This is a genomic window from Paraburkholderia sp. SSBN10T, from assembly GCF_056619545.1.
In genome coordinates, this window is record NZ_JBWQQI010000002.1 from 170,271 (window position 1) to 227,941 (window position 57,671).

44 protein-coding genes (1 of these 44 only partly in view) are annotated in these 57,671 nt (G+C 59.5%); 15 read left to right on the forward strand and 29 right to left on the reverse strand.

Annotation, left to right across the window (positions count from 1 at the left end):
* Positions 1 to 160, forward strand: partial view of a PadR family transcriptional regulator gene (locus AC1ECK_RS03390; protein WP_480315864.1) — the 3' end only. The gene continues 500 nt to the left of window position 1, outside the view; the window shows 160 of its 660 coding nt (coding positions 501-660); the start codon falls outside the window, past its left edge; it ends in the stop codon at positions 158 to 160.
* On the forward strand, positions 157 to 1,506 hold the full coding sequence (locus AC1ECK_RS03395; protein ID WP_480315866.1) for an FAD-dependent oxidoreductase: 1,350 nt from the start codon (positions 157 to 159) through the stop codon (positions 1,504 to 1,506). Before AC1ECK_RS03390 ends, AC1ECK_RS03395 begins: the two co-directional genes overlap by 4 nt.
* Positions 1,507 to 1,512: 6 nt before the next feature.
* Here AC1ECK_RS03395 and AC1ECK_RS03400 read toward each other — a convergent pair whose 3' ends face one another.
* The 6 genes from AC1ECK_RS03400 to AC1ECK_RS03425 form a co-directional block, all read right to left on the reverse strand.
* Positions 1,513 to 2,295: an ABC transporter substrate-binding protein gene (locus AC1ECK_RS03400; protein WP_480316461.1), complete on the reverse strand. Its 783-nt coding sequence runs from the start codon at positions 2,293 to 2,295 to the stop codon at positions 1,513 to 1,515.
* A 76-nt stretch (positions 2,296 to 2,371) separates the two neighbouring features.
* Positions 2,372 to 3,526 carry a methionine aminotransferase gene (locus AC1ECK_RS03405; RefSeq protein WP_480315868.1) on the reverse strand — a complete coding sequence of 385 codons (1,155 nt, stop codon included), beginning with the start codon at positions 3,524 to 3,526 and terminating at the stop codon, positions 2,372 to 2,374.
* 190 nt (positions 3,527 to 3,716) lie between these two features.
* On the reverse strand, positions 3,717 to 5,129 hold the full coding sequence (gene dbpA, locus AC1ECK_RS03410) for an ATP-dependent RNA helicase DbpA (protein WP_480315870.1): 1,413 nt from the start codon (positions 5,127 to 5,129) through the stop codon (positions 3,717 to 3,719).
* 21 nt (positions 5,130 to 5,150) lie between these two features.
* Positions 5,151 to 5,336, reverse strand: coding sequence for a hypothetical protein (locus tag AC1ECK_RS03415; RefSeq protein WP_480315872.1), 186 nt, complete (start codon positions 5,334 to 5,336; stop codon positions 5,151 to 5,153).
* Between the two features lie 95 nt (positions 5,337 to 5,431).
* Entirely contained in the window at positions 5,432 to 5,863 is a 432-nt protein-coding gene (gene cadR, locus AC1ECK_RS03420; protein WP_480315874.1) for a Cd(II)/Pb(II)-responsive transcriptional regulator, read from the reverse strand.
* A 49-nt stretch (positions 5,864 to 5,912) separates the two neighbouring features.
* A complete protein-coding gene (locus AC1ECK_RS03425) occupies positions 5,913 to 6,326 on the reverse strand; it encodes a hypothetical protein (RefSeq protein ID WP_480315876.1) in 414 nt (137 codons plus the stop codon).
* Positions 6,327 to 6,419: 93 nt separating this feature from the next.
* On the opposite strand from AC1ECK_RS03425, the gene AC1ECK_RS03430 reads away from it, so the two are divergent.
* Both AC1ECK_RS03430 and AC1ECK_RS03435 read left to right on the forward strand, forming a co-directional pair.
* Positions 6,420 to 8,492, forward strand: a complete 2,073-nt coding sequence (locus AC1ECK_RS03430) for a heavy metal translocating P-type ATPase (RefSeq protein WP_480315878.1) — start codon at positions 6,420 to 6,422, stop codon at positions 8,490 to 8,492.
* A gap of 171 nt (positions 8,493 to 8,663) precedes the next feature.
* Positions 8,664 to 8,963: a double zinc ribbon domain-containing protein gene (locus tag AC1ECK_RS03435; protein WP_480316463.1), complete on the forward strand. Its 300-nt coding sequence runs from the start codon at positions 8,664 to 8,666 to the stop codon at positions 8,961 to 8,963.
* 86 nt (positions 8,964 to 9,049) lie between these two features.
* Here AC1ECK_RS03435 and AC1ECK_RS03440 read toward each other — a convergent pair whose 3' ends face one another.
* Positions 9,050 to 10,153, reverse strand: coding sequence for a helix-turn-helix domain-containing protein (locus AC1ECK_RS03440; RefSeq protein WP_480315880.1), 1,104 nt, complete (start codon positions 10,151 to 10,153; stop codon positions 9,050 to 9,052).
* Between the two features lie 385 nt (positions 10,154 to 10,538).
* Between AC1ECK_RS03440 and adh the strand changes: the two genes are divergently transcribed.
* Positions 10,539 to 12,059 carry an aldehyde dehydrogenase gene (gene adh / locus AC1ECK_RS03445; protein ID WP_480315882.1) on the forward strand — a complete coding sequence of 507 codons (1,521 nt, stop codon included), beginning with the start codon at positions 10,539 to 10,541 and terminating at the stop codon, positions 12,057 to 12,059.
* 65 nt (positions 12,060 to 12,124) lie between these two features.
* Positions 12,125 to 12,517, forward strand: coding sequence for a DUF779 domain-containing protein (locus AC1ECK_RS03450; protein WP_480315884.1), 393 nt, complete (start codon positions 12,125 to 12,127; stop codon positions 12,515 to 12,517).
* 7 nt (positions 12,518 to 12,524) lie between these two features.
* Here AC1ECK_RS03450 and eutC read toward each other — a convergent pair whose 3' ends face one another.
* Genes eutC through eat form a run of 3 tightly spaced genes read right to left on the reverse strand, consistent with a single transcriptional unit; the run spans position 12,525 to position 16,151 of the window.
* Positions 12,525 to 13,313: an ethanolamine ammonia-lyase subunit EutC gene (gene eutC, locus AC1ECK_RS03455; RefSeq protein WP_480315886.1), complete on the reverse strand. Its 789-nt coding sequence runs from the start codon at positions 13,311 to 13,313 to the stop codon at positions 12,525 to 12,527.
* Positions 13,310 to 14,704: an ethanolamine ammonia-lyase subunit EutB gene (locus AC1ECK_RS03460; protein WP_480315888.1), complete on the reverse strand. Its 1,395-nt coding sequence runs from the start codon at positions 14,702 to 14,704 to the stop codon at positions 13,310 to 13,312. The genes eutC and AC1ECK_RS03460 overlap by 4 nt, the downstream gene beginning before the upstream one ends.
* A 43-nt stretch (positions 14,705 to 14,747) precedes the next feature.
* Complete coding sequence (eat, locus tag AC1ECK_RS03465) at positions 14,748 to 16,151, reverse strand: ethanolamine permease (RefSeq protein ID WP_480315890.1); 1,404 nt, start codon at positions 16,149 to 16,151, stop codon at positions 14,748 to 14,750.
* A 294-nt stretch (positions 16,152 to 16,445) separates the two neighbouring features.
* Here eat and AC1ECK_RS03470 point away from each other — a divergent pair, with 294 nt between their 5' ends.
* The gene (locus tag AC1ECK_RS03470; RefSeq protein WP_480315892.1) at positions 16,446 to 17,300 is read left to right on the forward strand and encodes an AraC family transcriptional regulator; all 855 of its coding nucleotides are present in this window, start codon (positions 16,446 to 16,448) and stop codon (positions 17,298 to 17,300) included.
* A 337-nt stretch (positions 17,301 to 17,637) separates the two neighbouring features.
* Here the strand turns inward: AC1ECK_RS03470 and AC1ECK_RS03475 are convergent, their stop codons facing one another.
* On the reverse strand, positions 17,638 to 18,549 hold the full coding sequence (locus tag AC1ECK_RS03475) for a LysR family transcriptional regulator (RefSeq protein WP_480315894.1): 912 nt from the start codon (positions 18,547 to 18,549) through the stop codon (positions 17,638 to 17,640).
* Positions 18,550 to 18,648: 99 nt separating this feature from the next.
* Here AC1ECK_RS03475 and AC1ECK_RS03480 point away from each other — a divergent pair, with 99 nt between their 5' ends.
* The 4 genes from AC1ECK_RS03480 (at position 18,649) to AC1ECK_RS03495 (ending at position 23,323) form a co-directional block, all read left to right on the forward strand.
* Positions 18,649 to 19,953 (forward strand): CitMHS family transporter, encoded by a 1,305-nt coding sequence (locus AC1ECK_RS03480; RefSeq protein WP_480315896.1) that lies wholly within the window; start codon positions 18,649 to 18,651, stop codon positions 19,951 to 19,953.
* A gap of 15 nt (positions 19,954 to 19,968) precedes the next feature.
* On the forward strand, positions 19,969 to 21,327 hold the full coding sequence (locus tag AC1ECK_RS03485; RefSeq protein ID WP_480315898.1) for an acyclic terpene utilization AtuA family protein: 1,359 nt from the start codon (positions 19,969 to 19,971) through the stop codon (positions 21,325 to 21,327).
* Between the two features lies 1 nt (position 21,328).
* Positions 21,329 to 21,640: an AtuA-related protein gene (locus tag AC1ECK_RS03490; RefSeq protein WP_480315900.1), complete on the forward strand. Its 312-nt coding sequence runs from the start codon at positions 21,329 to 21,331 to the stop codon at positions 21,638 to 21,640.
* A gap of 657 nt (positions 21,641 to 22,297) precedes the next feature.
* Complete coding sequence (locus AC1ECK_RS03495) at positions 22,298 to 23,323, forward strand: reverse transcriptase family protein (protein WP_480315902.1); 1,026 nt, start codon at positions 22,298 to 22,300, stop codon at positions 23,321 to 23,323.
* Between the two features lie 46 nt (positions 23,324 to 23,369).
* Here AC1ECK_RS03495 and AC1ECK_RS03500 read toward each other — a convergent pair whose 3' ends face one another.
* The 9 genes from AC1ECK_RS03500 to AC1ECK_RS03540 form a co-directional block, all read right to left on the reverse strand.
* Entirely contained in the window at positions 23,370 to 24,131 is a 762-nt protein-coding gene (locus tag AC1ECK_RS03500; protein WP_480315904.1) for a hypothetical protein, read from the reverse strand.
* Between the two features lie 46 nt (positions 24,132 to 24,177).
* A complete protein-coding gene (locus tag AC1ECK_RS03505; RefSeq protein WP_480315906.1) occupies positions 24,178 to 25,590 on the reverse strand; it encodes a hypothetical protein in 1,413 nt (470 codons plus the stop codon).
* Positions 25,591 to 25,592: 2 nt separating this feature from the next.
* Positions 25,593 to 28,265: a type VI secretion system Vgr family protein gene (locus tag AC1ECK_RS03510; protein WP_480315908.1), complete on the reverse strand. Its 2,673-nt coding sequence runs from the start codon at positions 28,263 to 28,265 to the stop codon at positions 25,593 to 25,595.
* Between the two features lie 199 nt (positions 28,266 to 28,464).
* Positions 28,465 to 28,752, reverse strand: a complete 288-nt coding sequence (locus AC1ECK_RS03515; RefSeq protein WP_480315910.1) for a PAAR domain-containing protein — start codon at positions 28,750 to 28,752, stop codon at positions 28,465 to 28,467.
* Positions 28,753 to 28,841: 89 nt separating this feature from the next.
* Entirely contained in the window at positions 28,842 to 29,816 is a 975-nt protein-coding gene (locus AC1ECK_RS03520) for an Imm72 family immunity protein (protein ID WP_480315912.1), read from the reverse strand.
* Between the two features lie 63 nt (positions 29,817 to 29,879).
* Positions 29,880 to 30,743: an Imm72 family immunity protein gene (locus AC1ECK_RS03525; RefSeq protein ID WP_480315914.1), complete on the reverse strand. Its 864-nt coding sequence runs from the start codon at positions 30,741 to 30,743 to the stop codon at positions 29,880 to 29,882.
* Positions 30,744 to 30,836: 93 nt separating this feature from the next.
* Positions 30,837 to 31,910, reverse strand: coding sequence for an Imm72 family immunity protein (locus tag AC1ECK_RS03530; RefSeq protein WP_480315916.1), 1,074 nt, complete (start codon positions 31,908 to 31,910; stop codon positions 30,837 to 30,839).
* Between the two features lie 36 nt (positions 31,911 to 31,946).
* Complete coding sequence (locus AC1ECK_RS03535; protein WP_480315918.1) at positions 31,947 to 33,437, reverse strand: hypothetical protein; 1,491 nt, start codon at positions 33,435 to 33,437, stop codon at positions 31,947 to 31,949.
* 2 nt (positions 33,438 to 33,439) lie between these two features.
* On the reverse strand, positions 33,440 to 36,211 hold the full coding sequence (locus AC1ECK_RS03540; protein WP_480315920.1) for a type VI secretion system Vgr family protein: 2,772 nt from the start codon (positions 36,209 to 36,211) through the stop codon (positions 33,440 to 33,442).
* A 408-nt stretch (positions 36,212 to 36,619) separates the two neighbouring features.
* Here AC1ECK_RS03540 and AC1ECK_RS03545 point away from each other — a divergent pair, with 408 nt between their 5' ends.
* The gene (locus AC1ECK_RS03545) at positions 36,620 to 36,976 is read left to right on the forward strand and encodes a nucleotide pyrophosphohydrolase (RefSeq protein ID WP_480315922.1); all 357 of its coding nucleotides are present in this window, start codon (positions 36,620 to 36,622) and stop codon (positions 36,974 to 36,976) included.
* Between the two features lie 196 nt (positions 36,977 to 37,172).
* Here the strand turns inward: AC1ECK_RS03545 and AC1ECK_RS03550 are convergent, their stop codons facing one another.
* Both AC1ECK_RS03550 and AC1ECK_RS03555 read right to left on the reverse strand, forming a co-directional pair.
* Positions 37,173 to 37,469 (reverse strand): MafI2 family immunity protein, encoded by a 297-nt coding sequence (locus tag AC1ECK_RS03550; protein ID WP_480315924.1) that lies wholly within the window; start codon positions 37,467 to 37,469, stop codon positions 37,173 to 37,175.
* Positions 37,469 to 45,976: a hemagglutinin repeat-containing protein gene (locus tag AC1ECK_RS03555; protein ID WP_480315926.1), complete on the reverse strand. Its 8,508-nt coding sequence runs from the start codon at positions 45,974 to 45,976 to the stop codon at positions 37,469 to 37,471. Before AC1ECK_RS03555 ends, AC1ECK_RS03550 begins: the two co-directional genes overlap by 1 nt.
* A gap of 783 nt (positions 45,977 to 46,759) precedes the next feature.
* On the opposite strand from AC1ECK_RS03555, the gene AC1ECK_RS03560 reads away from it, so the two are divergent.
* The 3 genes from AC1ECK_RS03560 to AC1ECK_RS03570 all read left to right on the forward strand — a co-directional run bounded on the left by AC1ECK_RS03560 (position 46,760) and on the right by AC1ECK_RS03570 (position 49,832).
* Positions 46,760 to 46,996, forward strand: coding sequence for a SymE family type I addiction module toxin (locus AC1ECK_RS03560; RefSeq protein WP_480315928.1), 237 nt, complete (start codon positions 46,760 to 46,762; stop codon positions 46,994 to 46,996).
* A gap of 198 nt (positions 46,997 to 47,194) precedes the next feature.
* Entirely contained in the window at positions 47,195 to 48,403 is a 1,209-nt protein-coding gene (locus AC1ECK_RS03565) for a DUF262 domain-containing protein (RefSeq protein ID WP_480315930.1), read from the forward strand.
* Complete coding sequence (locus tag AC1ECK_RS03570) at positions 48,360 to 49,832, forward strand: ATP-dependent nuclease (protein ID WP_480315932.1); 1,473 nt, start codon at positions 48,360 to 48,362, stop codon at positions 49,830 to 49,832. The genes AC1ECK_RS03565 and AC1ECK_RS03570 overlap by 44 nt, the downstream gene beginning before the upstream one ends.
* A 78-nt stretch (positions 49,833 to 49,910) precedes the next feature.
* Here AC1ECK_RS03570 and AC1ECK_RS03575 read toward each other — a convergent pair whose 3' ends face one another.
* The 7 genes from AC1ECK_RS03575 to dnaN form a co-directional block, all read right to left on the reverse strand.
* Positions 49,911 to 50,723: a hypothetical protein gene (locus tag AC1ECK_RS03575; RefSeq protein ID WP_480315934.1), complete on the reverse strand. Its 813-nt coding sequence runs from the start codon at positions 50,721 to 50,723 to the stop codon at positions 49,911 to 49,913.
* Positions 50,716 to 52,005, reverse strand: coding sequence for a DNA cytosine methyltransferase (locus tag AC1ECK_RS03580; RefSeq protein ID WP_480315936.1), 1,290 nt, complete (start codon positions 52,003 to 52,005; stop codon positions 50,716 to 50,718). The genes AC1ECK_RS03575 and AC1ECK_RS03580 overlap by 8 nt, the downstream gene beginning before the upstream one ends.
* Positions 52,006 to 52,114: 109 nt before the next feature.
* Complete coding sequence (locus AC1ECK_RS03585) at positions 52,115 to 52,330, reverse strand: hypothetical protein (protein ID WP_480315938.1); 216 nt, start codon at positions 52,328 to 52,330, stop codon at positions 52,115 to 52,117.
* Positions 52,331 to 52,411: 81 nt separating this feature from the next.
* The gene (locus tag AC1ECK_RS03590; protein ID WP_480315940.1) at positions 52,412 to 53,311 is read right to left on the reverse strand and encodes a hypothetical protein; all 900 of its coding nucleotides are present in this window, start codon (positions 53,309 to 53,311) and stop codon (positions 52,412 to 52,414) included.
* A 40-nt stretch (positions 53,312 to 53,351) separates the two neighbouring features.
* A complete protein-coding gene (locus AC1ECK_RS03595; protein ID WP_480315942.1) occupies positions 53,352 to 53,804 on the reverse strand; it encodes a very short patch repair endonuclease in 453 nt (150 codons plus the stop codon).
* A 163-nt stretch (positions 53,805 to 53,967) separates the two neighbouring features.
* Positions 53,968 to 56,439, reverse strand: coding sequence for a DNA topoisomerase (ATP-hydrolyzing) subunit B (gene gyrB / locus AC1ECK_RS03600; RefSeq protein WP_480315944.1), 2,472 nt, complete (start codon positions 56,437 to 56,439; stop codon positions 53,968 to 53,970).
* Positions 56,440 to 56,553: 114 nt separating this feature from the next.
* The gene (gene dnaN / locus AC1ECK_RS03605; RefSeq protein WP_074301176.1) at positions 56,554 to 57,657 is read right to left on the reverse strand and encodes a DNA polymerase III subunit beta; all 1,104 of its coding nucleotides are present in this window, start codon (positions 57,655 to 57,657) and stop codon (positions 56,554 to 56,556) included.
* Between the last annotated feature and the right edge of the window lie 14 nt (positions 57,658 to 57,671).

Here is a 57,671-nt window from a genome sequence, read left to right on the forward strand (position 1 = left end):
GCGCGACTGGGTCAGCAGCGTCGTCGCCGACCTGAAGGCCGGCACGCTGACATGGAGCCCGGAGTGGCTCGAAGAGATTGCCAAACGCTTCACCCTCCCCTCCGATGCATTCGCCTACAAGCCGGTCAAGCCCACCGCCAGGAAGGAAACCCAAGCATGAGCCGCGAACCCTTGAACGTCATGATCATCGGCGCCGGCACCGGTGGCCTGTGTCTCGCGCACGGTTTGAAGCAAGCCGGCCTCAATGTCGCCGTCTACGAGCGCGACCGCACCCGTGTCGACGGCCTGCAGGGCTACCGCGTCGGCATCAACGATCAGGGCGTTGCTGCGCTGAAGGCCTGTCTGCCGCCCGACCTGTTCGCCACCTTTCTCGCCACCTGCGCGCGCACGCCCGGCCACTTCAATATCCTGACGGAGCGCCTGACTGAGTTGCTGTGCGTGCCGATTGACGACGAAGCGCTGAGCGGCGGCAAATCGGTCAGCCGGATGACGTTGCGGCAGGTTTTGCTCACGGGTTTGGAAGACCACGTGCACTTCGACAAGACCTTCACCGCCTACGAACAACACGCCGACGGCAGCGTCACCGCGCATTTCGCCGACGGCACGCACGCCACTGCCGACCTGCTAGTCGGCGCAGATGGGGCGCGCTCGAAGGTACGTCGGCAGTTGCTGCCGGAGGCGCGGCTCGAAAACACCGGCATTGTCAGTATCGCGGCCAAGGTGCCGATGACCGAAGCATCGCGCGCGCTGCTGCCGCCCAAAGTGCTGGACGGCATCACGCTGATCAACGCGCCGAAAGGCTTCGGCGGGATCATTCATGTCATGGAGTTCCCGTGGGGTGCGCGAGGCCTGAAGGAAGGCATAGGCAGCAGCGACGCCGGTCTGCTCGCGCGCTGGCCGGGTCTGCTGTTCGACAACAGTCGCGACTATCTGATGTGGGGCGTTTGGGGCGCATTGCGCAATCTGCCGGCCGATCCGAAATCGCTTGGACAGCCGGCGTTGCTCGCCCTCGCCACCGAAATCACCGACGGCTGGCATCCCAATCTGCGCGCGCTGATTCGCGCGTCCGATCCGGGCACGGCCTTTAGTGTCGATGTCCGCACATCGCTGCCGGTCGAGGAGTGGCCGACCACCAACGTGACGGTCCTCGGCGATGCCGTGCATCTGATGACGCCGGGCCGCGGTGTCGGCGCCAATACGGCCTTGCGCGACGCGGCGCTGCTGGCTGCGCGACTAGGCGATGCGCAAAGAGGCAGGCTGTCGGGATACGACGCCGTCGCAGGATACGAGGCCGAGATGCGCCGCTATGGCTTCCACGCGGTGGCGGAATCGCGCAAGCAGTTCGACGATCGCGGTGCGCTGCATCGTCCGGTGGTCGGACGGATGGCGCTCGGCGCAATGCGCACCGGCCTGCGCGTGGTGAACAATGTGCCCTTGCTCAAGCGTCGCCTGATCAACGCCGAAAACGCGCTTCGCAGCGCCGATCAGGTCGCACAAAACAACTGATACGCCCTACTTCGGCGTGACGTCGATGTTGCCCAGGTATTTTTGCGCGAGCGTCTTCACCGTGCCGTCGGCCTGCACTTTGGCAATCGCCGCATTGAGCTGCTCACGCAGCGCGGTGTCGCCTTTGCGCAATCCGAACGCAATCCCGCTGCCGAGGATCTTGTCGTCACGAACCGGCTGACCGGCAAAGGAGAAGTCCTTGCCATCCGGCCTCGACAGGAACGCGCCTTGCGCGGAAGGCGCCAGCACGAGCGTCGCGTCGAGCCGCCCTGCACCGAGGTCCGCGTAGATCTGGTTCTGATCCTGATATGACACGACGTTCACGCCCGCGGCTTCCCAGTGCACTTTCGCGTACGTTTCCTGAATCGACGCCTGCAGCACACCCACGCGCTTGCCCTTCAACGATTCCGGCGTCGGTTCGAGGCCGCTGCCGTTCCTTGCAACCAACTGTGTCGGCACGCGATAAATCACATTGGTGAAATCGATCGCCTGCCTGCGCTTCTCGGTGGCGTTCATCGCCGAGTTGATCGCGTCGAACTTGCGGCCCTCGAGCGCGGGGATCAAGCCGTCGAATGAGGTTTCGACCCACTTGCAGCTCAGGTGCGCCGCCGTGCAGACGGCATTGCCAATATCGATATCGAGGCCTTGCAAGTCACCGTTCGGCCCTTTCGATTCGAACGGCGGATATTGCGCTTCGAGACCGAAACGCAGCGTGCCGGTATCGGCGGCAAACGCGGATACGGATGCCAGCGCGCATGCCAGCGCCAACAGGGGTTTCAGCAGTTTCATCATGGATTCGTCACCTTGAATTCGACGTTATATCAAGTCTGTAGGTCGCGATGCCGGCGACCGGCAGCGGCGCTCGTCAGATCGCACAGAGGCGTCGCGCACCTTCGATCAGCGTGGCATCGTCCTTCGAAAAACTCAGCCGGATCAGACCGGAATCCGTGCCGTCGGCGTAGAACGCCGACAGGGGAATCGTCGCCACGCGGGCATCGCGAATCAGGCGCAAGACGAAGTCGCTATCGCGTTCGTCGGAGAAGCCGCGAAAACGCGCGAGCATGAAGAAGCTGCCTTCGCTCGGCAGCAATTCGAAGCGCGAGTCGCGCAACGCATCCGTGAGCAAATCGCGCTTGTGTTGATAGAACGCGGACAACCCGAGATAGGTTTGCGGATTCGCGAGCGCTTCGACGAACGCGTATTGCATCGGCGTATCGGCGGAAAACACCATGAACTGATGGACCTTGCGGATCTCGTCCATCAGCTCGGCGGGCGCGAGGCAATAGCCGACGCGCCACCCGGTCACGTGATACGACTTGCCGAACGACGACACGATCACGCTGCGCTCCGCCAGTTCTGCGTGGCACGCCATGCTCTGATGCCGCGCGCCGTCGAACACGACGTGCTCGTAGACCTCGTCGGCCAGCACCACGATATCGGTGTTACGGGTGACGGTCTTCAGGCGTTCGATGTCAGCGTCGTTGAACACGGTCGCCGTCGGGTTATGCGGCGTGTTGACGATGATCATGCGGGTCTTCGGTGTGATCGCCGCGGCGACCTCGTCCCAGTTCACCCGGAAATCCGTCAGCGACAGTTTGATCGGAACGGGCGTTGCGCCTTGCAGGCGCACGATCGGCGCGTAGCTGTCGAAGGAAGGCTCGAAGTAGATCACCTCGTCGCCTGGATGCACAAGCGCGCTGATCGTCGAATACAGCCCCTCGCTTGCGCTGGCGATCACGGTGACTTCGCTAGCCGGGTCATAGCGCACGCCGTAGAGCGTCTCGACCTTGCTGGCAAGCGCTTCGCGCAGCGCGGCGATGCCGGCCATCGGCGCGTACTGGTTATGTCCGGCGCGCATGGCGGCGGCGACGCCGTCCACCAGTTGCGGATCCGGCGAGAAGTTCGGCGCACCTTGCGAGAGGTTCAGCGCTTCGTATTGGGCGGCCAACTGGCCGATCACGGTAAAAATCGTCGTGCCTACATCAGGCAATTTTGAGCGGGCGTGCAAGGCGCTCTGCATGGGGCTGTCTCCGTCTAACGGCAAAGCAGCGGAGCGCGTTGTCCCTTGCGCTCCAGCCGGTTTGACGATTAGGCATCAGCCAGTGCTCGGTCACAATCGATTGTTTGTCATGCGCGGCATGCGTTTACGTCATGGCAACCGGAGCGCCGCGCGAAGCGGATGCCCGGGCGAGCGCAGCCGGTCATGACGTTTACTCGTCCATCAAGCGGACTTTGACCTTCTTGCCCTTCACCTTGCCGGCGCTGAGCTTGCGCAGTGCGTCGCGGGCGACGCTGCGCTCGACGGCAACGTACGTCGAGAATTCGGTCACGTTGATCTTGCCGATCTGCGTGCCGGCGAAACCCGCTTCGCCGGTCAGTGCGCCGAGCACGTCGCCGGGGCGGATCTTTTCTTTGCGGCCGCCAAGAATCTGGAGCGTTTCCATCGGCGGCAGCAGGCGTTCGTTGCTGGTCGAAGTCAGCTCGGAGAGCGGATGCCATTCGACCTCACGCCCCTGTGCCTGTTCGAGACTGCCGACGCGGCCCATCTCGTTCATGCTGGCGAGACTCAGCGCCCAGCCCTCCTGATCGGCACGGCCGGTGCGGCCGATCCGGTGCACGTGCACCTCGGGATCAGGCGTCACGTCGACGTTGATCACCGCTTCGAGTTGCGCGATGTCCAGACCGCGCGCTGCGACGTCCGTCGCCACCAGCACCGAGCAACTCCGGTTCGCGAACTGGATCAGCACCTGATCGCGCTCGCGCTGATCGAGTTCGCCGTGCAGCGCGAGCGCATGAAAACCCTGCGCGCGCAGCACGTCGAGCAGATCGCGGCACTGCTGCTTGGTATTGCAAAACGCCAGCGTGCTCACCGGACGGTAGTGATTCAGCAGCAGGCCGACTGCGTGCAGCCGCCCGTCTTCCGTCACTTCATAGAAGCGTTGCCGGATCTTGCTGTCGTCGTGGCGCTCCTCGAGCTTCACTTCCTTCGGACTGCGCAGGAACTGCTGGCTCAGTTTGACGATGCCGTCCGGATACGTGGCGGAGAACAGCAGCGTCTGGCGTTCCTTCGGACATTGACGGACCACGGTGGCGATATCGTCGAAGAAACCCATATCCAGCATCCGGTCGGCTTCGTCTAGCACCAGCGTGTTCAGCGCGCCCAGCGCGAGACTGCCGCGCTCGAGGTGATCCATGATGCGGCCCGGCGTGCCGACCACGATATGGGCGCCTTGTTCGAGGCTCGCGGTCTGCGGACGCATCGGCGTGCCGCCGCACAGCGTCAGCACCTTGATGTTCTGTTCGGCGCGCGCGAGGCGGCGGATTTCCTGGGTGACCTGATCGGCCAGTTCGCGCGTCGGGCACAGCACCATCGCCTGCACGTCGAAGTTGCGCGCGTCGAGGCGCGCCAGCAACGCGAGCGAAAACGCCGCGGTCTTGCCGCTGCCGGTTTTCGCCTGGGCAATCAGATCGTGCCCGGCCAACGCGATCGGCAGGCTCGCGGCCTGGATCGGCGTCATGTCGAGATAGCCGAGTTGCGTGAGATTGGTGAGCATTGCCGGCGCCAGCGGCAGCAGGCTGAACGAGGTGCCTGGGGACGCGGCGGCGGTCGTGGGACTGTTCATGTGTCGAGGGCTCGGGTGGGCTTACAGGAAAGGACGGCCGTCGATCTGCTCGTAGACCACCGAGCCATCGTCCGCGTCGAAGCGCTCGACGTAATTGCGCGCGCCGCACAGCGGACAACGGAACAGGAGCCCCTGGCCCTCGTTCTTGATGACGACGTCCGCTTGCTCCCACTGCGCTTCGCAGGACTGGTTTCTACACTTGAACACGTTGATTCTCCAACTTCGATGCGTTGATTGGTTCGGCCCTGCAGCAGGCATCGCGCGTGCGGCAGGGCAGCAGGTTCGACCGGGGCGAAGCCCGCTCAACCCAGATGGGTGTGCCGGGAACGGGGTGCGCTCACTTCCATGTCGGTCAGCCCGTGGACGATGCCGCAATCCTCGACGGCCTGTTCGACCTGACATTGCTCACGCAACGTCGTCAATTGCGCCTTGAGTTGCTTCAGCTCATCGATCCGCGTATCGACGTGCGCAATGTGCTCGTCGATCAGCGCGTTGATCGCGCCGCAGCCGTCGGCCGGGGCGTCGGTCAGGCGCAGCAGGGCGCGGATCTCGTCGTGAGTCATGTCGAGCGCCCGGCAGTTGCGGATGAAACGCAGGCGTTCGACGTGCCGCGCCGTATAGCTGCGGTAATTCGCTTCGGTGCGGTCCGCTTCGGGCAACAGGCCCTCTTTTTCGTAGAAGCGGATGGTTTCCGTGGTGCAGTGGGCAATCTTCGCGAGTTCGCCGATTTTCATGGAGCCTCCCGATTGCGGCCTTGACCTTGTAGTGGCTTCAAGGTGTTTACTAGACCACAAATCTAGCCAGGAAGCCACCATGCCTAACGCCAGCCACGCCGAAACGCACCGTCACGAACCCGGTGAATCGTGTGCTCACGCCCACCAGGAGCGGGTTCTGAAGGGTACGGACGACCATGAACATGGTCATGCCGGTCATCAGCCACAACCGCATGCGCACGCGAAACACGATGACCACGCGCACGCCGGCGGGAGCTGCGGGCACGATCATGATGGGGATGTCACTGTCGTCGAGGGGGATGAGCATGCCCATTTGCACAATCACGACGAGGTCGACGGTAAAGGGGCTGGATGCGGACACGCGCATAGCCGCGCCGATGGACACAAGCATGAGCATGCCCATGACCACGCCGACGCTCACGAGCACAACCACGCTGGCGGCCATAACCACGCCCACGATCACGCCGACTCCTGCTGCTCCGCCGCCCCCGCCGTCCTGGCCAAGCTTTCCGGGCCGGAAACGGTCGGCGGCAACGTACGCACCTCGATCCGCATCATGCAGATGGACTGCCCGACCGAAGAGGCACTGATCCGCAAGAAGCTGGGCCGCATGCCTTACGTGCGCAGCCTCGACTTCAACCTGATGCAGCGCGTGCTCACGGTCGTGCACGCCCCGGACGCACTGGGTTCGATCCTGGCAAGTCTGCGCTCGCTCGACTTCGACCCGCAACTGGCCGACGCCGCCGCCCCGCTGGACAGCGTCCCCGCCACGCCACCCAAGCCCTGGTGGCCGCTGGCGCTGGCCGGCGCGGCAGCCGTGGGCTCGGAAGCGGGTAGCTGGCTCGGCGCACCCACTTGGCTCGCGGCGGCGCTGGCGATCATCGCGGTGCTCTCGTGCGGCCTGACCACCTACAAAAAAGGCTGGCTGGCGATCCGCAACGGCAACCTCAACATCAACGCGCTGATGAGCATCGCGGTCACCGGCGCGCTGATCCTGCGCCAATGGCCGGAAGCGGCGATGGTGATGGTGCTGTTCACGATTGCCGAACTGATCGAAGCCAAATCGCTGGACCGCGCCCGCAACGCGATCAAGGGCTTGATGCAACTGACGCCCGAACAGGCTACGGTCAAGCAGCCCAACGGCAACTGGAGCGCGGTAGATATCAAGTCGGTCGCGCCGGGCAACATCGTGCGCGTGAAGCCGGGTGAGCGCATCGGGCTGGACGGAGAGATCGTCGCGGGCCGCTCGAGCGTGAACCAGGCGCCGATCACCGGCGAAAGCCTGCCGGTCGACAAGTCCGAGGGCGACGCCGTGTTCGCCGGCACCATCAACCAGGCCGGCTCTTTCGACTATCGCGTGACCGCCGCGGCCAGCAACACGACGCTGGCGCGCATCATCCACGCCGTCGAAGAAGCCCAAGGCTCCAAAGCGCCGACGCAGCGCTTCGTCGATCAGTTCGCCCGCGTCTACACGCCGATCGTGTTCGCGGTGGCGTTGGCTGTGGCGGTGGTCCCGCCGCTGCTGTTCGGCGGTGTGTGGCACGACTGGGTCTACAAGGCGCTGGTGATGCTGGTGATCGCCTGTCCGTGTGCGCTGGTGATCTCCACCCCGGTGACGATCGTCAGCGGCCTCGCCGCCGCCGCCCGCCACGGCATCCTCATCAAGGGCGGCGCGTACCTCGAGCAGGGCCGCAAGCTGAAGTGGCTCGCCCTCGACAAAACCGGCACGATCACGCACGGCAAGCCGGTGCAGACAGACTTCGAACTGCGCGCGGATCTGGACCTCGCTCGTTGCCGCAACCTCGCCGCCAGCCTGGCTGGCCGCTCGGATCATCCGGTGTCGCAAGCCATTGCGAGCGCGGCGAAAGCCGACGGCATCGCGACGTCGAAGGTTGAAGGCTTCGAAGCGATTCTGGGCCGCGGCGTAAGCGGCACGATCGACGGCGTGTCGTATCTGCTCGGCAACCACCGCCTCGTTCACGAACTCGGCCGCTGCTCGCAGGCTCTCGAAGCCCGGTTAGACACGCTCGAGCGTCAGGGCAAGACCGTCGTGATGCTGGTGGATGCCAACAACGTGCTGGCCCTCTTCGCGGTCGCCGATACGGTGAAGGAAAGCAGCCGCGCGGCGATTGCCGACTTGCACACGCTGGGCGTGCAGACCGCCATGCTGACCGGCGACAACCCGCATACGGCGGACGCGATCGCCCAGCAGGTCGGCATCGATCAGGCGCGCGGCGACCAGTTGCCGGAGGACAAGCTCAAGGCGGTGGAAGGGCTCGCGGCGAATGGCGCGACGGTCGGGATGGTCGGCGACGGCATCAACGATGCGCCGGCGCTCGCGCGGGCCGACATCGGCTTCGCGATGGGCGCGATGGGCACCGACACCGCCATCGAAACAGCGGACGTCGCCCTGATGGACGACAATCTGCGCAAGATTCCGCTCTTCATCAAGCTCTCGCAGGCGACGCACTCGGTGCTGGTGCAGAACATTGCGCTGGCGCTTGGCGTGAAGGCGGTGTTTCTGACGCTCACGCTGATGGGCTACGGCACGATGTGGATGGCCGTCTTCGCCGATGCAGGCGCCAGCCTGCTGGTGGTTGGCAACGGGCTGAGACTGCTGCGCAAGTGAGCGCGCCGTAGCGAATCGAGTGGCGCGTCGGGTTGGTTATCGGTCTAGCTACGCTGGGCGAGGCTTTGCGTAGGACCGCTAAAGCGCCAACTCTGGTCGACCGCCTTGTATGGAACCAGAGTAAGCGCTAACTCTGTTCGACAGGAGATTGCCATGGGATTCTGGGAAAAAATGCTGGGTGACCGTCATGGCGGCGGTCATCACGAAAGCAAACGAAGCAACCACGGTAGCAGCGCTCACCATGCTTCACGCAATAGCTTGCCGCCGTACCGAAGTAGTCAACCGCTGCCGGCGAGCGCCATCACCGCAGCCTGTCCGAAGTGCCGCGCATTCGGTGCACCCGGCGACCACTTCTGTCAGCAGTGCGGCAGCGCGCTGGTTCCGCTCGCGTGTGGCGCGTGCCGGTCTGAGGTTCCTATCGGCGCGCGGTTCTGCCAGCAGTGCGGAACGCCGGTGACGGCACTCGGTTAGCACGCCACACGACAACCCTACGCAGCAAAAGACGGGCAGCCTGCGCTGCCCGTTTCCGTTTTCCGGCCAGTGTTTCAGCCTGCGCCTCAACAACCAGCATGCGCAAATGCGCCGTTCTGAGCGACCGGGCTTGCCGCCTCGCGGCCATCACGACCATTAAGCGCGGCCCTCAACGTCTCCGAAGGCCGCACACCGAACAATTTCCGGTAGTCCGTGGCGAATTGGCTCAGATGCCAGAAGCCCCATGCCGCGGCCACATCCTGAACCGAGCGCGCTTCGCGCCCTGCGTCGCACAGGTCGCGCCGCGCACCGTTAAGCCTGATCGTGCGCAGGTAGGTGGCCGGCGCCATGCCGAGCACATCCTGAAAGCAATACTGCAACGTCCGCCGGCTCACATGCAGCCGCTCGCACAACTCGGGCACATTCACCGCACGCTCGCGATTGGCCAGCACATAATCGCGCGCTTCCGAGACGATCCATTGACGGCGCGGCCGCGTCGGAATCGCCATCGGTTCGCCAGAGGTGAGCGAACCCAGGTCGAACAGCGAGGCAAGCACCGAGGCCTGCAAATTGTTGCGGGCAAACGCCGACAACGAGGCGGTGCTCGCCGCGCTTTCGTCGAGGATATCCCGCAACGATGCGCATAAGCGCTCCTTGCGCGCGAGCCCGATCGGCATGACCTCGGTATTCGGCAGATGATCAGCGAGACCAATCTGCTCGACCTCAGCGGCATAGCGGCGCAATACCTCGCCCTTCACCACGACGCCGAAAATCTCGAAGCCCTCCGGCGTGATCAATTCGAACTCGACGCCGCCCGGCCGGCATGCAAGCGAATCATGCGCAATGACGCTGGCATCGACGCGTCCGGTGTGCTGCGCATGCGTCGGAATGCCGAACCAGTATGCGTCCGACTGGACCTCGCAGGTTTGCCGCAAAGTGTGGCTCGTCGTTTCGCAGAACACCTGCATGTGATCGAGAAACAGCTCCGTGATCGTGCCGGTGAAGCGGCCGGCGGTCAGTTGATCGTAGGTTTGGCTCCAGCCGTGCAGGTTGCGAGCCTGTTCGTCGGCATCGTGGGCGACGCAGGTCTGGACGCGAAAACCTGACGCCGCATCCCGTGCCTGCGCGCTTGCCTCGCCGGCAACGAGTGAGTCGGCAGCAGGTTCAGCGCAGGAAAAATCGATCGTCATACCGGATCTGCCAGAAAGCGGGTTCACGCAGTGAATGGAATGCCGTGAGCGAACCACTATAGCGCTTCAAAAAGCCCTGCCGCGCAAGGCCCCGAATCCGGTACACGAACGCAAGTCTTATGCCGAACGCGTCCCGTGCCGGGTTTGCCGCGAGCCGCCCGCCGATTGTTCAGTTATTGAGCACCCTGCGCGTGGGCTGTTCAGAATCGGTACGTGTCGCACTGAACACCTTGAACAGCTTGAGCGCGGCGATGCCCCGTTGGTGCCCACCGGGCCAGCCCGGCTCACCAAACGCGTGCATTGGCACGTTTCTGGCGTATGCGACAGGCGGCAAGCGGAACACCGCGCCGGGTACCGACCATTCGAACATGTGAGGAGCACACAGATGAATCACGCAGAGATGCAGTTTCTGACCACCGAATTCCCGTACAAAAAGCAGTATGCGAACTTTATCGGCGGTGAATGGGTAAAGCCGGTTGGCGGCGAGTATTTCGACAACATCTCGCCCATCACAGGTGAACCGTTCACCTCGATCCCGCGTTCGCGCGAGGCCGATATCGAACTCGCGCTCGACGCCGCGCATCGCGCCAAGGCCGCATGGGGCAAGACCTCCACGACCGATCGCGCCAACATCCTCAACCGCATCGCCGATCGCATGGAGGCGAACCTGCAGCGTATCGCCGTCGCGGAAACGATCGACAACGGCAAGCCGTTGCGCGAAACGATGGCCGCGGACATCCCGCTCGCAATAGATCACTTCCGTTATTTCGCCGGCTGCGTGCGCGCCCAGGAAGGTTCGATCTCCGAGATCGACGACGACACGATTGCCTACCACTTCCACGAACCGCTCGGCGTCGTCGGCCAGATCATTCCGTGGAATTTCCCGATCCTGATGGCAGTCTGGAAGCTCGCGCCGGCGCTGGCCGCCGGCAATTGCGTCGTCCTGAAGCCGGCTGAGCAAACACCCGCCTCGATCCTCGTCTTGCTCGAACTGATTCAGGATCTGCTGCCGCCCGGCGTGGTCAACGTCGTGAACGGCTTCGGTCTTGAAGCGGGCAAGCCACTCGCGTCGAACAAGCGCATTGCGAAGATTGCCTTTACCGGTGAAACGACGACCGGCCGTCTGATCATGCAGTACGCAAGCCAGAACATCATTCCGGTGACGTTGGAACTGGGCGGCAAGAGCCCGAATATTTTCTTCGCGGACGTCATGGATCACGACGACAGCTACTTCGACAAGGCGCTCGAAGGCTTCGCGATGTTCGCACTGAATCAGGGTGAAGTCTGTACCTGCCCATCGCGCGTGCTGATCGACGAGAAGATTTACGACCGCTTCATGGAGCGCGCGCTCAAGCGCGTCGCTGCCATCACGCAAGGCCACCCGCTCGACAGCAAGACGATGATCGGTGCTCAAGCCTCACAGGAACAGCTTGAAAAGATCCTGTCGTATATCGATCTTGGCAAGCAGGAAGGCGCACAGTGCCTGATCGGCGGCGAGCGCAACACGCTCGAAGGTGAGCTGAACAAGGGCTATTACGTTAAGCCCACCGTGTTCCGTGGCCACAACAAGATGCGCATTTTCCAGGAAGAAATCTTCGGGCCGGTGGTGTCGGTGACGACCTTCAAGAGCGAAGACGAAGCGCTGGAAATCGCCAATGACACGCTGTACGGTCTCGGCGCCGGCGTATGGTCGCGCGACGGCTCGCGCGCCTATCGCATGGGACGCGGCATTCAGGCGGGTCGCGTATGGACCAATTGCTATCACGCGTATCCGGCGCACGCGGCGTTCGGCGGCTACAAGCAATCGGGCATCGGCCGTGAGAATCACAAGATGATGCTCGACCACTATCAGCAGACCAAGAACCTGCTCGTCAGCTACAGCCAGAAGCCGCTCGGCTTCTTCTGATCGAGGCGTTCCTTGTGAGCGGGCCGCGCGGTGCGGCTCGCTCTTTCATTAAGCGAGGAGTCGTCATGGCAGGCAAGGAAGTAGAACGCGTGATCATCACGCCTGCAGCGGCGGAGTTGATCGAAAAGCTACAGGCCGAACATGGGCCGGTGCTGTTTCATCAGTCGGGAGGATGTTGCGACGGCAGCGCGCCAATGTGTTTTCCAGTAAACGATTTTATGGTTGGCTCGTCCGACGTGAAACTCGGCACGATTGCGAGCGTGCCGTTTTATATGAGCGAATCGCAATTCGAGTACTGGCAGCACACGCAATTGATCATTGATGTGGTGCCCGGCAATGGCGGGATGTTTTCGTTGGAGCGACCTACAGGATTGCGGTTTCTGACGCGCTCGCGGCTCTTTGAAGACGATGAAAACGCGTGGCTGGAAACGCATCCGGTTGAACGAGCGGATGCGTGAGGGAGCGCTATTTTGGCGCCGCGGTGACGGCCGGCGTTTGCGGCGCCGCTTCAAGCAACGCGTCGCTATCGTCTTTCAGCCCCACTCCAGTCAGACCCAGACGGCGCGCATGCGTGAGCAGATAGTGCAGCTTGTGCGCCGCTCCCGCATAACTCAGCCCCTCGGGTCTCACGTTCGAAATGCAATTGCGCTGCGCATCGTTGCAGCCCACTTTAGGCGCATACGTCAGATAGATGCCGAGACTATCCGGCGAGCTCAACCCCGGGCGCTCGCCGATCAGCATCACCACGAGCTTCGTGCCCAGCAATTCGCCGATCTCGTCGCCGAGCGCCACCCGTCCTTGCCGTGCAACCACAACGGGACCAATCTTCCAGTCCGCGAGCTTCGAACAGACAGCCTGCAACAGCGGGATCGACTGCTTTGATGCTGCGAATGCCGACAAGCCGTCGGCGATCACAAACACCACTTCCGGCGGCTCGATAGCCGCTTGCGCAAGCGCCGCGCGGCTCTCGTCGGACAAACGCCGACCGAGGTCCGGACGCCGCAAATAATGCTGCCGGTCGGGCGCTGCGCTATGCACATCGAGCGTCGTGAAGCCATTGGCGCGTAATTGCTCGTGCAGCACCTCGACATCGAGCGGCTGATGCACGGCGTCCCGCGCTTGCGCATGCGAGAGATTGAAGGCGAGCAGCGGCGCGGTCGGCAAGCTGTTGCCGGCGCGGCCCAAGGCGATGCGCGCATTGGTGAATTGCCGCAATGCGCTCCATGGATTCTTCTCGAGGAAATCCTTGCTCATACGATGCCCATCCACTCGCGCGCGCCTTCCAGCAAAGGCTGCCGTGTCGCGCCGTTCAGCAAGATACCGCGCGTATCGGTGATCTGCATCGACTCCAGCCACTCTTCGAATTCGGGTGCGCGTCTTAGACCCAATACGTCGCGCACATACAGCGCGTCATGGAATGAGGTGCTCTGATAGTTCAACATCACGTCGTCCGCACCCGGCACGCCCATGATGAAGTTGATGCCCGCGACGCCGAGCAGCGTCAACAGGTTGTCCATATCGTCCTGATCGGCTTCCGCGTGATTCGTATAGCAGATGTCGCATCCCATTGGCACACCGAGCAGCTTGCCGCAGAAGTGATCTTCGAGACCGGCGCGCGTGATCTGCTTGCCGTCATAGAGATACTCGGGGCCAATAAAGCCGACCACCGTATTGACGAGGAACGGATTGAACTTGCGGGCCACCGCATAGGCTCGCACTTCGCAGGTCTGCTGGTCGACGCCATGATGCGCGTTTGCCGAGAGCGCACTGCCCTGCCCGGTTTCGAAATACATCACGTTATTGCCGACCGTGCCGCGCTTCAGTGACAACGCGGCCTCATACGCTTCCTGCAGCAGCGCGAGCGAAATGCCGAAGCCGGCATTCGCTTTCTCCGTCCCGGCAATCGACTGAAACACCAGGTCGACCGGCGCGCCCTTCTCGATGGCCGCGATCATGTTGGTCACATGAGTCAGCACGCACGATTGCGTCGGCACCTGATAGCGCTGCCGGAAGTCGTCGATCATCAGCAACAGCGTGGTGATTGCAGCGAGGCTGTCGGTGGCGGGATTGATGCCGATCATCGCGTCGCCGCAGCCGTACATCAGGCCGTCGAGCATCGAGGCGGCAATGCCCTTGACGTCATCCGTCGGATGATTCGGTTGCAGGCGCACCGACATATGACCTGGCAGGCCCACCGTATTGCGAAAACGCGTGATCACCGGACGCTTGCGCGCCGCCGCGATCAGGTCCTGGTTGCGCATCAGCTTCGACACCGAGGCGACCATCTCCGGCGTCAGTCCCGCGGTGATGCGCGTGAGCGCCGCGGCATCCGTCTCGCTGCTGAGCAGCCAGTTACGAAAATCGCCTACCGTGAGATGGGCGATTTCGGCGAAGGCCTCGGGCGAGTGATCGTCGATCGTGAGGCGCGTGACTTCGTCGCTCTCGTACGGAATCAGCGCCTCGTTGAGGAAGGTGCGCAGCGGTACCTGCGCGAGCGCCATCTTGGCCGCAACGCGTTCTTCCTCGCTGGCCGCCGCCACACCCGCGAGCTGGTCGCCCGAGCGCAGCGGGCTCGCCTTCGCCATCAACGTTTTCAGATCGGCAAACCGGTAGGTCCGGCTGCCGACGATCTCCGTATAGCTCATCTCTACGACTCCGTCGCCGCTGCTCGCGCAGCGGCTTGATCCGTCATTCTTCGAGTAACGCGTCCGCTGGGGCGACTTCGCGCTGGTGACGCGTCAGCAGGAAGTAGACGTAGCCGAGCACCAGAAAAATCGCGAAGACAAACGCCACCAGCAGGTTGAAGTAGACCATCGTCGCCAGCGAAATCACCGCGGCCACCAGCGCGAACGCCGGAAAGAACGGGAACAACGGCGCGCGGAACGGCCGCTCCATGTTCGGCTCGGAGCGGCGCAGCTTGAACAGCGCCAACATGCTGACGATATACATCACGATAGCCCCAAACACGGACATCGTCACGATGTTCGCCGTCAGCGTCTGGCCGGCGAACTGGATCAGCTCGTCGCTGTAGATCGCGGCAATGCCGATTACGCCACCAGCGAGAATCGCCCGATGCGGGGTCTTGAAGCGTGGATGAACCTTGGAGAGCCACTCCGGCAGATAGCCGGCCCGGGCCAGCGCGAAAATCTGCCGCGAGTAACCGAGGATGATGCCGTGAAACGATGCGATCAAGCCGAACAGGCCAAGCCACACGAGCATATGCATCCAGCCGCTGTGCTCGCCGACGATGTATTTCATCGCTTGCGGCAGCGGGTCGTTGATGTTCGAGAGCTTGGTCCAGTCGCCGGCGGCGCCCGCGAACACCATCACGCCGATCGCCAGCACGACGAGCGTCAGGATGCCGGTCACATAGGCAATCGGAATGGAGCGCTTCGGGTTTTTCGCTTCTTCGGCGGCCATCGCCACGCCTTCGATAGCGAGGAAGAACCAGATGGCGAACGGAATCGCCGCGAACATGCCGTGGAACGAGCCCATGCTGAAGCTATCCGCACCAGCCCAGCCGCCCTTCGTGAAGTTGGCCCACTGGAAGCCCGGCGACACCACACCCATAAACACCAGCAATTCAAAGATCGCGAGGACGGTGACGAACAGTTCGAAAGCCGCCGCAATCTGCACGCCGACGATATTCAGCGCCATAAAGACCAGATACGCGCCCATGGCGGCGTGTTTCGGTTCGAGCCCGGGGAACTGGACGTGCAGATACGCACCGATGGCAAGCGCAATGGCCGGCGGCGCAAACACGAATTCAACCAACGTCGCGGCACCTGCGATATAGCCGCCCGTCGGACCGAAGGCGCGGCGCGCGTATGCAAACGGGCCGCCCGCTTGCGGAATCGAGGTGGTGAGTTCCGTGAAGCTAAAGATGAAAGTGGTGTACATCGCGGCGATAAACACCGCCGTGAACACGAAACCGAGCGTGCCCGCGCTCGCCCAGCCGTAGCTCCAGCCGAAGTATTCGCCTGAAATGACGAGGCCGACTGCGATCCCCCACAACTGCCATGTGCCGAGCGTCTGCTTCAGCTCGTGATGCGTCACCTTGCCGATGTGCTGGCCTTTCGACTCTGATTTCATTGGAAGCTCCCAGGATTGGCCGCTTGTTGAGCTGCGCGCCGCACGGTGCGGAGCAAAAGCGGTCAGGCTTGAGCCGATGGTAGTGAGCCATTAATCGAGGTGTTATCGAAAATCGGCAAAGATCGTCAAGCGGAGAGATATTGCGGCTTTATCTTGGACAGGATGATTTTGTTGCAGTGCGACACGGAATTGCTCGAATTATGCTGAAGCTGAACTCGTGAAATCCGCAGGATTTGGTAAAGCCGTCCATGCTACCTTGACTCCTGCTCAACGCCTGCTCTGTTTGCCACCCACATGAACGACCCTAGTCACCGGGCACGCTACGAAGCGCGTTTGAACCGCGTGCTCGACCATATTTACGATCACCTCGACGAGCCGCTCGATATCGACCGGCTCGCGGAGATTGCGTGTCTGTCGCCCTACCACTGGCACCGCATTTATCAGGCGATGTACGGCGAAACGGTGGCTGCGACCGTGCGCAGGTTGCGCTTGCATCGCGCGGCGGGATATCTGGCGAACGGTTCGATGCCGATTGCGCAGATTGCCGAACGCTCGGGGTATAGCAGCTTGCAGTCGTTTTCGAGGACGTTTCGGGCGATGTTCGGCATGCCGCCGGCGCAATATCGCAAGCAGGGTACACATAGCCGGTTTCGGCCGGTGCGATCAGGAGACGATGAAATGGCAATGCGTGAAGTGGTGATTCGGGATGTGCCGGCCATGCAGGTTGTGACTGTCGATCATCTCGGTTCGTATATGCAGATCGGCAAGGCCTTCGATGCGCTGATGGGATGGCTTGCCGCGCGAGACCTGTTTTGTCCCGAGATGCGGATGATCGGAATTTACTATGACGATCCGGGGTCAGTGGCCGAGGCGGCCTTGCGCTCGAAGGCCGGCGTGGTGCTGCCGCGCGCGGTTGAGGTGGCTGCGCCGGTTTCATTGACGCCCTTGCGCGGCGGACGGTACGCGGTATTGCGCCATCAGGGACCGTATGCGGATATGGCCGCGGCTTATCAGTGGCTATATGGGGAATGGCTGGTGCAGTCCGGGCACGAGGCGGCGGATGCGCCTGCCTTTGAGGAGTATCTGAACAACCCTAAAGACACCGCGCCGTCCGATCTGCTGACGGAAATCTGTTTGCCGTTGGCCTGATGCTTTGGACGCGTTCGAGCATGCGCTTGCCGGGCTTTTACGCGGAGTGAATGCAGCGAACGCGTGCCTTGTCTTTGTTTTTCTCTGTATACATATATATACGTAGTAATAGTTAACAAAGACGGGCGCTTTCTGTGGATAACTCCAATCTTCATTGGTAGATCAAGGCCCTAGGGATTCCATAACCCTTAGGGCGGATCGTGAACAGACATCCTGAGCCAGGGACAACTTTTGAGGCGTCGCGGAGCTGCGGCGTCTTATCAAAGTTCGGCCCACAGGAAGTTAGGGGCCTTATCCCGCAGTTGTCCAGAAGCGGATGTGGATAACTCGCCTCTTGCTACCGGCTCCTGGCTGTTCTCGTCTCTTCCAGCGCCGGCGCAATCGCAGCCACGAAGATTTCCGTCACCGGTGGCAGGGTTCTGCCTCGTTTCTTGATGAGCGCAATGGGACGTACGAAGCGGGGATCGTCGATGACGCGTGCGACCACGCTCGACTCGGCAAGAATCTCGCGCGACGAGCGAGGCAGGATCGTCAGTCCCAAACCTGCGCGCACCATCGCGACCGCGGTCATCATGTAGGTGGGCTCGCAGGTGAGGACGGGCGCCACGCCCGCCTGTTCGAATGCGGCATCGACGACAGCGCGCACACTCGTACCCGCCGCGGTCAGCACGAGCGGATGACCCTCAAGGTTTTCCAGCGTGATGCGGCGCTTGCGCGCGAGCGGGTGACCGGCTGGACAAACGATGCAAAGCCGGTCCTCGCCGGCATGCAGCACTTCGAGCGAAGAATCGACCACCTCGCCGCCCGTTAGCCCCAGATCCACCTCTTCGCTGCGCACCAGCCGATTGACGACGCTTGCCACCACATCGCGAATGTCGAAGGCCGCCCCCGGCACCTCGCGTCTGAACTCGCGCACGAAGTCCGGCAACAGGCTGGCGGCGAACGACGGCAAGCAGGCAATGCGAACCGTACCGGTCGAGCCATCGCTCAATGCGCGTGCGTCGAGCAGCACATGCTCCATCTCCCGCAGCGATTTTTGCAGGACCGGCAGCAGTTCGCGGCCAACCGGCGTCAGCGCGACGTTACGGCTGTTGCGGTCGAACAGACGCGCACCCAACGTCTCCTCGAGCCGGCGAATCTGCACCGTCAAGGCGGGCTGGGACAGATGCAGCCGCACGGCGGCGCGCGTAAAGCTGCCCGCTTCGGCGACGGCGATAAAGGCGCGAATTTCGCGAAGGTTCAGATCCATTACGAAGTGTGATTGCTGCGATCAAATCATTTCAATTGCTCTATTTATGTATGGAACCTACGCTTGTCGGTACTAAAAGACAAGATCGGAGACATACACGTGCTGCCACTATTGGGTCTGACCACCATCGTCGTCCTGCTCGCGGCGATCCTTTCCAAACGGATGTCGCCGCTGGTCGCGCTGATCGTCGTGCCGATTGCCGCGTCGCTGATTGGCGGTTTCGGGCTGCAAACCAGCAAGTTCGTGGTCGAAGGACTCAAGAGCCTCGCCCCCGTGGTCGGCATGTTCGTGTTTGCGATTCTCTACTTCGGCACGATCACCGATGCCGGCACGCTCGACCCGATCATCGATCGCATCCTCCGGACTGTCGGCACCCGGCCGACACGCATCGTCATGGGCACGACGCTGCTTGCGCTGCTGATCCACCTCGATGGTTCGGGCGCGGTGTGTTTTCTCGTCACGATCCCGGCGATGCTGCCGCTCTACGACCGCCTGAACATGGACCGGCGCGTGCTGGCCGCGGCGGCATCGATGGCGGCGGGCATCAATTTCCTGCCGTGGACCGGGCCGATGATCCGCGCCTCGGCTTCGCTGCATCTGCCGATTGCCGCGCTATTCAACCCGCTGATACCGGTGCAAATCATCGGCCTCGTGTTTGTGTTCGGGATGGCGTTCTGGCTCGGCCGCCGCGAAGAAAAGCGCCTCGGACTGACGGCAGCCGCGGGTAATGTGCCGATGCCGCAGCGCGAACTCAGCGAAGAACAGAAGGCACTGCGCAGGCCACGTAACTTCTGGTTCAACATCGTGCTGACCGTGATCGTGTTGGGCTCGATGGTTGCGATGGGTGAGAAGGTTCCGCCCGCGCTTGTTTTCATGGTGGGACTGTGTGTGGCGCTGCTCGTGAACTATCCGAATGTCGACATGCAACGCCAGCGAATCGATGCGCATGCACGCGCTGCGCTGATGATGGCGGGGATTCTGCTCGCTGCTGGCGTGTTTACCGGCGTGATGCAAGGCAGCGGCATGCTCAAGGCGATGGCGCAAACGGCTGTGGGTTTCGTGCCCGCCTCGATGGCCTCGCATATTCCCGTGGTACTCGGTCTGGTTTCGATGCCGCTTAGCCTGTTGTTCGATCCGGACTCTTTCTACTTCGGCGTGTTGCCCGTGATTGCAGAAGTGGCAGGCCAACTGGGCGTTCCCGCCGTGAAGATCGGCCAGGCGGCGTTGCTTGGCCAGATGACCACCGGCTTTCCGATCAGTCCTTTGACGCCTGCGACCTTCCTTGTGTGCGGGCTGACCGGCATCGATCTCGCGGACCATCAGAAGTTCACGTTTCCCCTCCTGTTCGGCGCCTCGATCGTGATGACGATCGCTTGTGTCGCGTTGGGCATTTTTCCTCTTTGATCGAGTTGACCTGCAATGAATACAGCGAGTCCTCAGCGGGTGGTCCGGATCGGCGCCGGCGCCGGCTATTCGGGCGACCGCATCGAGCCTGCGGTAGAACTGGCGACGCACGGCGCGCTCGACTATCTTGTGTTCGAATGCCTGGCTGAGCGAACGATTGCGTTGGCGCAGCAGGCGCGACGCCATGATCCCGAGAGCGGGTATGACCCGTTGCTTGAAGCGCGCATGCAGGCAGTGTTGCCGGTTGCGAGGCGTAATGGCGTGCGGATCGTCTCCAATATGGGCGCGGCGAATCCGTTGGCTGCGGCGCGCAAGACTGCTTCAATCGCTAAAGCACTTGGGCTTGGCGGTTTGAAGATCGCGGCGGTGACAGGCGACGATGTGCTCGACGTCGTGCGGCGTGGCGACTACCGCTTTGAAGAATCCGGCGACGCAGTTGCCGCCTTCGACGAGCGCATCGTATCGGCGAACGCCTATCTTGGCGCTGCGCCGATTGTGGCAGCGCTGGAGGCTGGCGCGGATGTCGTGCTGACCGGACGCGCCGCCGATCCGTCGCTGTTCACGGCGCCGTTGATTCATGAGTTCGGTTGGAGCTTCGACGATTGGGACCGGCTTGGGCAAGCCACTGTGATTGGGCATCTGATGGAGTGCGCTGGGCAGATTACCGGCGGGTACTTCGCTGATCCGGGCTTTAAAGACGTTGCAGGTCTCGCGCGGCTAGGGTTTCCGATTGGCGAAGTGTCGGCGGACGGCTCGGTGGTTATCACCAAGGTCGAACATGCGGGAGGCTTCGTGACGGCAGCGACCTGCAAGGAACAACTGCTCTATGAGATCCACGACCCGCAGCGCTATTTACAGCCTGATGTGGTGGCCGATTTTACCCAGGTGAAGATTGTGGAAGAAGCGAAGGACCGCGTGTGGGTTGCGGGTGGACGAGGCACGCAGCGTACCGGGACGCTTAAGGTGTCGGTGGCTTATGTTGATGGCTATATCGGCGAAGGACAGATTTCTTATGGCGGCCCAGGCGCGGTTGCCCGCGGACGGCTCGCGCTGGATGTCGTGCGCGAGCGACTGGCGATCACTGGGGTGGACGTGAGTGAACTGCGCCTGGATTTGATTGGCGTGGATTCGCTGTATGGCTCGACGCTTGGCGGTGGATCCCCGGAGCCTTATGAAGTGCGCTTGCGTGTGGCGGGGCGGACGGTTTCTAAGGCGGAAGCTGTGCGGATCGGCAATGAAGTGGAAACGCTTTATACCAATGGCCCTGCCGGCGGCGGCGGTGTGACTAAAGGCACGCGCGAAGTTGTCGCGGTGCAATCTGTGTTGTTGCCGCGGGATCTTGTGAAGCCCACCTTCGAGATCGTGGAGGCCTGAGATGAAACTGCGAGAACTCGCGCATTCGCGGACCGGGGATAAAGGCAATACGCTAAACGTATCGGTGATCTGCTATGACGAGCAAGATTATGCTCACTTACTTTTGCATGTCACGGCTGAGCGGGTCAAGGCTCATCTAGGCGATGTCGTACATGGCGAGGTGATTCGCTATGAGTTGCCGCTGATCCGTGCGATGAACTTCGTTTTAAAGGATGCGCTCGGCGGCGGCGTCACGCGTTCGCTCGCGCTCGATGCGCATGGGAAATCGCTTAGCTCGGCGTTGCTCGATCTGGAGATACCGGCGCGGCCTTGATCTGTGGGCGGGCGTCCGATGGTTGAGGGTGGGTCAACGCATCGTAGTCTTGCTTGCGAAGCATGACACCGTTCCGCATTCATTTCGAACATGCTCGATAGATATGAGCGTTGACAGAGGTCGGGGGCTCGACTATTGTCACCTCGCGGGACGGCGGGTCAAGCTTGCCAAGGACCGGGCAGTCAACGTTCCAGGCACTACGGGGCTACCCCGTGGATCAGCATCATCTCCGCAGTTCGTCGCATGAGCCTCGCTTGCGCGTTGCGCAAATATGCTCACGCAGCACCAGACGTGTTGACTCGCCGGCCCGCCTCATTTCACGCCATGCGCTTATCTCCTCTGCAAAAGATCACCTACGCCATCGCCGATGCCATGCTTGCAGGGCCGGCGGAACCCGACTCGATGGTCGAGCGCATGAGCGCTTCGTTAGGTGTCCGGTCAGATTGGATGGTGGGCCTGGCGCGCAGGGTGGCCAGGCGCTTCGGGGCACGTTGGGATAGCGTCGAGAGTCACGAAGTGTCGATGATGGTGGCGAAGACGGCGGGATTCGTTGCTGCCTGGCGTAGCGATGCGCGGCCTTTCGTCGTGCGCGTGCTAAGGCGTACTCCGGCGCAGAAACTGCCACCGCCACGGTTGCGTGACGTTGCGTTGCCGCAGTTGCCGACGCTCGGCGATCTCGCCGCGTGGCTGGAAGTCGAGGATGCTGAGCTGGATTGGTTTGCGGATCGGTGGCGAGTGATGCCGCATGGTGCGGATACGCCGCTTCATCACTACACGTACAAGGCGATCGAGAAACGCGATGGCCGCTGCCGGTTGATCGAGATTCCGAAGTCGCGCTTACGCAGTTTGCAGCGCAAGGTTCTGCACGGCTTGCTTGAACGGGTTCCGATGCATGATTGCGCGCATGGGTTTCGCAAGGGGCGAAATACCGTGTCCTATGCGGCGCCGCATGCTGGGAAGGCTGTGGTGGTTCGCTTTGATCTGGCGGATTTTTTCGCGTCCGTTCATGCTCCGCGCATCCATGCACTGATGCGGACGTTGGGGTATCCGCTGGAAGTCGCGCGGGCGCTCACTGCTATTTGCACGAATCGGGTTCCTAGTGCGCGTTTACTGGCTGCGGATGTACGCGACAAGATGGACTGGCTGGAGCGGCAGCGGTACCGGACGCGGCATCTGCCGCAAGGCGCGCCTACGTCGCCGGCGCTCGCCAATCTGTGTGCTTATCGGCTTGATGTGCGGCTTGAGGGGCTGGCGCGCTCGGTTGGAGCGAGCTATACGCGGTATGCGGATGATCTGGCGTTTTCAGGGGGTGAAGATTTGGCGCGTGTGATTGAGCGGCTTCAGATTCGGGTGGCTGCGATTGCGCTCGAAGAGGGATTCTCGATTCAGTTGCGTAAGACGCGCGTGATGCGACGCGGCGCCAGGCAGCACCTGGCTGGGGTGGTGGTGAACCAGCATCCGAACCTCGCGCGAAACGAGTTCGATACGCTCAAGGCGATTCTGACGAATTGTGTCCGCTATGGCGCCGCTTCGCAAAACCGAGAGGGGCATGCGGATTTTCGTGCTCATCTGCAGGGACGCGTCGCGCAGGCGGGCATGTTGAATGCGGCGCGGGGGGCGAAGTTGAAGGTAGTTTTTGAGCGGATTCGGTGGGAGGAGGTTGGTGCGGGTGAGGGAGCGTAGGGCAGGAACCGGCCTTCATCGAGCGGCATAGAATGCCCTTCTTCCTCTACTCGGCCACCAACACGGGCTTGCCGTGCTCCTTCTCCAGCTTTCTAGGCAAGCTAACCATCACGAGATAGATGCGGACAAGCAAGCCGATAAACCAAAGAGACACGGGCATACCCAACACCGCCAAAGCGAACAACACACCGTTCGTCCCGAAGTTCGACGACAACAGCCGGCCCAGTATCAGATAGAACGGCGCAATGCCAAAGGCGATATAAGAATAGATCTTTGGAAACGGCGACCGTTCTTTATTGAGCTGCTCGAACAATGTCATTCCGGCTTGGGTTCGATAGCGAAGATCGGATTCGCTCTCATCGAACGCCTTTCCGACGAACGAGGTAGTCGTGATCGTGTGCATTACCGTTTGCCTCGACATGACAACCCAGTAAAGCGTCAATGCAATGCCGCCCAGCAGCCCCGGCCATCGGAGAACGAGCGGCATCGGCGCAAACACGAAGTAGTAGAAGTACGCGAATATGCCGAAGAAAAAATAGGCCGCAAATATCGCGATCGATAGTACAAGCCCGCATACCCACACGAGGTTCGTGCGACGGTACATCCTGGAGATAGCCAACGGTACCAGGAAGCAAACCAATGTAACCAGCAGCCCGATTTTCCACGGCCATCCGGATACCGAAAGATCGTCCGCATACGCCGCGTATGAAACGCCGGTGCCTAGTAGGGGCAAGAGCAGGCTCATTGGCGCCGCTTTCTTCGTCATTTCCCAAACCGCGTCTTTCGCTTCGGCTTGGGACTTCGTCATCGATTGCGCTTTCGGCATCTAGGCTTGTTTTCCGTTGGATACCCTGTCACGGCATATACATCATCGGGTACCCATCATAGTCTTTGGGCATGGACTTTTCCAGGTATTCGGCCGCGTGCTTCATCGACTCGCCGATCGAGCGAAACCACGAAGTGACATGCCCCGTGGCGTTGGTTTTCTTATCGATCCAGTCGAGCCCGTAGCCCACTGCGATCGCTACAACAATGGTTCCCACCACGATGGCCGCGACCGGCAAGGCGACGGTGCCCGCGAGGCCGGCCACAATGGCGCCGACCGCAACGGAGGCAATGGCCGCACTCAAACCAGCCTTAACCAGGTCAATGCCAATCTTGGCCAGCAAGTCCGCGAAGTCCTTCTTTCTCTTGCCGTCCGGCCCGATCTGCTCGTAGTCGTGCAGCCATTCTGCCGTATCGAGCACAATGGTAAAAATCAGCGCGATCAAGCCGGCCTTCTTGAACGCGCCTTTCGACCCTTCCCAGGCAGCGGCTGCGGCCGACTCGGACGTGCCCGCGCCGCCCGCAATGGTCAGCACTTTCTCGTTCTTCACGCCGTACCTCGCCGCCGTCACCAGCTTGCGCAATCTCGGGTTGCCGGAGAAAACGACATATGTCCGTTCCCCCACGTTCTTGTGGACGACCTTCGTCAACCTGAACGTCTCTCCCCAGAGTTCCTTGATCCACTCCTTGTTGTCGTTCAGGAACGCGGTGGTACCGGCGAGTTGCCCAATGAGCCAGTTACGCGTGGCGATCTTGTTAGTGTCGATTGCCGTTTCGTCCGAGCCGCCCGCGGCCAATGCATCCGCGACCTCTTTTGGAATCGAGTTCTTGTCGACTTCGAAGACATGCGCTTCCTGCATCGGCTCGACTGTGGTGCCGGACGTGAGTTTGATCGGCAACGGGCATGTCCAGAGCTGGTTCGCCTGAAGCGGATCTAGCGGAGATGAGCTGCGCAAATAATCAGGAACGGGCGCTTGCGGGTACGCAAACAACGGTGAGACGCTCGTCGGCTTCGGGGACGTAGAACTGGTCGGTGGATGCGTGGCCTGATTCGTACCGATCGCGATGATGATCGGCTCCGGCTTGGTTTTCGGCGACGGGTCGACATTCGTCAATCCGAACATCCGCATCGAATAGTTCTGATACACCTTGCCGTTCTGCTTGAGTATCAGATGTCCCTTGAAATCGCGGCTGATCCAGATGTGATAACGCTGGCCGTCCTGAAACTGCCCCTGCTTGACGCGCTTCTTCTTGGCTACGTCGTAGATCCAATCCTCGGTTGCTTCGACCGTGTAGGTAGCGCCTTTTTTCACCTGGATATCGAATATCACGTCGCGGTGCTTGCGAAGCAGTACGGTGAGATCCGTTTCAGCCCAACATTCGACTGGTTCTCCGGGCAAGTCGATGCAGACAGTGTGTTGAATCAGGGGACGATCGCCCATTGTTATTCTCCGCTTCGCTTGACCTGGTCTGCCACGAACTTGCCGAAATCGATGCCGCTGAGTTGTCCCTTGCCCTCGCCATCGAGAACGACGTTATGCACCGTGCCGTCCTCCGACGCGAGCTTGATCGCTTCACCTTCAGGCGCGTTGCCATCCGCATCGACATAGCGGATTCGCATATCGGCCTTCTTGCCTTCCATGTTGTACGTCTGGTCGAGGCTTGTCGGTCCGCTGAACGAATGCTGGCTACCCTTGATGTCGATCTTGCCCGGCGCGTGGATTTCAATGCTGCCGTCCTTGAGCCGAATGTATGCACCGCCCGATGTGAGCAGGATCTCCTGCTTCGCTGCGGCATCGATCTTGTCGGTGGCAGACAGTACCCTCAGGGTTTTTTGAGCAGTGAGTTCGAGGTTATCCGACTGCGCCTGGATCTCGACCTTGCCTTTCGCCGCGAAGAGCTTCATCCCTGCATTCTGCACAAACAGGCTGATTTTCTCGCCGACACTCGCGAGCAGGGATTTGCCCGTCGCGATATGGGTGCTTTGGCCGCTGACCACATTGACATGCTCGGTTGCTGCGATGTGAACGGACTTTTGCGTGGACATCGCGAGGCCTGCCGGCGTCGCGAACAACATGATCGGTTCCTTGAACGCGTTCGCGTTGCCGGTCCCGCCGCCCGCCGTGTTGCCGCCTGAGCCTGTTGCGCCCGACACGCTGTTCTTTGTCGCATCCGTAAACGACTTCAACGAGTCGTACCCATCCTTCAGGCTCTCCGCCTGATGTGTCTCGCTCGCCTGTGACAGCGCCTCGATCGCGCTTTCCGAGTTCACCAACTGGCTGCTCGCGTTGCTCGCATCAAGCGGCTGGCTCGCCGTGCCGCCGGTGGGATGCGTCGAGACGTACAGCCCCTGGCCGGCCCGGATGGCGCCGTACGCATCCGACTTCAGGTCAAACCCGCTGCCCAGATATGCGCCGCGTGCGTTGTCGGTCTGTGCGATCAGATATCCCAGATGCAACTGTGCATTCGTGCTGCTGCTATAGAGCTGCACCCGATTCTGCCCGGTCGCATCATCCATCACCATCTGGTTGTAACCGCTGCCCTGGTACTCCTTCGACTTGTACCCGGAGAGGATGCCGTTCGAATGCCAGTTGGGCGTTTTCGCACCGTTGTACACCCGTCCGACGACGACCGGCCGATCACAGTCGCCGTCGACAAACGACACCAGCACTTCCTCGCCGATCCGCGGCACATGCACACCGCCGTATCCGCCACCCGCGCTCGACTGCGCCACACGCATCCAGCACGACGCCTTCTCGTCGCCCGGGTTCAGGCGGTCCCAGTGCATCTGCACCTTGATCCGGTTGAGCGGGTCGGTGAATACCTCCTGGTCCGCGGGGCCGACGACCGTCGCGGTCTGCAGATACATCTCCGGCTTGTGGTGTTCCAGCGGGCTGCGAAACGGGACGGCTTTGCGTTGAGCCTCCACAGTGGCCATGAAGAAGCCTTCGCTGCCGTCGCTACCTTTGACCGTCAGCGCCCCATGCTGCGCGCGGGCGGCGGCCAGCGCACCGTTCAGGCTATGCGGAAAGTCGGTGGTGCCGCTCGAGGCCGGCAGGTTGTTCTCCACCATCCATTCGACGCTGATCACAGCAAACTGCCGCTCCTGCTGGCTGCCGGCGCCATGCTCAGGGTGGTCGACGAGTTCGAACCATCGGCCGGCGTCGATGCGCCGGACCGCGCCCACGCCGTGGAAGCGCTTCGCCCGCGACTCCCACTCTTCCATCCGCACCTTCGATAGGTGGTCGCCGCGGTCCTGCTGCGCATACGTATAGGCGCCGGTGTACTCGTAGACCTCGGCCTGCTGCGGCAGGTCGCCCTGCGTGGTCAGCGTCGGAACAGTCGTTCCCTTCGGGTTTGCGGGTGACGATGGCGCCTTGTAGTCGAACGTGCGCGTCGTAAGGGTCGTGCTCTGCAGGGTGCGGGTGCCGCTCCATTGCACGAACGCGTCGGTTTCGCTGTTGGTACCGGACCGGTAGAAGTTTACTGTCTGCGGTGACAGCGGCTGCAACGTATCGAGATTGTCGGTGACGACCAGCGTATGCGACTTGCCGTCGGCGGCCTGCTCGAAATAGACGAACAGCCCCTCGCCCTCCATCAGCCGGTGACAGAAATTCCAGTCGTCCTCGTACTGCGCACAAAATGATCGTTGCGGCAGCGGATTACGCAATGCAAACCGGAACGCACCTTGTGCCTGCGGATGCATATTGAATACATCGGTGAGAATCTCGTCGGCCGATTTATCCTGCCAGATCCGTGCATCTTTGCGGAAACGCAGAAAATGCATCCACGAAGCGAAGGCGATCTGGTAACTGGTTAACGCGCTGTCGGAACCCAGACGGCGGACGGTGTGAACATAACCGTGACGCGGAGTGTACGACTGGTCTGATTGCTGCATCCACAGCGTGACCGGCTGCGCAATCAGCTTCTTCAGTTCGATGCTGTCATTGGTGGAGACGACGTCGAGTGTGAAATCGTAGTGACGGCCAAGCCTGGAATGGCCCACCAGCCGCTGCGGGAGTAGGACGTTGCTGCCCAGCGGACTGTCCAGTTTCAGCATGCGGTCTGTTTGCGCGAGTCCGCCAGTTATCGCACCGATCAGGTCTTGCGCTCCCATACCGCCTCTATTTATTCAAAACGCGCCGCCGCGTTATCGCGCGATTCTACATAAAATCAATTGATTATCGCAATGTCTCAGTGGAAATGCATATAAAATCGGAAATTATTCCGTGATATTCAATGCGTTTTGAATATCGGTAAAACTAACTGTGTATTTGTAAAAGGCGCGGTGGCGGTGCTGGCAAAAGGGGCTTGCGTTACGCTTCGGTAGACATCATCTCCTGCGACGCCACTAGCCGAGGAGGCGGATGGCAACCGCAGATGCACAAATCGTCGCTGAGCGCGGCATGTCTTCCGTCAGGCGCCGTCATGATCTGGCGCGGCCCGTCGCACTGGATTTTCCCCGTTGTATTGCAGGCCGGACAGGCTACCGCATCGCCTTCGTGCGCGACGTCCTTCCCGCTTAGCTGGATCGAAGTCGGCGCTGCCTGAACGATGCCGCTGGCTGTCGTCTTATCACCGTTCAAAATCAGATAACGTTTCATGGTTTCTCTTTGGGTTATGGCGTTGTTTTGAATTCAATCGGGGCCTAACAGATGGGCATGTTTTTCTGGCTACTTCGGGTAAGCGCCGCTCAGAGTGGCCATCGTCGAGCGCGGGGCGGCGTGTATCGAGAGGGTTTCTCTAGCTGAAGACAAACGTATCTACTCCAATCGTAGAAGAGACGCAAGGCGATTGCACTTTTGAAGTGGTCTTTTGCTTCAAGGAAGTACAGCGACTCGTCTGGGATGACGCCGTTCGTGTAGCGCGTGTCCTCCCACAGTAGACGCCAATGTGTAGGCCGAGGGGTTACATTGAACGTCGCACGATCAACGCTTAATAGATTAGGGGCTACAGTGTCCGCCACAAAGTAATTGAAACACCCGTTGTCCCCGAATAGTTTTGCGTGAAATGGTATGACACCGAGCATGCGGCTTCGCTCAATGGTGACAGGTTCCCAGATGCCATCGCACGGAACCTTCTGGCCAGACTGGATCACCGGACCGGGCAAATCGGGAACTTGGGGCAAGACGTCGGGGAAAGTCGGATAGGTGAGCTCGTATAGCTTGTAGTTGTACTTCTCGTGGTCCAACAATATCGAAGGCGACGTCAATTGCGCTACGTTGTCGTCCGTACCCCATACCTCCAATGGCGCATGCTCCATCTGATATTCGGACGCGCGCATCAACTTGGCGAGCATATCGACCTTGGGCGGATACGGCTCTATCTGGGCGCCACGGTCCCAGTAGTTCGGGTCCCTATAGAAATAGCTGGCCAGATAATTGAAGCGATTGACCACACGGTCGAGTGCCTGACCTTTGCGCCAGACAAAACGGTGGCCGCGCGAGAGTTCGGCTAGGCCTGTGTCGTAAAGGCCCAAGATTTCATAGATCGTTTTAAGGTGATCTGCGTCCATCGCTTCCGGATCGTTCGCCGGACACGTCTTGATCGCTGTCTCGTATGCGTCGGCGAATATCTTAAAAGCGCTATGCTTCGCTGCCCACAGCGAAACGCTGGTCAGGCGCTGGAGCAGCCAGAAAACCTTGCGTCGTGTGATGTCGTCTTGCATGTCGCACTGGTTTATTGTTTCGATCGCTATCGCGTGTTGTCGCTCACTGGCCTTTGCCTTCGGTTAAAGGAAATATTGCGACTCGTCCGGAATGACGCCGTCCAGATAACGTGTGTCTTCCCAGAGCAGACGCCAGTGCGTGGGCCTGAGGGTCACGGTGAACGTATCGACGTCGGTATCCGAGAAGTTCGGCGCAATCACGCCCGCGACCAGATAATTGAAGCATCCGTTGTTACTCAACAGCTTTGCTCCAATCGAGATGACGCCGGGTCCGCTGCTCTGCTCGATGACGACGGGCTCCCAGATTCCATCGCGCGGAACCGTCTGACCGGACTCGATCACCGGACCGGTCGGATCCGGCACCTCAGGTAAAGTCTCGGGAAATGTTGGGTAAGCGAATTCGTAGAAACCGTGCTTGTAACGCTCCGGATCCAGCAGTGCATTAGGCCATTCCAACCCAGTAATGGGATTGGGCGACAACGCCTCCAGCGGCTCGGAATCCAACTGGAATTGCGATTGGTGCATGAGCTGGTATAAAGCATCGACCTTGGGCGGGTAAGTCTCGAATTGACCGCCGTGCTCCCAATAGTTTGGATTGCGATAGAAGTAGCGATCCAGATCGCCGAATCGAATGGCTCCCTGCCACAGGGCTTGTCCCGAACGCCACACGAAACGTCGGCCTTTCGCGAGTTCTGCAAGTCCCTTGTCGTAGCAATTCAGGATCTCGTAGATCGTTTTCAGGTGACTCGCTTCCATCGCTTCCGGATCGTTCTCCGGCCACGTCTTGATCGCCGTCTCGTAAGCATCGGCAAATACCTTGAAGGCATTGTGCTTGGCTTCCCAGAGCGAAAAACTGGTCAGGCGCTGGAGCAGCCAGAAAACTTTACGACGTGTGACGTCGTCCTGCATGTCGTCTTTGTTCATCATTGCTACCACTTGTCCGTAGAACCTGTCTGGGTGTCATTTGCTGCAGACTTCTCGTTCACCAACTCTCTCGCCCCGGACGTGCAGACGGAATGACTAAGACCTTCTTATTAGATTCCAAGTGACCCAATACACCTTTAGGTCACCGAGACTATCCTTGACCAACAGGTCCGGCATAGAGGCACCCTGTTCAACTTGTACGGTCTTGCCGCCATATTCGTCCGTGTGCCACTCGCCGGATACCGGGCAGACGTCGCCAGTGCGGACGGACGGAACCGCTTCGGGCGCTGACGATTCCTTTGCCTTCGGCTGAAGGAAATATTGCGACTCGTCCGGAATGACGCCGTCCCGATAGCGCGTGTCTTCCCAGAGCAGGCGCCAGTGCGTGGGTCTTGGGGTGATGGTAGCCTTCACCATGTCGACGAGCGAGAGATTAGGCGCTTCAGTATCGGCTACGAGATAGTTGAAACACCCGTCGTTTCCGAACATGCCCGAGCCAACCGGAATGACGCCAAGCACGCGGTGCTGTTCAATCGTGACAGGTTCCCAAATGCCGTCGCATGGAACCGTCTGACCAGACCGGATCACGGGACCGGGTGAGTCAGGCACCTCGGGCAAGACGTCCGGGAAAGTCGGATAGTCTAGCTTGTAGAAGCCGCGGTCATAAGCTGCGGGGTCCAACAGGATGTCCGCCGTCCTTAGGGCCGCCAGCATGCGATTCGTCATGATTTCGAGTGGCGCATCATCCAATTGAAATTCGGATGCGCGCATCATCTGATAAAGCGCATCGACTTTGGGCGGATAGGGAGCGAACTGGCTGCCGTGCTCCCAGTATTTCGGGTTGCGATAAAAATAGCGGGCCAACTCGTTGAACCGGTCAACAACCCGTTCAAGCGGTTGATCGACGCGCCAAACAAAACGACGACCGTTCGCCAGTTCGGGTAGTCCTTTTGCGTAGCAAGCCAAGATCTCGTAGATGATCTTGAGATGATCCGCCTCTAGAGTCTCAGGATCGTTCGACGGCCACGTCTTGATCGCCGTTCCGAAGGCGTCGGCGAATACCTTGAAGGCATCGTGCTTGGCGTTCCAGAGAGACCAACTGGTCAAACGCTGAAGCAACCAGAAAACTTTGCGACGCGTGACGTCATCCTGCATGTTGTATTGGCTCATTACTCCAACCGTATTGTCTGTGCACCGTTTGGGCGTTCATTTGTTGCGGACTTCATCTTCGGCCAGTTTTCGCGTGGACGCAGCGCTGGCATCTTCCGCCGCTTTCCCATAGCCGAATAGCTCCTCTACGTTTTTCCAGTTCGTTTTATAGAACTTGAAAACGACACCCTTGATATTTTCGGTGTGTACGTCGGGCAACTCACCTTTCTTCATGAGATCGCCGATCTTTGTCACGGCATCGTTGATCCCTTCGCCAAAACTCCCGAAGAGTTGTTCACCGCCACCCTCCAGATACTGGAGGCGTTCTCCCCCTCCACGACCGTATTGTTCCGCGACCTGCCCCATCCAGACTTTCGCTTCAGGCCAGATATCGGCGAGATTGTTAGGTAAATGCGCGATCGCGATGAAACCGTTGGCATTGAACTTATCGAGCACCGCGCACAATTCACGCCATTCCTCGGCGGTTTCTGGAGCTTTTCCTAAACCCCAATACATGCCGCCGGCGGCGGACTCAGTACCAATTTTGCCTGCTCTGCCAAATACCCGGAACACCTGTTTACCAGCCAGCTTGGCCGCGTCCCATGCAGCAATTTCTCCATGAAATGAGGCTATGGCTGAATAAACCTGCTCCCTTCCGAAGTACAGCATTGTGTCTGTCTTACGGAACAAATCCGGCCAGCCTTTCGCGATCCAGTCTCCGAATTTTGCCCTGAACACAGCAATGTTATCGGTTTCCCGTACGAGCGCGTCATTGGGACTATAGCGCCCCGCGGGAAGTTTCGGCGTTCGCACCTTCTCCTCGAGATCCGCCTCCGCTTCCCGCGCGACCTTCGGCTGGCCGCCCGTCGCGATCGTTCGCTTTTCACCGTCATATGCGGTGTTCTGCAATACCCGAATCTTGTTGTCCAGTTCGTCCATTGCTTTGGGGACCATCTTGTCGGCCTCTTCCGACAATCCCTCAAATCCGCCGCCGACCGTCTGAAGCTGGAGCCGCCATTGATCCGGCAGCATCTTGCCGACCTGCGCGTCGAGAACCTTCTTGATCGCGCGATCCATGCTCTCGCAGAAGTTCTTCAGCTTATCGATAATCTGTTGCTGGTATTGCTTCACATTGAGCGAACGCAGCCATTCGACCGCATCGCCGTGACCCATGCGATTCAGAAACTGAATGACTTCGCCCAGCAACTTTCCGTCCTTCACCGCGTCGCCGGTGACGCGCAAAGCCAGTCGTCCCACGCCCTTGATGACACCGCCCGCCACCGGGATCAGCGCGAACACGAGGATGACGAGCAGGACCCACTGCATGACTTCCTGGCGCTTCCTCGGATCGGTGCTCATACCGATGCTGACCGCGAGCAGATCGCGTACGGCCGTCACGTCCCCGACGACTGGGATCATGCCGATAGCGGCATCGGTAATGATCTGGCTAATGGTCTGCTTTTCGTTGAACGCTCCCTGCATCGTTCCCCAGCACCATTGCCCGACCTCCATCGAGGTTTCTTTGAAATCTTCAATGCTCCAACTCACTATCACGCTCCCCCGTGTTTCTGGATCAGTGAATCGATGTCGCCGTCGGAAAGCGACTCGCCCTTGAAGTCCGGATTTTTAGTCAGGTTCTTGCGCGCGTAGCTGCGCGTATCCGGCCCGAGCTTGACCTGAACGGGGCCGGCCGGCACGTTTTCCAGATGCATTCGTCCCTGCGCGTCCAACACGCCCTCGCGCGTGCTGTCGTCTGATAGCGTCGCGACGTACTTGGCTCCCTGCACCGGCTCGTTGTCGTGATACAGGTATTGCATAGCGGCGTCATAGTGGGCCGTTGGAAGCGCCGGCAGCGGGTAGTTACCTTGGGTGGGTCCGTTGAATGAATGCTGGCTTCCCTTGACGTCGACCTTGCCCGGCGCGTGAATCTCGATGTTGCCGTCCTTGATGCGGATATACCCGCCGCCGGCTGTCAGGAGAATTCCCTGCGCGGCTGCGACTTCGATCTTTTCCGTCGCAGCGAGCAACTTAAAGGTCTTCTGGGCAGTTAATTCGACGTTGTCGGAATGCGCTTGAACCTCAACCTTGCCCTTCGCCGCAAACAGTTTCATTCCGGCGTTCTGCACATACAGGCTGATCTTCTCCGACACACTCGCAATCAGCGATTTACCAGACGCAATGTGCGTGCTTTGGCCGCTAACGAAGTTGACTTGCTCGGTGGCCGCGATGTGCGCGGATTTCTGCGTCGAGATCGCGATGCCGGCCGGCGACGCCAACAGCATGACCGGTTCCTTGAACGCGTTGGCTGTGCCCGTGCCGCCACCACCCGTGTTGCCGCCGCTGCTTGCTGCGCCCGACACATTGTTCTGTGTCGCGTCGGCGAATGACTTTAGCGATTCGTGACCATCTTTCAGGCTTTCCGCCTGGCCCGCTTCGCTGGCCTGAGAGAGCGCGTCGATCGCGCTTGCAGAAGTCACGAGCTGATTGTTCGCGCTATGTACATCGAGTGGCTGGTCCGACGCGCCAGCGGCCGGGTGCGTCGACACGTACAACCCCTGCCCCGCTCTGACTGCGCCGTACGCATCCGACTTCAGATCGAACCCACTACCGAGATACGCCCCACGCGTATTGTCGTTCTGTTCGATCAGGTAACCTAAATGCAAGTGGGCATTGGTGCTCGTGGAATAGAGTTGAACCCGGTTTTGCCCAGTCGCGTCGTCCATCACCATCTGGTTGTAACCGCTGCCCTGATATTCCTTCGACTTGTAGCCGGACAAGATGCCATTGGAATGCCAATTCGGCGTGGTTGCGCCGTTGTAAATCCGCGCCGTAGCAACCGGACGGTCGCAATCCCCGCCAAACCAGTCGATCAGCACTTCTTCTCCGACCCGGGGGACATGCACACCGCCATATCCCCCGCCCGTATCCGACATCGCGACGCGTACCCAGCACGACGCGTTTTCGTCACCCTCATTCAGGCGGTCCCAGTGAAAGTGAACCTTGATCCGGTTCAGTTCGTCGGTATAGACCTCCTGATTTCCCGGGCCGACGACGATTGCCGTCTGCTGGTGCATTTCCGGCTTGTGATGCTCGAACGGGCTGCGATACGGCACGGTTCGCCGCTGGGCCTCGATCTCGACCAGAAAGAAACCCTCGCTGCCATCGGCATGCTTGACGGTTAGCGCGCTCGAATCCCGATGAGCCGCTTCGATCGCCGCGAGTTCGCTTTTCAGGCTGTGAGGAAAGTCGGCGCTCTGGCTTGTCACCGGCAGATTATTCACAATTGACCATGCCGTCTCCATGACCGCGAACTGACGGTTTTGCGCATCACCGCCAGCATGATCGGGATGGTCTTCCAGTTCGAACCAGTGGCCGGCGTCCATACGGCGTACCGCGCCGGCACCGTAAAACCGCTTCGCTCTGGATTCCCATTCCTCAAGGCGAATCTTGGTCAGCCTGTCGCCGCGCTGGCTGTCGGCATAGGTATAGGCGCCTGTGTACTCGTACACCTCCGCCTGTCCGGGCAGATTGCCCTGATTTCCCATCGTCGGAAAACTGGACTGCTTGCTGAAGGTCGGGTCCTTGTAGTCGAACGTGGTTCGCGTGAGGCTCGAGCTTTGCAACGTTCGTGTGCCGGCCCATTGCACCAGGGCATCGGTCTCGCTGTTGGTACCTGCCCGGTAGAACTGGATTGTCTGCGGACTGAGGGGTGTCATCGAATCGAGGTTGTCGGTGATGACAAGCGTGTGTGATTTGCCATCGTCCGACTGCTGGAAAAAGCCGAACAGCCCTTCGTCTTCCATGATGCGGTGGACGAAGTTCCAGTCGTACTCGGATTGCACGCAAAAGGACCGCGAGGGAAGCGGATTTTGCAAGGCGAAACGAAACGCACCTTGCGCCTGCGGGTGCATGTTGAATACGTCGGTGAGAATCTCGTCGGCAGACTTGTCCTGCCAGATTCGTGCGTCTTTACGAAAACGCAGAAAGTGCATCCACGATGCAAAGGTGAGCTGATAGCTGGCCAGGCCGCTGTCCGAGCCGAGACGCCGTGCGGTGTGCACGTAACCGTGATGAGGCAGATAGGAATCGTCCGACTGCTGGATCCACAGCGTGACGGACTGGGCGATCAGCTTTTTGAGCTCGATGGTGTCGGACGTGGAGACCGCATCGACCGTGAACGTGTAGTCGCGGCCAATCCGTGAGCGTCCGATAACCCGCTGCGGTAATAGGACTTGCTTGTCTAGCGGGGTGTCCAGTTTCAGTATCCGGCCGCTCTGGACAAATGTGCCCCTTATTGCCCCGATTATGTCCTGCGCTCCCATACCGCCTCTTTTATGCAGATGCGCCCCCGCGCTACCGCGGGATTTTACGAGAAATTTCTCAATGGAAGCAAATTCAATGTGGGGGATTAAATGTTAAATCTGGGCATGACTTAATTGTGAAATTAATGCGTTTTGCATTTCGGAAAATGTTTCTTGTTTTTGTTGGTTGATTTGTATTGGGAGGAAATATTTGCTTTTTTGTTGGCCGGCCGAGAGTCGCACACAATCGCTCAAGCTGGACAAAAAGCGCACGCATAGGACGGTCACTCCTATACCATCATGCGTTGTTGACATAGGTGCGACGCGGTTCATTCATGGAGCCAAATGATGCCCTGTTCCATGCCGCAAGCCCAATCAGGTTAGGTCCCCCAGCCGTCTGGGGGAAATCGACACGCCAAGAGATTTGAAATGCAAAGTGATCTTGCTAGCTTGCGCGGCCTCGTTCGTCAGTTTGCGGATGCGCGCGACTGGGACAAATTTCACACGCCAAAGAATCTGGCGACGGCTCTGAGCGTCGAGGCAAGCGAGTTGCTGGAGCCTTTTCAGTGGCTCACCTCCGGAGACAAGAGCGAGCTGGATGAAGGCAAACAGGCCGCTATTCGTCACGAAATGGCGGATGTGTTGCTGTACCTCGTTCGCCTCGCGGACAAGCTTGATGTCGACCTGTATCAAGCCTGTCTGGAAAAAATGGATATCAACCAGGAGAAATATCCTGCCGAAAAGGTTCGTGGAGATTCGCGTAAGTACTCCGATTACAAAGACTAAGAGTGCAAGTGGGTGAACTAGGCCAACTTGATCTGGCCGCATTCCGTCGCCCTTGCTTGTCGCTTCACCCTTGAATCCAGGCAGCTTGAATCCAGCAAGCCAGCCGGGAACAGAGGCCATCGTTGCGGCTACCTGATTATTCTCCACAACAACCCAAGCCAAGGCCGGGGTTGCATACGTAGGTCACTCCTCCAGATCATTCCCTTCTTTGGTAAGCACGCAGTTCTAACGTGCTATCACGAAACGGCTGTGGTGCGTCAATCCGGATGCATTGCATATCGACCAGCTCCTGCTCAAAGTGCGATGCCAGTTCAGATCCCACTTCGTCCATCGCCACCTTATCCTCGTCGGCTATCGGCCCATCAAACACCACTTGCACCGTTATATTTTCTCCGGCAACACCACAACTCACAGCGCGGATATTCGCACTAATGTATCCGAGAAGGGATGCTTGCAACGCTAGCAACAGGCGAATCCGAAACTCCTTATTCATTAGGGTCTCCCAGGAACAATGTGGACTCCATCCTTACTGTAGTGAATGATACCGTTCGTTGTCGGCGTCTTTTCGCCCGTGACCGGATCGACATAGTCCCCGATAACTGTTCCGAAGTTCACACGCTCCCGATAGCCTGGCTGACCAAGCGCAACATTATTCGCGGGCTGTCCACTTCCAGCATAGTTGTCCACAAGCTTTTGGGGATCAGGGTATGTCAACTCGCTTCGGCCAAGAATAAAGTTGTTGTGATCCGGCTGGTGCTTGCCCTGCTTCCCGGCATCAATTGCTGGTGTATCACTGCTCGTACTGCCATCGCCGTTACCACCAGCCGCCGTCGTAATATAGTCAACCAGCCCCTTGACATGATCCGGAATGATCGCCGTGATCCAGTCGCTCACCTTACCGGGGCTTGGCATCGGATAGATCAACGATCCACTTGGCTTGATTGTCGGATCAAGCTCTGTCGCGTTGTCAGCAATTACGCCGTCGCCCTTGCCACGGCTCTCCCCCGTGTACCCCGGTAGCTTGAATCCAGCAAGCCAGCCGGGAACAGGGGCCATCGGTGCCGCTACCTGATTATTCTCCACCTCGATGCGCGCAGCACCCGCAGCCGTTGCCACGTTCAGTCCCGACGCCGCCGCAATGCCCGCCACCAAGCTTGCCACCAGATTGTCACGCGCCTCGCGTTCCGTTGCCGACAAGCCCTCCGCTGGTTTCAGCAAACTACCCAGCACGGAACTGGCCGCCGCGCCCATCGCCCCCGCGCCGCAACTCTGGCTACCCGCCGCCGCGCCCGCGCACCCCACAATCGCATGCAGCGCCGCGCGTGCCTCTTCACTACCGAGTCTGTCCGCAATCTGCTTGACCTGGCCCGCACCCAGCTCCTGCAGGTACGCTACCGTCGCGCTCTGCGCAAACTGCCCCATGCCTCCCGTCACGTTGCCGCCCGCCGCAACCGTCAACGCCGTTAGCACCTGGCGATAGCTCCCGCCCGGCCCCCATTTCGCCAGGTCGTCTGCCTTCGCTTGCGCGGCCGCACGCTGCTCCGGCGTCAGGTTCGGATCGTTCGCGGCCTTCTTCGCGGCGTCCGCTTCCTCGGCGCGATTCGCCACGAATGTCCCGGCCTCGTTGACGAACTGGCTGGTGATATCAAAGCCCGCCTGAATCTTCTCCTTGTCAAAGATTGGCGCGAGCACGCCCGCCGTATCCGACGTATCCCGGTTGATTCCTGCCACCACTTTGGCCGCGCTCTGCCCGGTCAGTTGCTGCTGCTTCGCCTCATCGGTGATGGTGATAGTGCCGCCGCTGATCCCGCTTCGCGTCGTCGAGCTGGCATCGCCCGATGCACCCAGCGCCACAGGCGGCGCAACGGCGAGTCCGCCGTCGCCCTTCGGCAGCGTCGTGCCCGGCACCGGATTCACGTTGTCGGCCGTGCCTTTCTGGCTCTTGCCGATGTCGCCGCCGTAGCCACCCGAGAGCGCGACCTGCGACGCGTCATACGACGCGTGGTTGTGGATGTCGCTGTACGTCAGCGTGCCGGTCGTCAGGCTGTTCACGCCGTCGGCCACCGCCTGGTCGCTGCTCGCAATCACCCCGCCCTTCAGGTCCGTGTTGCCCTTCACATCGACCTGGAACCCGCCATCGCCCGCCTGAATGCCCGACTGCTCCGCCACGCCCGCGTAGTCGCTGTTCATCTTCGCCTGACTGACGCTCGCCGATACACTCGACTTGCACAGCGGTGTCGTGCACACGTTGACGCCCAGGCCCGCACCCTGCTGTTTCGAGTCGTAGTGGTCGGTATCCTGCAGGCTCTCGATGTTGAGATTCCCGCCCACGTTCGCAACCACCTGCTGGCCAGAAACCACCGCGCCTTTCAGGTTCGTATCCCCGCCCGACACGATCGTGAGCCCATTGCCGGCCGTAACATGCGTGTTCGTCCACGACGTCGAGTCGCCGTCCCCGTGACCGCGATTGCCCGCCGCACTGGCGGTGAACGCTATCCCGTTCTGCGATCCCACACCAATCGAGACACCGAGCCCTGCACTGACGCCGCTGTTCTCCGAGTGCTGGCTGCTGATGTTCTGCGCCGCCTGCAGATTCACGTTGCCATCGGCGGCAAGCCGGACGTTGTTGCCAGCCGAAACGTCGCTGCCGATCACGTTGATGTTGCTGTCAGTGCCAGCGCCCGACGCCGCAATCGTCACGTTGCGGCCTGCCGACAATGAACTGCCCACGGCCACACTGGACTGCATCCGCAACTGGCTGTCGCTCTTGCTCGCACCCACCGACACGTTGACGCCAACACTCGTCGCGGCCTTCACCGGATCGCCGCCCACCACGTCGTACGCATTCTTCGCAGCAAGCCCCGTGGTAGCCGCCGCGAGCGCGGTGAGGCGCGCATCGCCGCCGACGTGCTGGGTCGCGCTCGCCATCTGTCGTCCCGTCTGCACCGCCGAGACAACCGGGCTGGTCAAGCCGACCGTCACACCCGCCTGCCGGAACTGCTGCTGCTCCGAAAAGCTCGCCGCATCGTGAGCCGCGTCGACCGTCACGGTTTTGCCCGCCAGCGTCAGGTCGTTGGCCGCATGCAGGATGCTGCCCTTTGCATGCACGTCATTGCCGGAGATGAGCGTCACGTTGCCGTCGAGCGAACCGACCATACTGCCGTTGTTCGTCACCTGACCCGACTGCTGCTGATCCGACTGCGAGCGCGAGCCCACCGAGACCGACAAGCCGCCGTTCGACAACAGCCCCGTTTCCTTCTTGTCGTAGTACGTCGCCGTATCCACGCTATCCCGCGAGGTCGTGACGTTCACATCGCGCGCAGCCTTCAACAGCACGTCGTTAGTGGCGACGATATTGCTGCCCACCACATTGATATCCCGGCTGCTCGCAACCGTGACACCATCGGCCGACACCGTGCTGCCGTAGCTATACGTCGCACTCTGGTCGATACCGCTCGCGACCTGCGTGCCGCTTGCCACACCGCGGTGGCTATGCGTTTCGTGCGCGTTCAGCTCATGCGTTTCCGTTGCCGCACCGACATTCACCTCACCCACCGCAGCCAGCGTCAGATTCCCCCTGTCGAGACTCACCGTGCTGCCCATCACATTGATGTTCCCACCCGACACGACCGCAAGGTTGTCGCCGCCGGTCAGCGTCGTCCCCGTCAGCGTTTCGTCTTTCCGGTGCAGCGTTTCCGCGTAGCTATGGCCGTTGTCCTTACCCGAACTGCTGCTGTTCACCGTCGAGGTGGCACTGGCCGTAAGCAGCGACACGTCTCCATTCACCACCACTGTCCCGCCGCCGCCCAGCTCGATCTGCGCCCCGCGCGCACTCAGGTCGCCGCCCACCGCGATGGCCGACACACCGCCCACCTTCACGGCGCTGCCGGTCGTCCGGTTGAGGTCCGTGTCCGACACGCCGTTCGCCCGCTCGACCACCTTGTGCTCGCCGGTGGTCTGCGCACCGAGCGTCCAGTCGCCGCCAACCAGCATCCCAAGGTTGCCGCCCACCGACAGCGCCCCAGCGTTCTGCTCGAAGTTGCCGCCCGTCACGATCGCCGCGTCGCCGGCCACGTCGATCTGCGCCTGCGGCCCGAGCGTCGTCGTGGTGCGCGTTGCGCCGCTGTCGCTCACCTGCGTGCGGGTCGTCACCGCCGTGTCGAGAATCAGGTCGCCGCCGGTCTGCAACTGCAGGCTCCCGGTCTTCACCGACGCGGACGTCAGGTCGACGTCGCCGGCTGTCTTCAGCGCCATGTTCGCGCCGCTCTGCAGCGCGCCGAAGCGGCTGTCAATCGACTGCCCGTCGAACGAGAAGTTGTTCGATGCTCTCACCGTGCCGCTGTTGACGAACGACTGCGCATTCCTGATATCGATGTCGGTGGCCGCGATCATCGGGCCATTACCCAAGTTAGCCAGGTTCTGCCGGCTCGCCTGCGCGAGATAGACGACCGGCACGAGCACCGCCTGGCCATCGACGATGCGCGTCTCCATAATGATCACGTTGCCGGTCAGCTGCGCCACCTGTTCCGCCGACAGGCCGATACCCAGCGGCAGATCGAGCGACTTTGCCTGCGCGGCGCCCGACGCGAGCAGCGCCTCATACATCGTCTCAAGATCCGTGTACGGCCCGAGCAATGCCTTGCCGGTGAGCGCCGTGATCTGGTTGCGCACGAGCTGTTGCTCATAGAACCCGTCGCCGAGACGCTTTGCGGTGGTCTGCGGATTGAAGCCCAACTGCTGCAAGTAGTAGCCGCTCGACAGGAAACTGCGCGCATTCGTGAACGCGGGATTTGTCTCGATCAGGTACGTCGCGCCTGGCGCGGCATTGGGCCGGAACAACCCGCCCTGCGGCACCGTCAGGTTGTTCAGCACGTTCCCGGCCGTCGCACGTCCGATCACCGGATCGACCGGCCCGGAAGCGCCGGTAACAGGATCGCGGGACGACGGCCCCGACAGTCCCTGGCCCGGCAGCAGCCCGAGCGGTGGCAGCGAGGCATTGCCCGCGGCGTTGTCGATGTTCACGCCCGTGCCACCCAGCGTGCCGCCCGCCACGAAACTCGATTCATAGCCGGGCAGCGCGTAGTAGCGGATATCGGCCGGCGCCTTCTGCGTATAGCCACCCGGACGGGAGCCGACAAACGGGGCATCGCCGAACGGCAGTTGCCAGTCGTGTTCGCTGTTGTCGTAGTTGTTGTAGTGATACTGGCCCGAATACGTGACCTTCAACTGCGGTGCCGTCTGGCCCTGCCAGCTGTTCTGGTCCAGCGTCGCGGGCAACGCAATGTCGCCGGCCGCCGCCACCGCACTCCAGTAGTTCTGGAACAGTCCCACCGACGAGGCCGACAGGTTGCCGCCGGCGACGATCTGCGCCTGTGGGCTGATCGACGTGACGGTATTCGCCTCCGCCACGCCCGTGTAGGTGGTGTACTGATACCCGCTGTTCCACTGGCCGCCGTGCGGGGGCTCGATGTACGCCCCGCCGATGAGCGTGGGGTCACCCGCTGTGACCCAGCCGACATTCTGACCGCTGCAAGCAGCCATGTAGATGGCGGCGCAGCCGGACAGGCTGATGCCGAGGCTCTCGAGCAGCGCCGGATCGACATCGGTCGTGTAGCCGGTCGTCGTCACGCGGCGCGTGTTCGTCACGAGGTCGGCGGCCAGCAGCATGTCGCCTGCGGACCCGATCAGTGCCGACTGGTTGCGGATCACACCGGCATTGACGTAATTGCCGTTCGCATCCTTGCCGCCTGCGAGCACGACCTTGCCCAGACCGTAGATCGCCGTCTGTGCCTGCGTGTCCGTTGCCGTGGTGTCGTCGCGGTTGCCGATGTCCGGGGCGAGCAGCTCCAGCGTGCCATTGCTGTCCGTTGCACCGATCAGCGCGGTCGGGCCAAGGTTTGACAGCGTCGAGGTGGCGGCCAGCGACACGCTGCCGCCCACCATCGCGCCGGTGTTCGTCAGCGTGGCCGAGCGCGTGGCGAGCAGGCCGCCCGCCGCCAGCGTGCCGCTGTTGACGATGTCGCCCGCGTCGATGAAGAAGCGGTTCAGGCCGAGCAGGTCGCCGCTGTTGCTGAACGTGCCCGGCAGCGTAAAGGTCAGGCTGTTGCCCGCGCTGAATTGCCAGGCCGACGTCGCGCTGAAATCGCCCTCAAGGTTCAGCGTCAGGTCACGGGCCGCGCTGTGCGCGCCACCGCCCGACAGCGTGCCGGCCGACACGGTGAGGTCGCGCGTCGAGCCGATCTGGCCATTCGCATTGGACACCGTGCCGGCCGAGATGGCGATGTCGCCCTCGACACCCGCGACATTGCCGATCTGCCCGCCGTCGTTGGCCAGCGTATCCGTGCGGATCGCCAGGTTCGCGCCGCTTAGCTGCGCGCCCTGCGTGTTGACGAGCGTGCCGGCCGTGAGCGTCGTGTCGCCGTTGCCGGTGATCGTGCCCATGCCCGCGACGCCGCCGGCGTGGCTGTTCACGATCGTGCCGGCGGTGACCGTCATGGCGCCCGTGCCGGTATTGCTGATGCGCCCGTCGGCATTGTCGAGCGACGGCACGCCGAGATCGAGCGTGCTGGTGCTGCCATTCCGGCCTGCGTTGATCCAGCCGCCGGCGTTGACGAGCGCGCCCGCGCCCTGCAACGCGAGCGACGAAGCCGAGTAAAACTGGCCCCGCGTGTTGTCGAACACGCCGGCAATCGCTGCCGCCAAGCGCTTTTGCGCTGCGATCAGGCCGCCGGTGCTGTCCACGCTGCCGGCCGACAGCACCAGTTCGCCGTTGCCGATGACGCTGCCGTCGACATTCGACAGGAACCCGCTGCCGTTGCCCGGCGCGAGCGTGAAGGTGCCGGTGCCCGCATGCAGGATCGTGCCGCCGTCGTTGATCAGGGTCGCAGGGGCCAGCGTCAGATCCGTGCTGTTGGTCTGCAGCGTGCCGTTCGAGTTGTCCAGCGTGCCGGAGACGGCCACCTGCATCGCGCCCGGGCCCACCTGCGTGATCGAGCCGCTCCGGTTGATCAGGTTCGTGCCCGACAGCGCGACCCGGGTCGCGGCCAGCTCGCCGGCACGGTTGTCGAGCGTCGCGGCGCTCGCCGTGGCGGTCCGGCCGGCCGTGATCGAACCGCTATTGGCGAGCGTGGTGCCCGCCGACAGCGTGCTGTTGCCAGTCGCTGCGATCCGGCCGCTGTTGACGATCGACTGGACGACAGCCGCAGTGAGGTTGCCGGCGGCGCTCAGTGAACCCGCATTGACGAGCTGCCCGGCCTGCATCGTCACGTCGCCGTTGCCGCCGAGCACGCCATGGGCGCCATTGTTGAGCACGCCCGAGACGCTGACGCTCAGGCCGTCGCCGTTCAGCGATGCGATCTGGCCGCCAGCGTTCTCGAGCGAAGCGGCGGCGATGCTTTCGCGCCCGGCGGCCTGCATCACGCCTTGCAGGTTGTCGAGCGCGCCGCGTACGTTGATATCGAGCGTTGCGTCGGACACGATCTGCCCGCCGGCGTTGGAGACGGCCCCGGCGGCAATCTTTTGCGGGCCATGCGAGGACAGGGCGCCACCGTCGTTCGTCAACGTCCCCTGTGCGGTTGCCGACAGCGCGCCGCCGGCCGTGGTGGTCGCGCCGGACAGGTTCAGGTCGCCGCTGCTGGCTGCGAGCGCAAGGTTGCCGTTTGCCGAGGTCCGGCTGCCGGCGAGGTTCATCGATGCACCCGAAAGCGACGCATCGCCGCCCGCCGCATTGCGGCCCGTTGCCGACAGGCTGCCGGTGGCCGACACGCCCAGGTTGCCCGACCGGGTGATCGAGCCGTCGCTACTGATCCCGGCGCCGAGCGTGCCGGTGGAGTTCACCGAACCGGCACTGGCGTTCAGGTCCTGCTGCGCGGCGAGCGTGCCGCTGTTCGTGAGGTCGGCCGCCGTGCCCAGCGACACCGACTGCTGGCTCCAGGTGGTGCCGCTGTTGTCGATGCCATCGCGCGCCGATGCGCTCAGGCTGCCGCTCGCGTTGGTCTGCCCCGCGAGGACGAGTTTTCCCTGCGTGGTCAGGATGAGGTCGCCCGCCTGCGCCGCGAGCACACCCTGATTCGAAACACCGACGCCGTGCCCGGTTCCGACGAGCACGATGCGATTGGCGTACATGCCGCCCAGGTGGCTCACGTCGATCGATACACCGGGCGCCGGGCCATTGCCTGCAATCGGCGTTGCGTTCAGCGTGCCGTGATCGACGCTGTTCACGCCGGTGATGACGTTCAGGTCCTTCGCGTAAATCGCCGCATTGGCCTGCACGGCTCGCGATATCAGGTCGACCTGGTCCACGTCGGACGCGTTGAATCCTGCGCCCTGGACGGTGATGTTGCCGCCGGTCACGTTGAAGCCAGCGAGCGAGCCATCCGGCGCAAGGTTCGGTGTGCCTGTGGTGAGGATCGCGCGCGAGGTGTTGATGAAGCCACCACCATTGACGGAAATGCCGCTGCCGTTCGCGATCACGACCTCGGCGCGTGGCCCCGCAACCTCCACGTGGCCGTTGATCTGGCTCGCGGCGTGACTGTTGACCTGGTTGATGATGATCCGCGCGGATTGGCCTGGGCCGAGGTTCGGGTTGCCGTTGATCAGGCCCGCCTGCTGCGTCTGCACGATCGTCGGTGAGTTGTTGAGGATGACGCCGGGGTTTTGTACGTCGAACTGGGTGTAGGTGTTTGTTGATACGCCGGCTGGGGAGGGGGCTTGGATGTTTACCTGGGGTAGGCCGTTTTGTGTCGTGATGACGGAAGGGGCATGCGGACCTTCTGGCATGACCTGCGCGTGCGCGGACATTGTGTGGGTGGGCAGCAGCAGGGCAAATGCTAGTGGGCGCAGTGTGGACCGGACAGCGCGCCAACCTTCCGGTGAGGTGGTCGGGGCAATGCGCGCTGTTTCTCCCCCGGTTGCCTTGCCGTCTGCCGTAACGGTCTCTCCGACTGCAACCAGCATTCCGCGAAGCCGGCTGAACACCAGCCGGAAAGACCTTGCATTCATTCTTCTTTTCGCTTGTTCGTACAACGGATTATTTGTAAACGAAACGAAGAGTAACGAAAGGGATGGGGAATTTATTGTTGGTCATTCTTAGATGTGGCCGGGCAGCAACGATTTCGGAAAATCGGATTTCTCTGATTGTGTCGAAGGAAGTTATCAGGATTTAAAGCAGCACTCCTGATGAATGGTATCAACGACGCGACTGCTCATGCAGGGATTCCCACCATCCTGAAAAACCGTGCTGCAGGTTGAACAAGCAAACTGCGTGGGAGACGTCGACCAGCGTGCCGATTAGGCAAGCTGGTCGTAGCGCTAAGTGGGCCTGTCAGGGGCTTGTCAGATATAGCTTCTATTTCTGCTGTTCATGTAGTGGTTGTCAGAAGCCGTAGCCGCAAGCGCTGGTCATTCACCGCAGAATATGCAGTGAATGCGCTGACTATTCGCCGCACGAATATCGTTCTCATGAACGCCTGTCAGTGTGTGTCCGTCAAAAATGTAGGAAAGAAATGTGCGAACTCTTTTGATGTTCATCGAACGTTGTGGCCTGTTGCACAACCCACGACAATGATAGAAAATACATCGGATGCCTAATGACATAAGCAACAGTCACAGTGCATTACGTGTTATCGCGCACAACTGAGCGATTGGCCCGTTAGAAGATAGAAGAGGATGCGAAAGCGCCGAGCCAAGCATCAAGGACGACGAGGAAGGAGATGAAGCGCGGGACGCATGGGCTGCCACCCACACGACCCGCTGACCAAAACCAACTCAGACAAGGAGTTGATCATGGCTGACGCCAATCATAAAGCAGGTGCGCCCGTTACCCAACGGGTCTTGACCATTTCGTCACAAAGACGCCCACGGCCGATGAAAATATTCGCGGCGGCTCATACTTATGAAGACCTGCCACCGGCGCCTTGGATTCGACTTTCTGGCCGGTGGTTGGAAGAGGCAGGGTTTGAGATTAGTAGACAGATAAAAGTGGAGGTGCAAAGAGGAAGGCTGATCATTACGCCTTTGTGAGACAGCTAATGTGGTGTCAACGCGAGTTAGCCAAACCTAGCTGCCAGAGAATTCCTGAGTGGCAAGCGGTCCAGAACTCGCGCTGACACGCCGGATTCAATTTTTAACGGTTTATAATAAGCTCTACTTTAGAGGTACAGCTTTGCCGGCGACGTCGGCAACCTGCACGTAAAGCTCCAAAAAGCGGAGAGACCAATAATGCGCCTGATTCCATCGGACCCGGATGTTGAAACGATTGTCAATCGAATCACCCGGGGCGATCTCGACCTACAGCCAAACTTCCAACGCGGCGAGGTTTGGAGTGACGCAAAGAAGCGCAAGCTAATCGACAGCATTCTTCGTGATTGGCACGTACCACCAATCCACATTATTAAAGGGCAAGGCGGCGCCAAGGACGTGGTCCTAGATGGCCAGCAAAGGCTTTCAGCGGTCCGGGATTTTCTCAGTGATCGCCTAACTGTCAACGGGAAAGCAGAACCACTCGACGACCGGATCGTTGAGCTAAACGGTTTGAGATTTTCCGAGCTACCCGAGGAATGGCGACGGAAGGTGACCAGTTTCCCAATTCGTATTTTCAACATTGTTGATTACAAGCCCTCGGAGCCTAGCGAACTATTCTATCGGCTAAACCAGCCGACTGCGCTAACCGCTGCAGAGCAGAGAAATTCCTTTTTTGGTAAGCCACGTGAGCAGATTAAGGAGTTAGCGGATCTGATGGAAAAACGGAATCTTGACTCAGGATTCCTAGGTTTTTCAAATGCTCGTATGGCATATGACGACACACTTTCGCGTGTGTGCGTGGCCCTCGAGAGCGGGCTTGGTACAAAAACTGGGGCTACGTTATTGGCTGACCGATATCGCTCTGGCGAACCCTTCAGTGAGTCGGCCGTTCGGACCTGCGGGGAAGCCATTGAGTTAATGTCAAACGTACGCTCGGAATTGGCGCAGCCATTTGGTCTCAACAAAGCGAGTTTATTTTCATGGCTCGTCTTCCTTTGCCGAGCGCCGGTTGTCAATGGTGGGGCGAGCGCATCAACGTGGGCCGCATTTTTTAGTGAATTTGAGTCTGAGCGACTTCTGTACGGTTTAGGCGTAGTCACCGGACCGATCGAGAATCAAATTCGTTGCGACTTGTACGCCGTCTATAACGACCGCGTAAAGTCGCGAGTTGCAGACGTGAGCTCCGTGCTTCTGCGGGATCTTTCGCTATGGGGCGCGTACGCTTGTCAAAATAGCTTCGACGCTGAAGAGCTGCGAGACCCAGTTCGACGATTGAGGCAGCGCCTTTGGGAGTCGATGGATAGCAGGAGTCGTTCAATTGAGCGCACATTGATTGAGTTTGCTTCCGATGGGAGCACGTTCGATGAGACAGGCTCGAGCCGGAGATGTATGGACTGCCGCAATTAAGCGCAACGCAGGATCGCTGGCGCTTCGGAGCCTTACCACCACCAATGTGAGAGGCATTGGCGATGTAACCGTGGGATTCGACTCGCCAATGACCGCCATTTGTGGTGAGAATGGAGCAGGGAAGACTACGCTGCTGAAGACACTATATGCCGCATTAGTTGCGAGACAAGCGGCAGCGGACGGCGTTGTTCTCCGACCACAAGATGCAGCCAAACCCGTTGCCGCACAAGTAACCATCTCTTATCTCGCGACTGGAGAGACCCCCGCCGGCCGCCGCGAAATTGCTGAACCCGCAGAGTTAGCCGCCTTAGGACTTGGCGAGGACGGCAAGCCTCAAGTTATTTATTTGGATGCCGCGCGGGCTGCTCAAAGAGTTCGCTTCCTTGTTGAGCGCGATAATGACTTCCCCACCGCGCTGGAAGGCACGCCAAACGCCGAAGATGGCGCGGAGCTATTGCGCTTGCGCAGCGAGATAACCGGTCGTGGTTATACCTCTGCGCTGGTTTACGAGGTCGAAGATTATGCAGATGAACCGGCATTCCCATATTTCAGAGTGGTTTCAGGTCGATCAGCATATTGTTCAGAGGACATGGGCCTCGGTGAGCTTTGTGTAAATCACATCATTTGGGCATTGGAACGAGTTCGAGAAGATAGTATTGTTTTACTAGAGGAACCCGAATCGCACTTGCCGCCTCGGGCGCAGGTCGCGCTGATGAATTATGTTGCGGCCTGCTCGATTGAAAAGAGGTTAACGGTCGTAGTTTCAACACATTCCTCACACACGATGTCGCGCCTACCACGAGCTAATGTAACGTTGCTTGCGCGAAATGGCGGTCAGTTCATTTGTACGCCTAATCCGTTGCGAAGCGTTTTGTACGAAACACTCAGAATAGTCTCTGCGCGCGCGGCCTTGGTTATCGCTGAGGACCGTAGTGCCGCTGCGATGATCGGTGGCATGCTTCGTGTTCAAGACGAAGTGCTGTTTGAAAAACTAGAAGTCGGTTGGGTAAGCGGCTTTGGTGATATAGACGAAATACTCAAGCGCAAGCCGCTTGGACTGTCGAACATTGCGCTTATTGGAGTCTACGATGGCGATCAACAGGCTGCGAAGGGCCCGGGACCGTCCCATCTCTTTCTACCTGGCAACAACGATCCGGCGCACGATCTCGCTGATGCTGTTAAAGCGGCTCCGGAGATGTATACAGCGCTCTTTCCGGACGAGGTGAGAGGGGCAATACAGGTTGCCTTGGCGCATTGTGCTCAGGCTGACGCCAAAGATTACTTTTTAGATATCAAACGGAATTTAGACGAGCGGACAGACATCGCTGCACTCTATCGCTGTGCCGTGACAGTGTGGTTAGCCCAACCGGAAAATTTACATGCCGCACGCCAATTTACGGCTGCAATTAAAGAAAAACTGAGGCTTTAGCATCGCGAACAATATGTTCGCCACGACGACGGAGCACGCTCCGTCGTCCCTCGGGCGGCTATACCAAGTTTGAGTGCTTTATTTAACTTGCTGCGCGTAAAACTTCAAATCACGCTCGCTGATCGAACTCGCCGGCACCAGTTGATAATGCTTTTCATCTACAACGCGTATCGCACCGTCTTGTACCGTGAGCTCGAACATAGCAATACGGTCATTACTCATAAACTGGGCCGATACTGCACGGCAAATAAGATTCGGGAATTTTTCTGCACAGCAACGAACGTCTTGTTGTGTTTGGACTACGCCGTGCTTGTCGCTACCGCCCTTTGCTTGGACGGGCACGACAAACTGGCGGCCGTGGCGATCAATTCCAACGTAAATTTCGTCAATTTCAATTTGGCCGATCTCCTTTACAGTTGTCCGCAAATGGTTTTGCAAAGAGAACGCTGTAACGCCCAAGAAGACATCGACAAGTCGGTTGTAGCGCACCTTCGCCAATAGCGCCTGCTCATCAGTAAGCGCATATGCACCAATGATCTCAGGCGTTGCATCAGGAACTTTGATGGTTACGAGTTCCTCTCGAGGCACGATGCGATTCAATTGCACCTGTTTGAAGCGATAGCGAGCTCGGCCAGCACCCTCAATGATCCATTCTAGTCCTTTTGCCGCCGTAGCTCGAATGACTTCCGGCAGCTCGTTCCGATAGCGGAAGGAGTAGATTACGTCGCCCACATTTTTCGGTAGCTGAATATCAAGGCTTTCAGCAATAGCAACGAATTCGTCTCGCGTGAATTCAAATTCTTTTTCACGCCGATCATAATGATCGGCAAAAACACGCGCGATGATAGCCTGATACCGGTTTAACGGACGGACATTCATTTCCTTAGGCATAAACTTCGTCCGCCGATTCTGCCTCTGTGTTACCATTTTTTCGCGCGCGCTGCGCGATCGTATCTCGTGGTACGTCGAAATACTTCGCTGCGGCACCCATGTCGAAGCTTAGCAAGTCGGCATCGCCCTGCCGAAGCACTTTTTTGGGTTTCAACGGCGTAACGCCTAGGGCTTTTACTATCTCGCTCGCGATTGCCCGCCCTAACAGTGGTGGGACGCTATTGCCAATTTGCCTAAAGCCGTGCCACTTTGTTCCGTGAAATCGAAACCAATCGGGATATGAGTGCAGCCTAGCCGCCTCTCGGACTGTAATCACCCGTGGCAAAAAAGGATGAATAGGGCGTGGAGAAGTAAATGCTCCGCGTGCACTGTCAGTCCCAGCTCGGAGCGTATTACATAGACCGTCCGGCGGCAGCTTCCGAAAACGACTAACGGGCTCGGTCTTTCCGTGAGCGGTAGCTAGAAAGCGACTCTGTGACAGCGCCGTATGCTCTGTTCGCAGACTTGACGATAGTAAATCTGTCTCAAAAACTCGTTTGTAACTGTAATCCCCCGGATCATCCTCTAGGCCGCGAAGACGACGCGCGTACGCGGCATCCGTCTGCCATTTGGTGCGGACTGAATCGGTCATACTGAGTTCGTCGAAACTATCGGCGTCGGGTAAATCGCCTATCGCCTCCCAAACAGTGGCTCGTCGATCTGCGTACGTAGGGTATTGGGGCTGCACTAGGCCCCGACGAACTCCCACGATGAATAGGCGTTGCCGATCCTGCGGGACCCCAAAGTCAGCAGCATTCAGAACGCGGTACGGTGAAACGACATCGTAGTTAGCTTGATCAAGTGCGAAAATTAGCTCTTTAAGAAACTCTGCATGCTTGCCAAGCGTCAGTCCTTTAACATTTTCGAAAACGCAGTACTTCGGCTGAAGCTCTTTAACTATGCGAACGTAGTGGAAAACAAGTTGGTTTCGCGGGTCATCAAGCGCCCGCTTCCCGATCAGCGAAAATCCTTGGCACGGTGCGCCACCGAAAACCACATCAATGTCAACGTCGCCCAAACCTGCTTGCTGCCGAATATCTTCTCCCGTCACCGAGATAACGCTGGCGCAGATAGTCTTGGAATATGGGAAATTAAATTCGTGCGTGGCGCTATGAATTGGGTCAATTTCCACCGCCGCCGCAATATCAAATCCGGCCTGCTCGAAGCCGAGCGATAGTCCGCCCGCGCCGGCAAAAAGGTCGATCCCAATGGGGCGCCGCTTGGCCTTATTCGTGGAGGTCATATATTTGCTCGTTAATAGTGCTCTAAATCAATGCTACGGGACCGCAAAAAAGTCGTTACTCACCGCTCCACGACACGGACTGTAGCCCTTCTGTACGCCAACTCCAGTTTCACGAGATTTCACGTGATGTAAGCTTTTGTGCCGGTGAGGCCGGATTCTCAAACAGGCTCGCTTGTTTGCCATCTTGATGCTGGCTCACATACAGGCGCATGAACTGCCGCAACACGTCCGAAGCTTGGCAGTTTTGGGTATGACAAGCCGCTAGGAACGCTTCGCGGAGTTCCTTCTCGACTCTGATGCGAACACCAACGTCTTTGGATGACATGTTGCCAGTCTAGCAGATGGATACACACACGTGTATCCATTTTTTCTAACCAAGCGGAGCACCCTTATCTTGATAAAAACCTCAGGTTGTCATGAACCTCTCAGCCGCTGCCAACAGGTAGTGACGCTCTGCCACCTGCGTAACTTCGTCACCGTCGAACTTCAATTCGATCATCACAATAACCTCCTCATCATGTCGCTTAATGATTTGAGCTGAAACTGCTCTACATTCTAGGGCAGAGAAATCTTTCTTTTCCTTCTTAGTCTTCAGTGTTTTATCAGGCGGTGATTGGCAAAAAGTCACATCTTGAATAGTCTGAATAACCCCGATTTTATCTTTGTGACTCTTGGCCTGTACCGGTATTACGTAGTGTCGGCCATCTTTGTCAACACCAACGTACAATTCGTCGATTTCAATTTGGCCGTAATTGGGTATTTTTGTTCTTAGGTGATTTTGAACGGAGTACGATGTAATTCCCAAGAATGTATCGATTAATCGATTATATCGAATCTTCGCCAACAACGCTTGCTCGTCATCTTCTTTCGTATAACGAGAGATGATTGCGGGTGTCGCGTCTGGAATTAGTACTGGTTTCTCATCCGTGGCTGGGACAACGTAAAGTAGATTCGACATCCGAAACCGATATCGAGCGTCTCCAGCGCCTAGGATGATCCAATGCTGACCTTCTGTTTGAGTGTTTAATATTGCCTGAGGAAGTTTCCTGCGGTGGCGAAAAGTGTAAATAACATCCCCAATATTTTTAATTTTATTCTTTTTTATCTTCCCTTCGGCAAACAAATCATGTGCGGCATCTATCAATTCTTCTCGTTGAAAGAAAAATTCTCGGACGCCAGAGCTGTAATTTTTGAAGAAAACCCTCTCGATGATCTGCGCATATGCTGGTGCCTTTTTTTCTATCTCCTCGTCGTCGAGAATGTGGCTATCGTCAAATTCGATCTCGCTTGTATTTTTACTAGTCATATAAGTAAATTTATTCTATGAGACAGTGAAAATTGTTGATCTAGCAATCATTTTCCAAAAATCTGATGACCCGACTCAGCGCCGCCCCCGGATCTTTTAACTCACATTGCCAGACAATAAACGACATCCAGCCCATCCTCTTTAATTCCTCAACTACCGTTTTATCTCTTGCTACATTCATTTTGAATTTTGAATTCCAAAAATCTACATTGCTTTTGGGCGTTGTTGCATACCTACAGGCCTCATGTCTATGCCAAAAGCATCCATGCACAAAAATTACTTTCTTACGGCGTGAAAATACTATATCTGGTTTGCCAGGTAACGCACTTCCGTGTATGCGGTAGCGGTATCCCGCCGCATAGAGCAACTTTCGAAGCATAACTTCTGGTGCCGTATTGCGCTGATGTACCGCGGCCATGATCTGACTTCGTTTAGCGGGGGAGACGTGATCCATATCAGCTCCTGGAATGAACCTAGGACGAAATACTTCCATCCAACGTTTTCCTCACCGTCTACGAGGCGCTGCTGGTTGCCTTCGTATGTGGCGAGCAAGTGTTAATCTTCGGCTTTTAATGCGAAAAAGCCCAGCAAACACAATTCGCTGGGCTAGTCCGCAGTAGATACATCCTGATATGCTCTTTGAGAGCATGAAAGCATCAAACGTCAATATTCCCCGCCCTAAGCGCATTCGACTCAATAAACGCCCGACGCGGCTCGACATCATCCCCCATAAGAGTGGTGAAAATCCCATCAGCCGCAATAGCATCCTCAATCTGCACCCGAAGCAAACGACGAACATTGGGATCCATAGTCGTCTCCCAAAGCTGCTCAGGATTCATCTCGCCCAAGCCTTTGTAACGCTGCTTGGAAACATTCCGCTCAGCATCAGCAATCAACCACTTCATAGCGCTCTTGAAGTCGCTAACAGCCATACTCCGCTCACCCCGCTTGATCACAGCCCCATTACCAATCAGCCCCTTGAAGGTAAGCGCCGTATTCACAAGCTGCTGATAGTCAGCGGTCAACTGAAACTCTTCATCGAGAACAGAAACCTTCTGATTCCCATGATGCGTCCGCGACACGCGCAGCGACCTTAGCTCCCGCACCTGGTCATACATAGTCGTAACCCGCACTTCCGGCTTCAGCGGATCGTCCCTAAGCTTCTCCTCAAGCGCCTTAGCCGAAGCCTCAGCGGCCGCTTCACTGGAGAGATCAATAAGAACCCCATCCATGACAGCCTCGAGCGCCCCAGCGTCATACAACCGGCTCAACCGATCGACCACAGCCTGCGCGAGCAGATAAGACCGCGCAAGCTCACCCAACGCATCCCCAGCAATCGCCGTAGCATTCTCCGCCGGCACAAGCTCCGACCCATTGAGCGCGAGCTTGAGCATATGAGCATTAAGCTCAGCCCCATCCTTCAGATACCGCTCATCCTTACCAGCCTTGATCTTGTAAAGCGGCGGCTGCGCGATATAAATGAACCCACGCTCGATCATCTCCGGCATCTGCCGATAGAAGAACGTCAGCAACAGCGTCCGGATGTGCGCGCCGTCCACGTCAGCATCGGTCATGATGATGATGCGGTGATAACGCAGCTTCTCGAGGTTGTAGTCTTCCTTGCCGATCCCGCAACCGAGCGCCGTGATCAACGTAACAATCTGCTCCGAAGAAAGCAGCTTGTCATAGCGCGCCTTCTCGACGTTAAGCACCTTGCCGCGCAGCGGCAAAATAGCCTGAAACTTTCGATCCCGCCCTTGCTTGGCCGACCCACCTGCCGAGTCACCCTCGACGATATAGATTTCAGACTTAGCCGGATCCTTCTCCTGGCAATCCGCCAGCTTCCCAGGCAAACCAACGCCATCGAGTACGCCCTTACGCCGCGTCATCTCGCGCGCCTTGCGAGCCGCATCGCGCGCCCGCGCCGCATCCACAATCTTGCTGCAGATGATCTTGGCGTCGTTCGGCGTTTCCAGCAGGAATTCCTCGAGCGCCTTGGCGACCACATCCTCCACCGGCGCCCGCACCTCGGAAGAAACCAGCTTGTCCTTGGTCTGCGCCGAGAACTTCGGCTCCGGCACCTTCACGGAGAGCACGCACGACAACCCTTCGCGCATGTCGTCGCCGGAGGTCTCGACCTTCGCTTTCTTGGCAATCTCATGATCGGCGATGTACTTGTTCATCACCCGCGTCATCGCGGCGCGCAGGCCGGTCAAGTGCGTCCCGCCATCGCGCTGCGGAATGTTATTGGTGAAGCACAGCACGTTCTCGTTGTAGCTATCGTTCCACTGCATAGCCACTTCCACGCCCACGCCATCCTTCTCGCCGCTGATGTGGAAAATATTCGGGTGCAGCACGGCCTTGTTCTTGTTGATGTACTCAACAAAGCCCTTCACGCCGCCCACAAACGCGAAATCTTCTTCCTTGCCGGTGCGCTGATCCAGCAGGCGAATCCGCACGCCGTTATTCAGGAACGACAGCTCGCGAATCCGCTTGGCCAGAATGTCGTAGTGGTATTCGATGTTGCCGAAAATCGTCTCGTCGGCGAGGAAGTGCACTTCCGTGCCACGATTTTCGGTATCGCCGGTCACCTGAATCGGCGAGACGGCCACGCCATCGATCTCTTCGAGGATACGGTTCTGCGGCACGCCACGGTGGAATTCCATGAAGTGCTTCTTGCCGTCGCGGCGAATGGTCAGGCGCAGCCACGCCGACAGCGCGTTCACGCACGACACGCCCACGCCGTGCAGGCCGCCGGACACCTTGTAGCTGTTCTGGTCGAACTTACCGCCGGCGTGCAGCTCGGTCATTACGATTTCAGCGGCGCTGCGCTTCGGGTCGTGCTTGTCGTCCATCTTCAGGCCGGTCGGCACGCCGCGGCCGTTATCGGTCACCGAGACCGAGTTGTCCGCGTGGATGATCACCTGGATGTCGTTGCAATGCCCGGCCAACGCTTCGTCGATCGCGTTGTCCAGCACTTCGAATACGAGGTGGTGCAAACCGGTGCCGTCCGATGTATCCCCGATGTACATCCCGGGTCGCTTGCGGACCGCCTCCAGACCCTCGAGGATCTGAATTGAAGAGGCGCCGTAGCTGGTATCGGGTTGCGAATTGTTCAGTTCAGTCATGGATTTTTTCCGGTTCTGCGTTGCTGCTGGGTTGCTGCTCGGGACTTTTCAAAACACCATAAAAACGCCAAAGGGGCGCTGCGCCCCTTGGTGTTCTTCTTGATGTTGGACGCGTCAGATGCGCATCGGCATCACGACGTATTTGAATTCGTCGTTCTCGGGAATGGTGATCAACGCGCTGGAGCTGGCATCGCCCAGGCTCACTTGCAGCATGTCGACCTTCAGGTTCGCCAGCACGTCGAGCAGATACGTGACGTTAAACCCGATATCGACGCTGTCGCCGGTGTACGCAATTTCCAGTTCTTCCTGCGCTTCTTCCTGGTCGGCGTTGGTCGACATGATCTTCAACTGGCCCGGCTCGATGATGCAGCGCACGCCCTTGAATTTGTCCGAGGTCAGAATCGCTGCGCGTTGCAGCGAACGCTGCAGTTCTTCGCGGCCAATCAGGAACTGGTTCTTGTGCGACTTCGGAATCACGCGCTGGAAGTCCGGGAATTTCCCTTCCACCAGCTTCGACACCAGTTCGACCTGACCGAAGGTGAACTTCACCTGGCTCGGTGCAATGTCGATCTTCAGCGTGTCGTCGATATCTTCCAGCAGACGCTGCAGTTCGAGAATCGTCTTGCGCGGAATAATCACTTCCTGGCGCGCAAACGAGCCTTCGATCTTCATGGACGAGAACGCCAGACGGTGGCCGTCCGTTGCCACTGCCATCAACTGGTCGCCGTCCACCACCAGCAGCATGCCGTTCAGGTAGTAGCGAATGTCCTGCTGGGCCATGGAGAAATGGACCATGCCGAGCAGTTGGCGGAACGTCTTCTGGGGAACCACCAGGTTCGCGCCGAAATCTTTGGCTTGAGCGACGGTCGGGAACTCGTCGGCGGCCAGCGTCTGCAGCGCAAAGCGGCTCTTGCCGGACTGCACGGTGAGACGCTTGTCGTTCAGCGTCAGCGTGACCTGGCCGTCGGGCATGGCACGCAGAATGTCGAGCAGCTTACGCGCCGCTACCGTTGTCGCGACCGAATCGCCGCCCACGCCGAAGTCGCCGTGCGTGGTGATCTGCAGTTCGAGGTCGGTGGACAGGAACGACACGTCGGGGCCGTTCTTGGTAATCAGCAAGTTGGCGAGGATCGGCAACGTATGGCGGCGTTCGACGATGCCGCTCACGGTTTGCAGCGGCCTGAGGAGGTTATCGCGTTCGGTCTTGACCAGTTGCATAGAGTTCCTTCGTT

Excerpts from the sequence above, each read along its gene's own strand:
- AC1ECK_RS03395 (WP_480315866.1), top strand. The coding sequence starts at position 157 with ATGAGCCGCGAACCCTTGAACGTCATGATCATCGGCGCCGGCACCGGT.
- AC1ECK_RS03400 (WP_480316461.1), bottom strand. The coding sequence starts at position 2,295 with ATGAAACTGCTGAAACCCCTGTTGGCGCTGGCATGCGCGCTGGCATCC.
- AC1ECK_RS03405 (WP_480315868.1), bottom strand. The coding sequence starts at position 3,526 with ATGCAGAGCGCCTTGCACGCCCGCTCAAAATTGCCTGATGTAGGCACG.
- dbpA (WP_480315870.1), bottom strand. The coding sequence starts at position 5,129 with ATGAACAGTCCCACGACCGCCGCCGCGTCCCCAGGCACCTCGTTCAGC.
- cadR (WP_480315874.1), bottom strand. The coding sequence starts at position 5,863 with ATGAAAATCGGCGAACTCGCGAAGATTGCCCACTGCACCACGGAAACC.
- AC1ECK_RS03430 (WP_480315878.1), top strand. The coding sequence starts at position 6,420 with ATGCAGATGGACTGCCCGACCGAAGAGGCACTGATCCGCAAGAAGCTG.
- AC1ECK_RS03435 (WP_480316463.1), top strand. The coding sequence starts at position 8,664 with ATGCTGGGTGACCGTCATGGCGGCGGTCATCACGAAAGCAAACGAAGC.
- AC1ECK_RS03440 (WP_480315880.1), bottom strand. The coding sequence starts at position 10,153 with ATGACGATCGATTTTTCCTGCGCTGAACCTGCTGCCGACTCACTCGTT.
- adh (WP_480315882.1), top strand. The coding sequence starts at position 10,539 with ATGAATCACGCAGAGATGCAGTTTCTGACCACCGAATTCCCGTACAAA.
- AC1ECK_RS03450 (WP_480315884.1), top strand. The coding sequence starts at position 12,125 with ATGGCAGGCAAGGAAGTAGAACGCGTGATCATCACGCCTGCAGCGGCG.
- eutC (WP_480315886.1), bottom strand. The coding sequence starts at position 13,313 with ATGAGCAAGGATTTCCTCGAGAAGAATCCATGGAGCGCATTGCGGCAA.
- AC1ECK_RS03460 (WP_480315888.1), bottom strand. The coding sequence starts at position 14,704 with ATGAGCTATACGGAGATCGTCGGCAGCCGGACCTACCGGTTTGCCGAT.
- eat (WP_480315890.1), bottom strand. The coding sequence starts at position 16,151 with ATGAAATCAGAGTCGAAAGGCCAGCACATCGGCAAGGTGACGCATCAC.
- AC1ECK_RS03470 (WP_480315892.1), top strand. The coding sequence starts at position 16,446 with ATGAACGACCCTAGTCACCGGGCACGCTACGAAGCGCGTTTGAACCGC.
- AC1ECK_RS03475 (WP_480315894.1), bottom strand. The coding sequence starts at position 18,549 with ATGGATCTGAACCTTCGCGAAATTCGCGCCTTTATCGCCGTCGCCGAA.
- AC1ECK_RS03485 (WP_480315898.1), top strand. The coding sequence starts at position 19,969 with ATGAATACAGCGAGTCCTCAGCGGGTGGTCCGGATCGGCGCCGGCGCC.
- AC1ECK_RS03490 (WP_480315900.1), top strand. The coding sequence starts at position 21,329 with ATGAAACTGCGAGAACTCGCGCATTCGCGGACCGGGGATAAAGGCAAT.
- AC1ECK_RS03500 (WP_480315904.1), bottom strand. The coding sequence starts at position 24,131 with ATGACGAAGTCCCAAGCCGAAGCGAAAGACGCGGTTTGGGAAATGACG.
- AC1ECK_RS03505 (WP_480315906.1), bottom strand. The coding sequence starts at position 25,590 with ATGGGCGATCGTCCCCTGATTCAACACACTGTCTGCATCGACTTGCCC.
- AC1ECK_RS03510 (WP_480315908.1), bottom strand. The coding sequence starts at position 28,265 with ATGGGAGCGCAAGACCTGATCGGTGCGATAACTGGCGGACTCGCGCAA.
- AC1ECK_RS03515 (WP_480315910.1), bottom strand. The coding sequence starts at position 28,752 with ATGAAACGTTATCTGATTTTGAACGGTGATAAGACGACAGCCAGCGGC.
- AC1ECK_RS03520 (WP_480315912.1), bottom strand. The coding sequence starts at position 29,816 with ATGCAAGACGACATCACACGACGCAAGGTTTTCTGGCTGCTCCAGCGC.
- AC1ECK_RS03525 (WP_480315914.1), bottom strand. The coding sequence starts at position 30,743 with ATGATGAACAAAGACGACATGCAGGACGACGTCACACGTCGTAAAGTT.
- AC1ECK_RS03530 (WP_480315916.1), bottom strand. The coding sequence starts at position 31,910 with ATGAGCCAATACAACATGCAGGATGACGTCACGCGTCGCAAAGTTTTC.
- AC1ECK_RS03540 (WP_480315920.1), bottom strand. The coding sequence starts at position 36,211 with ATGGGAGCGCAGGACATAATCGGGGCAATAAGGGGCACATTTGTCCAG.
- AC1ECK_RS03545 (WP_480315922.1), top strand. The coding sequence starts at position 36,620 with ATGCAAAGTGATCTTGCTAGCTTGCGCGGCCTCGTTCGTCAGTTTGCG.
- AC1ECK_RS03550 (WP_480315924.1), bottom strand. The coding sequence starts at position 37,469 with ATGAATAAGGAGTTTCGGATTCGCCTGTTGCTAGCGTTGCAAGCATCC.
- AC1ECK_RS03555 (WP_480315926.1), bottom strand. The coding sequence starts at position 45,976 with ATGAATGCAAGGTCTTTCCGGCTGGTGTTCAGCCGGCTTCGCGGAATG.
- AC1ECK_RS03560 (WP_480315928.1), top strand. The coding sequence starts at position 46,760 with ATGGCTGACGCCAATCATAAAGCAGGTGCGCCCGTTACCCAACGGGTC.
- AC1ECK_RS03565 (WP_480315930.1), top strand. The coding sequence starts at position 47,195 with ATGCGCCTGATTCCATCGGACCCGGATGTTGAAACGATTGTCAATCGA.
- AC1ECK_RS03570 (WP_480315932.1), top strand. The coding sequence starts at position 48,360 with ATGAGACAGGCTCGAGCCGGAGATGTATGGACTGCCGCAATTAAGCGC.
- AC1ECK_RS03575 (WP_480315934.1), bottom strand. The coding sequence starts at position 50,723 with ATGCCTAAGGAAATGAATGTCCGTCCGTTAAACCGGTATCAGGCTATC.
- AC1ECK_RS03580 (WP_480315936.1), bottom strand. The coding sequence starts at position 52,005 with ATGACCTCCACGAATAAGGCCAAGCGGCGCCCCATTGGGATCGACCTT.
- AC1ECK_RS03585 (WP_480315938.1), bottom strand. The coding sequence starts at position 52,330 with ATGTCATCCAAAGACGTTGGTGTTCGCATCAGAGTCGAGAAGGAACTC.
- AC1ECK_RS03590 (WP_480315940.1), bottom strand. The coding sequence starts at position 53,311 with ATGACTAGTAAAAATACAAGCGAGATCGAATTTGACGATAGCCACATT.
- AC1ECK_RS03595 (WP_480315942.1), bottom strand. The coding sequence starts at position 53,804 with ATGGAAGTATTTCGTCCTAGGTTCATTCCAGGAGCTGATATGGATCAC.
- gyrB (WP_480315944.1), bottom strand. The coding sequence starts at position 56,439 with ATGACTGAACTGAACAATTCGCAACCCGATACCAGCTACGGCGCCTCT.
- dnaN (WP_074301176.1), bottom strand. The coding sequence starts at position 57,657 with ATGCAACTGGTCAAGACCGAACGCGATAACCTCCTCAGGCCGCTGCAA.